This window comes from Micromonospora sp. ZG13 (assembly GCF_059359355.1).
Window position 1 is genome coordinate 452,814 of sequence record NZ_JCADBQ010000001.1, and the last position, 56,059, is coordinate 508,872.

Annotated in this window: 55 protein-coding genes, 4 tRNA genes and 1 pseudogene (1 of these 60 running past the window's edge); 20 read left to right on the top strand and 40 right to left on the bottom strand. The window is 73.7% G+C overall.

Annotation, left to right across the window (positions count from 1 at the left end; genetic code table 11):
* Positions 1-9: 9 nt before the first annotated feature.
* From rplK to AC5L34_RS02200, 11 genes are all read right to left on the bottom strand, one after another.
* Entirely contained in the window at positions 10-441 is a 432-nt protein-coding gene (rplK, locus tag AC5L34_RS02150; RefSeq protein WP_088998339.1) for a 50S ribosomal protein L11, read from the bottom strand.
* A gap of 184 nt (positions 442-625) precedes the next feature.
* The gene (nusG, locus tag AC5L34_RS02155) at positions 626-1,348 is read right to left on the bottom strand and encodes a transcription termination/antitermination protein NusG (protein WP_088998338.1); all 723 of its coding nucleotides are present in this window, start codon (positions 1,346-1,348) and stop codon (positions 626-628) included.
* Between the two features lie 38 nt (positions 1,349-1,386).
* Positions 1,387-1,779, bottom strand: a complete 393-nt coding sequence (gene secE, locus AC5L34_RS02160) for a preprotein translocase subunit SecE (RefSeq protein WP_441175499.1) — start codon at positions 1,777-1,779, stop codon at positions 1,387-1,389.
* A gap of 214 nt (positions 1,780-1,993) precedes the next feature.
* Positions 1,994-2,066 (bottom strand) — tRNA-Trp (locus AC5L34_RS02165).
* Between the two features lie 128 nt (positions 2,067-2,194).
* A complete protein-coding gene (locus AC5L34_RS02170) occupies positions 2,195-2,587 on the bottom strand; it encodes a MaoC family dehydratase (RefSeq protein WP_088998336.1) in 393 nt (130 codons plus the stop codon).
* A 1-nt stretch (position 2,588) separates the two neighbouring features.
* Entirely contained in the window at positions 2,589-3,035 is a 447-nt protein-coding gene (locus AC5L34_RS02175; RefSeq protein ID WP_101412807.1) for a MaoC family dehydratase N-terminal domain-containing protein, read from the bottom strand.
* Positions 3,036-3,162: 127 nt separating this feature from the next.
* Positions 3,163-3,330: a 50S ribosomal protein L33 gene (rpmG, locus tag AC5L34_RS02180; protein ID WP_013288652.1), complete on the bottom strand. Its 168-nt coding sequence runs from the start codon at positions 3,328-3,330 to the stop codon at positions 3,163-3,165.
* 132 nt (positions 3,331-3,462) lie between these two features.
* Positions 3,463-3,535: transfer RNA gene (locus tag AC5L34_RS02185), tRNA-Met, on the bottom strand.
* A gap of 25 nt (positions 3,536-3,560) precedes the next feature.
* A tRNA-Thr gene (locus AC5L34_RS02190) sits at positions 3,561-3,633 on the bottom strand.
* A 96-nt stretch (positions 3,634-3,729) separates the two neighbouring features.
* Complete coding sequence (locus AC5L34_RS02195) at positions 3,730-6,258, bottom strand: putative bifunctional diguanylate cyclase/phosphodiesterase (RefSeq protein ID WP_441175498.1); 2,529 nt, start codon at positions 6,256-6,258, stop codon at positions 3,730-3,732.
* Between the two features lie 51 nt (positions 6,259-6,309).
* A complete protein-coding gene (locus AC5L34_RS02200) occupies positions 6,310-6,435 on the bottom strand; it encodes a hypothetical protein (protein ID WP_357972642.1) in 126 nt (41 codons plus the stop codon).
* Between the two features lie 575 nt (positions 6,436-7,010).
* Here AC5L34_RS02200 and AC5L34_RS02205 point away from each other — a divergent pair.
* A complete protein-coding gene (locus AC5L34_RS02205; RefSeq protein WP_441176257.1) occupies positions 7,011-7,364 on the top strand; it encodes a hypothetical protein in 354 nt (117 codons plus the stop codon).
* Between the two features lie 239 nt (positions 7,365-7,603).
* Here the strand turns inward: AC5L34_RS02205 and AC5L34_RS02210 are convergent, their stop codons facing one another.
* The 5 genes from AC5L34_RS02210 to AC5L34_RS02230 form a co-directional block, all read right to left on the bottom strand.
* The gene (locus tag AC5L34_RS02210; RefSeq protein WP_494823682.1) at positions 7,604-8,314 is read right to left on the bottom strand and encodes a hypothetical protein; all 711 of its coding nucleotides are present in this window, start codon (positions 8,312-8,314) and stop codon (positions 7,604-7,606) included.
* Positions 8,311-8,568 (bottom strand): hypothetical protein, encoded by a 258-nt coding sequence (locus AC5L34_RS02215; RefSeq protein ID WP_494823683.1) that lies wholly within the window; start codon positions 8,566-8,568, stop codon positions 8,311-8,313. The genes AC5L34_RS02210 and AC5L34_RS02215 overlap by 4 nt, the downstream gene beginning before the upstream one ends.
* Positions 8,569-8,721: 153 nt before the next feature.
* The gene (locus AC5L34_RS02220) at positions 8,722-9,306 is read right to left on the bottom strand and encodes a hypothetical protein (protein WP_494823684.1); all 585 of its coding nucleotides are present in this window, start codon (positions 9,304-9,306) and stop codon (positions 8,722-8,724) included.
* Positions 9,307-9,595: 289 nt separating this feature from the next.
* Positions 9,596-12,298: an RHS repeat domain-containing protein gene (locus AC5L34_RS02225; protein WP_494823685.1), complete on the bottom strand. Its 2,703-nt coding sequence runs from the start codon at positions 12,296-12,298 to the stop codon at positions 9,596-9,598.
* 378 nt (positions 12,299-12,676) lie between these two features.
* Positions 12,677-12,760 (bottom strand) — tRNA-Tyr (locus AC5L34_RS02230).
* A gap of 148 nt (positions 12,761-12,908) precedes the next feature.
* On the opposite strand from AC5L34_RS02230, the gene AC5L34_RS02235 reads away from it, so the two are divergent.
* Positions 12,909-13,403: a YajQ family cyclic di-GMP-binding protein gene (locus AC5L34_RS02235; protein WP_089003198.1), complete on the top strand. Its 495-nt coding sequence runs from the start codon at positions 12,909-12,911 to the stop codon at positions 13,401-13,403.
* 238 nt (positions 13,404-13,641) lie between these two features.
* On the opposite strand, the gene AC5L34_RS02240 is transcribed toward AC5L34_RS02235, so the two are convergent.
* From AC5L34_RS02240 to AC5L34_RS02275, 8 genes are all read right to left on the bottom strand, one after another.
* Complete coding sequence (locus tag AC5L34_RS02240) at positions 13,642-14,901, bottom strand: MFS transporter (protein ID WP_494823686.1); 1,260 nt, start codon at positions 14,899-14,901, stop codon at positions 13,642-13,644.
* 142 nt (positions 14,902-15,043) lie between these two features.
* The gene (gene htpX, locus AC5L34_RS02245) at positions 15,044-15,919 is read right to left on the bottom strand and encodes a zinc metalloprotease HtpX (RefSeq protein WP_441176029.1); all 876 of its coding nucleotides are present in this window, start codon (positions 15,917-15,919) and stop codon (positions 15,044-15,046) included.
* A 169-nt stretch (positions 15,920-16,088) separates the two neighbouring features.
* Entirely contained in the window at positions 16,089-17,654 is a 1,566-nt protein-coding gene (locus tag AC5L34_RS02250; RefSeq protein ID WP_441176030.1) for an NADH-quinone oxidoreductase subunit N, read from the bottom strand.
* Between the two features lie 43 nt (positions 17,655-17,697).
* Positions 17,698-19,212 carry a complex I subunit 4 family protein gene (locus AC5L34_RS02255; protein WP_494823687.1) on the bottom strand — a complete coding sequence of 505 codons (1,515 nt, stop codon included), beginning with the start codon at positions 19,210-19,212 and terminating at the stop codon, positions 17,698-17,700.
* A 55-nt stretch (positions 19,213-19,267) separates the two neighbouring features.
* Positions 19,268-21,208, bottom strand: a complete 1,941-nt coding sequence (locus tag AC5L34_RS02260) for an NADH-quinone oxidoreductase subunit 5 family protein (protein ID WP_494823688.1) — start codon at positions 21,206-21,208, stop codon at positions 19,268-19,270.
* Positions 21,205-21,645, bottom strand: a complete 441-nt coding sequence (gene nuoK, locus AC5L34_RS02265; RefSeq protein ID WP_494823689.1) for an NADH-quinone oxidoreductase subunit NuoK — start codon at positions 21,643-21,645, stop codon at positions 21,205-21,207. Before nuoK ends, AC5L34_RS02260 begins: the two co-directional genes overlap by 4 nt.
* A complete protein-coding gene (locus tag AC5L34_RS02270; protein ID WP_441176034.1) occupies positions 21,642-22,223 on the bottom strand; it encodes an NADH-quinone oxidoreductase subunit J family protein in 582 nt (193 codons plus the stop codon). The genes nuoK and AC5L34_RS02270 overlap by 4 nt, the downstream gene beginning before the upstream one ends.
* Positions 22,220-22,846, bottom strand: a complete 627-nt coding sequence (locus AC5L34_RS02275; RefSeq protein ID WP_101412818.1) for a NuoI/complex I 23 kDa subunit family protein — start codon at positions 22,844-22,846, stop codon at positions 22,220-22,222. Before AC5L34_RS02275 ends, AC5L34_RS02270 begins: the two co-directional genes overlap by 4 nt.
* A gap of 93 nt (positions 22,847-22,939) precedes the next feature.
* On the opposite strand from AC5L34_RS02275, the gene AC5L34_RS02280 reads away from it, so the two are divergent.
* Positions 22,940-23,512 carry a Uma2 family endonuclease gene (locus tag AC5L34_RS02280; protein WP_494823690.1) on the top strand — a complete coding sequence of 191 codons (573 nt, stop codon included), beginning with the start codon at positions 22,940-22,942 and terminating at the stop codon, positions 23,510-23,512.
* Here AC5L34_RS02280 and AC5L34_RS02285 read toward each other — a convergent pair.
* Complete coding sequence (locus tag AC5L34_RS02285) at positions 23,493-23,927, bottom strand: ester cyclase (protein WP_357972676.1); 435 nt, start codon at positions 23,925-23,927, stop codon at positions 23,493-23,495. The genes AC5L34_RS02280 and AC5L34_RS02285 overlap by 20 nt on opposite strands.
* 135 nt (positions 23,928-24,062) lie before the next feature.
* Between AC5L34_RS02285 and AC5L34_RS02290 the strand changes: the two genes are divergently transcribed.
* The gene (locus tag AC5L34_RS02290; protein ID WP_441176036.1) at positions 24,063-25,154 is read left to right on the top strand and encodes a glutathione S-transferase family protein; all 1,092 of its coding nucleotides are present in this window, start codon (positions 24,063-24,065) and stop codon (positions 25,152-25,154) included.
* A 90-nt stretch (positions 25,155-25,244) separates the two neighbouring features.
* On the opposite strand, the gene AC5L34_RS02295 is transcribed toward AC5L34_RS02290, so the two are convergent.
* Both AC5L34_RS02295 and AC5L34_RS02300 read right to left on the bottom strand, forming a co-directional pair.
* Positions 25,245-26,207 (bottom strand): complex I subunit 1/NuoH family protein, encoded by a 963-nt coding sequence (locus AC5L34_RS02295; RefSeq protein ID WP_357883232.1) that lies wholly within the window; start codon positions 26,205-26,207, stop codon positions 25,245-25,247.
* Entirely contained in the window at positions 26,207-27,022 is an 816-nt protein-coding gene (locus AC5L34_RS02300; RefSeq protein ID WP_441176037.1) for an NADH-quinone oxidoreductase subunit C, read from the bottom strand. The genes AC5L34_RS02295 and AC5L34_RS02300 overlap by 1 nt, the downstream gene beginning before the upstream one ends.
* 182 nt (positions 27,023-27,204) lie before the next feature.
* Between AC5L34_RS02300 and AC5L34_RS02305 the strand changes: the two genes are divergently transcribed.
* Positions 27,205-28,251: a glucose 1-dehydrogenase gene (locus tag AC5L34_RS02305; RefSeq protein WP_441176038.1), complete on the top strand. Its 1,047-nt coding sequence runs from the start codon at positions 27,205-27,207 to the stop codon at positions 28,249-28,251.
* A 5-nt stretch (positions 28,252-28,256) separates the two neighbouring features.
* Here the strand turns inward: AC5L34_RS02305 and AC5L34_RS02310 are convergent, their stop codons facing one another.
* Together AC5L34_RS02310 and AC5L34_RS02315 are read right to left on the bottom strand one after the other, a co-directional pair.
* The gene (locus tag AC5L34_RS02310; RefSeq protein WP_363896811.1) at positions 28,257-29,573 is read right to left on the bottom strand and encodes a DUF2252 domain-containing protein; all 1,317 of its coding nucleotides are present in this window, start codon (positions 29,571-29,573) and stop codon (positions 28,257-28,259) included.
* Between the two features lie 59 nt (positions 29,574-29,632).
* Complete coding sequence (locus tag AC5L34_RS02315) at positions 29,633-30,214, bottom strand: NADH-quinone oxidoreductase subunit B (RefSeq protein ID WP_357714716.1); 582 nt, start codon at positions 30,212-30,214, stop codon at positions 29,633-29,635.
* A 189-nt stretch (positions 30,215-30,403) separates the two neighbouring features.
* On the opposite strand from AC5L34_RS02315, the gene AC5L34_RS02320 reads away from it, so the two are divergent.
* Together AC5L34_RS02320 and AC5L34_RS02325 are read left to right on the top strand one after the other, a co-directional pair.
* Positions 30,404-30,958 (top strand): SigE family RNA polymerase sigma factor, encoded by a 555-nt coding sequence (locus tag AC5L34_RS02320; protein ID WP_441176258.1) that lies wholly within the window; start codon positions 30,404-30,406, stop codon positions 30,956-30,958.
* Positions 30,951-32,147: a hypothetical protein gene (locus AC5L34_RS02325; RefSeq protein WP_494823691.1), complete on the top strand. Its 1,197-nt coding sequence runs from the start codon at positions 30,951-30,953 to the stop codon at positions 32,145-32,147. The genes AC5L34_RS02320 and AC5L34_RS02325 overlap by 8 nt, the downstream gene beginning before the upstream one ends.
* A gap of 40 nt (positions 32,148-32,187) precedes the next feature.
* On the opposite strand, the gene AC5L34_RS02330 is transcribed toward AC5L34_RS02325, so the two are convergent.
* The 3 genes and pseudogenes from AC5L34_RS02330 to AC5L34_RS02340 form a co-directional block, all read right to left on the bottom strand.
* A complete protein-coding gene (locus AC5L34_RS02330; protein ID WP_494823692.1) occupies positions 32,188-33,768 on the bottom strand; it encodes a pyridoxal phosphate-dependent decarboxylase family protein in 1,581 nt (526 codons plus the stop codon).
* A pseudogene (locus tag AC5L34_RS02335) lies at positions 33,765-35,191 on the bottom strand (MFS transporter). Before AC5L34_RS02335 ends, AC5L34_RS02330 begins: the two are co-directional and overlap by 4 nt.
* Positions 35,192-35,223: 32 nt before the next feature.
* Complete coding sequence (locus tag AC5L34_RS02340) at positions 35,224-35,535, bottom strand: MGMT family protein (RefSeq protein WP_101412829.1); 312 nt, start codon at positions 35,533-35,535, stop codon at positions 35,224-35,226.
* A gap of 61 nt (positions 35,536-35,596) precedes the next feature.
* Between AC5L34_RS02340 and proB the strand changes: the two genes are divergently transcribed.
* The 8 genes from proB (at position 35,597) to AC5L34_RS02380 (ending at position 41,121) form a co-directional block, all read left to right on the top strand.
* Complete coding sequence (proB, locus tag AC5L34_RS02345) at positions 35,597-36,706, top strand: glutamate 5-kinase (RefSeq protein ID WP_441176043.1); 1,110 nt, start codon at positions 35,597-35,599, stop codon at positions 36,704-36,706.
* 11 nt (positions 36,707-36,717) lie between these two features.
* Complete coding sequence (locus AC5L34_RS02350; protein WP_441176044.1) at positions 36,718-37,962, top strand: glutamate-5-semialdehyde dehydrogenase; 1,245 nt, start codon at positions 36,718-36,720, stop codon at positions 37,960-37,962.
* Between the two features lie 86 nt (positions 37,963-38,048).
* A complete protein-coding gene (locus tag AC5L34_RS02355) occupies positions 38,049-38,447 on the top strand; it encodes a YbaB/EbfC family nucleoid-associated protein (protein ID WP_441176045.1) in 399 nt (132 codons plus the stop codon).
* A 2-nt stretch (positions 38,448-38,449) separates the two neighbouring features.
* Entirely contained in the window at positions 38,450-38,776 is a 327-nt protein-coding gene (locus AC5L34_RS02360; RefSeq protein ID WP_101412833.1) for a WXG100 family type VII secretion target, read from the top strand.
* A gap of 27 nt (positions 38,777-38,803) precedes the next feature.
* A complete protein-coding gene (locus AC5L34_RS02365; RefSeq protein WP_441176046.1) occupies positions 38,804-39,298 on the top strand; it encodes a WXG100-like domain-containing protein in 495 nt (164 codons plus the stop codon).
* On the top strand, positions 39,291-39,908 hold the full coding sequence (locus AC5L34_RS02370; RefSeq protein ID WP_441176047.1) for a hypothetical protein: 618 nt from the start codon (positions 39,291-39,293) through the stop codon (positions 39,906-39,908). Before AC5L34_RS02365 ends, AC5L34_RS02370 begins: the two co-directional genes overlap by 8 nt.
* On the top strand, positions 39,905-40,525 hold the full coding sequence (locus tag AC5L34_RS02375) for a hypothetical protein (protein WP_441176048.1): 621 nt from the start codon (positions 39,905-39,907) through the stop codon (positions 40,523-40,525). Before AC5L34_RS02370 ends, AC5L34_RS02375 begins: the two co-directional genes overlap by 4 nt.
* A gap of 80 nt (positions 40,526-40,605) precedes the next feature.
* The gene (locus AC5L34_RS02380) at positions 40,606-41,121 is read left to right on the top strand and encodes an SUKH-4 family immunity protein (protein ID WP_441176049.1); all 516 of its coding nucleotides are present in this window, start codon (positions 40,606-40,608) and stop codon (positions 41,119-41,121) included.
* A gap of 85 nt (positions 41,122-41,206) precedes the next feature.
* On the opposite strand, the gene AC5L34_RS02385 is transcribed toward AC5L34_RS02380, so the two are convergent.
* The 6 genes from AC5L34_RS02385 to AC5L34_RS02410 form a co-directional block, all read right to left on the bottom strand.
* The gene (locus AC5L34_RS02385) at positions 41,207-42,091 is read right to left on the bottom strand and encodes a prenyltransferase/squalene oxidase repeat-containing protein (RefSeq protein ID WP_441176259.1); all 885 of its coding nucleotides are present in this window, start codon (positions 42,089-42,091) and stop codon (positions 41,207-41,209) included.
* Positions 42,092-42,125: 34 nt separating this feature from the next.
* Positions 42,126-43,307: an adenylyltransferase/sulfurtransferase MoeZ gene (gene moeZ, locus AC5L34_RS02390; protein WP_088998301.1), complete on the bottom strand. Its 1,182-nt coding sequence runs from the start codon at positions 43,305-43,307 to the stop codon at positions 42,126-42,128.
* A 110-nt stretch (positions 43,308-43,417) separates the two neighbouring features.
* Positions 43,418-44,143 (bottom strand): DUF3152 domain-containing protein, encoded by a 726-nt coding sequence (locus AC5L34_RS02395; protein ID WP_441176050.1) that lies wholly within the window; start codon positions 44,141-44,143, stop codon positions 43,418-43,420.
* Between the two features lie 268 nt (positions 44,144-44,411).
* The gene (locus AC5L34_RS02400; protein WP_441176051.1) at positions 44,412-45,359 is read right to left on the bottom strand and encodes a DUF3152 domain-containing protein; all 948 of its coding nucleotides are present in this window, start codon (positions 45,357-45,359) and stop codon (positions 44,412-44,414) included.
* A gap of 5 nt (positions 45,360-45,364) precedes the next feature.
* Complete coding sequence (locus AC5L34_RS02405) at positions 45,365-46,339, bottom strand: alpha/beta fold hydrolase (protein WP_441176052.1); 975 nt, start codon at positions 46,337-46,339, stop codon at positions 45,365-45,367.
* A 34-nt stretch (positions 46,340-46,373) separates the two neighbouring features.
* The gene (locus tag AC5L34_RS02410; protein ID WP_494823809.1) at positions 46,374-48,389 is read right to left on the bottom strand and encodes a hypothetical protein; all 2,016 of its coding nucleotides are present in this window, start codon (positions 48,387-48,389) and stop codon (positions 46,374-46,376) included.
* 1,234 nt (positions 48,390-49,623) lie between these two features.
* On the opposite strand from AC5L34_RS02410, the gene AC5L34_RS02415 reads away from it, so the two are divergent.
* Positions 49,624-50,262 carry a TetR/AcrR family transcriptional regulator gene (locus tag AC5L34_RS02415; protein WP_088998297.1) on the top strand — a complete coding sequence of 213 codons (639 nt, stop codon included), beginning with the start codon at positions 49,624-49,626 and terminating at the stop codon, positions 50,260-50,262.
* Between the two features lie 65 nt (positions 50,263-50,327).
* Complete coding sequence (locus tag AC5L34_RS02420; RefSeq protein ID WP_441176055.1) at positions 50,328-50,555, top strand: DUF3107 domain-containing protein; 228 nt, start codon at positions 50,328-50,330, stop codon at positions 50,553-50,555.
* A gap of 61 nt (positions 50,556-50,616) precedes the next feature.
* Here the strand turns inward: AC5L34_RS02420 and AC5L34_RS02425 are convergent, their stop codons facing one another.
* The gene (locus tag AC5L34_RS02425) at positions 50,617-51,270 is read right to left on the bottom strand and encodes a ferritin-like fold-containing protein (RefSeq protein ID WP_494823693.1); all 654 of its coding nucleotides are present in this window, start codon (positions 51,268-51,270) and stop codon (positions 50,617-50,619) included.
* Positions 51,271-51,584: 314 nt separating this feature from the next.
* On the opposite strand from AC5L34_RS02425, the gene AC5L34_RS02430 reads away from it, so the two are divergent.
* The 3 genes from AC5L34_RS02430 to AC5L34_RS02440 all read left to right on the top strand — a co-directional run bounded on the left by AC5L34_RS02430 (position 51,585) and on the right by AC5L34_RS02440 (position 55,346).
* Positions 51,585-53,234, top strand: coding sequence for a DEAD/DEAH box helicase (locus AC5L34_RS02430; protein WP_441176057.1), 1,650 nt, complete (start codon positions 51,585-51,587; stop codon positions 53,232-53,234).
* A gap of 291 nt (positions 53,235-53,525) precedes the next feature.
* Positions 53,526-54,743: a class I SAM-dependent methyltransferase gene (locus tag AC5L34_RS02435; protein ID WP_441176058.1), complete on the top strand. Its 1,218-nt coding sequence runs from the start codon at positions 53,526-53,528 to the stop codon at positions 54,741-54,743.
* A 186-nt stretch (positions 54,744-54,929) separates the two neighbouring features.
* A complete protein-coding gene (locus AC5L34_RS02440) occupies positions 54,930-55,346 on the top strand; it encodes a helix-turn-helix domain-containing protein (protein WP_101412845.1) in 417 nt (138 codons plus the stop codon).
* 123 nt (positions 55,347-55,469) lie between these two features.
* Here AC5L34_RS02440 and AC5L34_RS02445 read toward each other — a convergent pair whose 3' ends face one another.
* On the bottom strand, positions 55,470-56,059 hold the 3' portion of the coding sequence (locus AC5L34_RS02445) for a DUF8832 domain-containing protein (RefSeq protein ID WP_441176059.1). It continues 427 nt past the right edge of the window; the window shows 590 of its 1,017 coding nt (coding positions 428-1,017); the start codon falls outside the window, past its right edge; its stop codon occupies positions 55,470-55,472.

Below are 56,059 nucleotides of genomic sequence, written 5' to 3' on the forward strand. Positions count from 1 at the left end.
TTACCGAGGTCAGTCGGTGACGTTGAGGCCCATCGACCGGGCGGTGCCGGCGATGATCTTCTCAGCCTGGTCGATGTCGTTGGCGTTGAGGTCGGCCATCTTCTTCTCGGCGATCTCACGCAGCTGGGCGCGGCTGACCGAGCCGACCTTCTCCTTGTGCGGGACGCCCGAGCCCTTCTGCACACCGGCGGCCTTGATCAGCAGCCGGGCGGCGGGCGGGGTCTTCAGCACGAAGGTGAAGCTGCGGTCCTCGTAGACGCTGATCTCGGCGGGGACGATGTCGCCCCGCTGGGACTCGGTCTGCGCGTTGTAGGACTTGCAGAACTCCATGATGTTCACGCCGTGCTGGCCGAGCGCGGGGCCGACCGGCGGCGCCGGAGTGGCCTGGCCCGCCGGCAGCTGAAGCGTGAACGTCTTGACGAGCTTCTTCTTCGGAGGCATGTCTCTTCCTGGGGCTTGAAACTGGGAAAGGTGCCGGCCGCGGGCGCGCACGGTCAGCGCGATGCGACAGCGGCGACGTTCTAGAGTAGCGCAGCGTCCCGCCGTCGCCTGCGCCGAGGTCGGGCGGGAGGGCGGAACGGGTGCGCCGGCGGCGGGCCGCTGCCCACCGCCGGCGCTCCGGACGTCAGATCTTGGCGACCTGGTTGAAGTTCAGCTCCACCGGCGTCTCGCGGCCGAAGATCGACACCAGCACCTTGAGCTTCTGCTGGTCGGCGTTGATCTCACTGATCGTCGCCGGCAGCGAGGCGAAGGCGCCGTCGGTGACGGTGACCGAGTCGCCGACCTCGAAGTCGAGGACCTTGATCTCGGGCTTGGCCTTCTTCTGCTCGGTCTCGACCGCCGGCGCCAGCCACTTCAGCACCTCGTCGAGGGAGAGCGGGGCCGGCCGGTCGGCCCGGTCCGTGGCGCCCACGAAGCCGGTGACGCCCGGCGTGTTGCGAACGCAGGAGTAGGACTCGGCGGTCAGCTCCATCCGGACGAGGATGTAGCCCGGGAAGACCTTGGCCTGGATCTGCGACCGCTTCCCGTTCTTGACCTCCACCTCTTCCCGGGTCGGCACCTCGACCTGGTAGATGTAGTCCTCCATGTCGAGGCTCGTGATCCGGGTCTCGAGGTTGGTCTTGACCTTGTTCTCGTAGCCGGCGTACGAGTGCACCACGTACCAGTCGCCCGGCGCGTAGCGCAGCTTCTGCCGCAGCTCGGCGACCGGGTCGTAGTCCTCGTCCGGCGCGGGCTCGGTGGTGGGGAACTCCGGCTCGCTGGCGGCCTCGACCGACTCGTCACCAGCCGCCGTCGCCACCGTGGACTGCTCGTCCGTGGTCTCGGCGGTCTCGTCGTACTCAGGCACGCTCGCTCACTTCCGTCACTATCGGCTCAGTCGGCCGGTCAGCTGGGGTTGCCGAAGACCCACAGCACGCCCTTCGCGAAGGCGAAGTCAAGGCCGGCCACGATCGTCAGCATCACCGCGACGAAGGCGACCACCACGGCCGTGTAGGTCAGCAGCTCCTTGCGGGTCGGCCAGATGACCTTACGCAGTTCCGCCACGACCTCGCGGATGAATCGGGCGATGCGGCCGAACAGACCGACCCGGTCGGTTTCCGCCTTGGTCTTCGGCTTGCTGTCCGCCGAATCCGCCTTCGCCCGCGACCGCGTCACGGTGCCGCCGCGGGAAACCGGCTCCTCCGCGTCGGTGGCGTCGTCGTCGGCCACGTCGTCGACGACCTCGTCGTGCAGACGGTCGTCGCCGGCGTCCTCGCCGCGCCGCTTCTTGTCGGCCACTTCGCCCTCCGTCGCGGGATGTCGGGGTCGCACGCTGTCGGGCGTGCGCGGCGCTTGGTCACGCCGGCCGGACCAACCGTCCCGCGACGGGCCGCGGCCGGCGGATCAGCCGGGAGGGCCCGAATGCCTCGGAGCCACCCCGCCGATGCCACCACCACGGGCCGGACGCCGCCAAACGGCGGCGCGACCCACGGGAACGGTCAGGCCTGAGGCGCAGGGGTGACAGGACTTGAACCTGCAGCCTGCGGTTTTGGAGACCGCTGCTCTGCCAATTGAGCTACACCCCTGTGCGGCAATGCTCTCCCCACCCGGTCACGCACGACCGTGCAGGGGTTACTTGCCCCACGGCGGACCAGTGTACGGGTAGCGGCACGACTTTCCCAACCGGTCTGCCCCTCGCGCGTCGGGAGCCTGGTCAGCGGGCCGTCCGGACGGTCGCCCGCGCCTGCGACAGCACCTTCTCGCCACCGCACACGGCGGTCACGTCGAGCCTGGTCAGGCCGTCCTCGGTGACCTCCCGGACCTTTGCCGAGACCTCGATCTCGGTGCCCTCGTCGTCGTCGGGGACGACCACCGGCCGGGTGAAACGCACGTTGTAGTCGACGATCGCGTCGGGCGCCCCGGCCCACTCCGCCACCGCGCGGCCCACCAGCGCCATGGTGAACATGCCGTGGGCGATCACCCCCGGCAGACCCACCTTCGTCGCGGTCCGGTCGCTCCAGTGGATCGGGTTGAAGTCCCCGGAGGCGCCGGCGTAGCGGACCAGGTCCGCGCGCGTCACCCGGAACGTCCTGGTTGGCAGCTCCATCTCAGCCCTCCCCACGTACGACGAGCTTCGACCAGACCGTGACCACCGGCTCACCGGCCGCGGTGGCGACCTCGGTGCGGGTGGTCAGGAAGCCGTGCCCGCCACGGCTGCTGACGTCGTCGATGACGCTGACGCAGACCAGCTCGTCGCCCGCCACCACGGGACGGGTGTAGGCGAAGCGCTGGTCGCCGTGGACGACACGGCTGTAGTCGACGCCGAGATCCGGGTCGTCGATGATCTGCTGGTTGGCCGCCAGGGTCAACACGATGGGGAAGGTCGGCGGGGCGACCACGTCCGGGTGGCCCAGCGCACGGGCGGCCGCCGGGTCGTGGTGGGCCGGATCGGCGGCGCCGATCGCCGTGGCGAACTCGCGGATCTTTTCTCTGCCCACCTGGTAGGGGGCGGTCGGCGGATACGTCCGGCCGACGAAGGACGGGTCCAGGGACATGCCCGCGAACCTACACGCATACGCCGATCGCCGGTCCGTACGGTCGGCGGCGGCCAGAGCCGCGCCGTCCCTACGGACCGGCGATCGGGAAGTGCCTGAGGACCGGGCCGGCGGAGCCGGCCGTGGGTCAGCGGGTCTCGCGGTGGACCGTGTGCTTGCCGTCCCGCGGGCAGAACTTCTTCAGCTCGATGCGGTCGGGGTCGTTACGACGGTTCTTGCGCGTGATGTAGTTGCGCTCCTTGCACTCCACACACGCCAAAGTGATCTTCGGCCGGACATCGGTCGCCTTCGCCACGGCGGAGTGCCTTCCTCGCTACGGGTAACAACTACGGCGCATCAGCCTACGCGCTGACGGCGCGGACATGCAAAGTGGGCGCCTGTGGCGCCCATCCCACCGACCGCCGGGAGCTGGCCCGGTGGACGAGAGTAGCGGTGGCCGGACTTGAACCGGCGACACAGCGATTATGAGCCGCTTGCTCTGCCATCTGAGCTACACCGCCGTGGCGGGTCCAGCCGGACCCTCTGAGCCCCCTTACGGAATCGAACCGTAGACCTTCTCCTTACCATGGAGACGCTCTGCCGACTGAGCTAAGGGGGCCTGCGCGATCTCCCCGGGGGGTGACGCGCAGGGGATACATTACACGGCCGCGCGGCGGAGATGAAATCGGATCCCCTACCAGGGCGTTTCCGCAGATCAGGGCACGGCCCGCAGCCGGGGCAGCTCCCCCGGTGAGATCGTCTCCGGGTCCACCTGGGCGCCGAACCAGGCCTCCAGCCGCTCGTACGGCAGCGGGCGGCTGAACAGGAATCCCTGGCCGATCTCGCAGCCGATGTCCTGGAGCAGTTCCAGCGTCAGCTCGCTCTCCACGCCCTCGGCGACCACGGCCAGGCCGAACTGCTGGGATAGCGTGACCACCGCGTTGACGATCGCCAGGTCGCCCGGGTCCGTCGCCATGCCCTGCACGAACGAGCGGTCGACCTTCACCTCGTGCACCGGCAGCCGGCGCAGGTGGGCCAGGGACGAGTCGCCGGTGCCGAAGTCGTCCACCGACAGCCGTACGCCGAGGTCCCGCAGCCGCCGCAGGGTCGGGATGGGCCGGTCGGTGCCGTCCAGCACCCCGGCCTCCTTGATCTCCAGCGTGAGCAGCTGCGGCGGCACGCCGTACTCGTCGAGCAGCTCCTTGACGCGGGCCGGGAAGTGCTGGTCGGTGAGCGTACGGGCGGAGAGGTTGACCGCGACGGCGAGCGGCTGGCCGGCGTGCGTCCAGTCCCGGCTGCGCCGCAGCCCCTCCCGGAGCACGAGCTCGGTGAACCGGCCGAGCTGGCCGGTGTGCTCGGCCACCGCCACGAAGTCCTCCGGCGCGACCGTGCCGTGCGCCGGGTGCTCCCAGCGGGCGAGGCACTCCACGCCGACCAGCCGACGGTCGCGCAGCGTCACCTTGGGCTGGAAGTAGACCTCCAGCTCGCCGTCGTCCAGGGCCCGCCGCAGGTCGCCGGCGAGGCCGAGCCGCCGCAGCGACCGCGACTCCAGCGCCGGGCTGAACAGCTGCACGCTGCCCGGCACGGACTTGGCCGCCGTCGCCGCCAGGTCCACCCGTTGCAGGAGGGACGCCGCGTCGCTGCCGTGGTCGGGATGCACGGCGACACCGACGGCCGTGTCCACGTCGAGGGTGAGCGCGTCGAAGACCATCTCGTCGCGGATCTGCTCGCGCAGCTGCGCGGCCAACTCCACCGCCGCCTCCGCGCTCTCCAGCCGCAGCGTGACCAGGAACTCGTCCCCGCCGGCCCGTCCGACCAGGGCCGACGAGGGTACGCAGGCACGCAGCCGGTTGGCGACCTCCACCAGGACCTTGTCGCCGGCGGCGTGCCCGAGCGACTCGTTGACCTGGCGCAGCCGGTCGACGTCGAACAGCAGCAGGGCCACGACCTCGCCGGGTGCCCGGATCTTGACGGCCTCCTCCAGCGCGCCCGTGATCCGCCGCCGGTTGGGCAGCCGGGTGAGCGTGTCGTGGCTGGCGTCGTGCCGGAGCCGGTCGACCAGCCGCGAATTCTCCAGTGCCACCGCCGCGTGCGCCGCCACCGTCTCGAAGAGCGGCACGTCGGTGCGGACGAAGTAGTTGCTGTCCCCCAGCCGGTTGGCCACCTCCAGCGTCCCGATGACGGCCTGACCGGAGCGCAGGGGAAGGACGATGACGTCCTTGACCCGGTGCGCCGACAGCGGGGCGCGCAGGTCGCCGTCGGTCGTGAGCCCCCGGCCGACGGCCACGGTGCGGCCCGCGTCCCGGGCCCGCTCCCGCAGGACGACCGGGGTCTTGGCGAAGTCGAGCAGACCGGGGGCGTCGTTGCGGGCGGTCAGCAGCACCTCGGGGTGCCTGCCCTGAGCGGGTAGCCAGAGCGTCGCGTACTCCGCCTGCATCAGCGCGCGCACGCGGCCCAGGAGGGCGTCGGGCAGGGTGCCGTACTCGCCGCTCTCGCTGACCGCGCGGCTCAGCTCGTACATGTCGGTGAGGGTGCGGTGCTGCCGGAAGAACTGCGCGTACGCCCGGTAGACGAGGGCCAGCGCGACGAGGAGGGCCCCGAGCAGCAGCAGCGACCACCAGGTGGCCGCGATGAGGATGACGACGATCATGCCGCTGGCAATGTTGATCATCGCGGCCAGGAGCGCGGGCGGCGACTGCCGGAGCGTGCCCCGACCCGCCTGCCAGCCCTGCAACAGCGTGTGCACGCCGGCGACCGAGGCGAGGCTCAACAGGTTGACCATGCTGGCCGCGAGGGACAGCTTGAGCCAGGTTGCCGGGCCGACGCCCTCGACGGGCGGCAACGCCTCGAGCACGAGGACGGCCAGCGACGAACCCGCGGCCGCCCGGCCCACGTTGAACCAGAACTTCGTCGCGCCGAACCGGTGCCGCAGGTGGGTCGCCGCCGACGCGACCGTGTAGATCACGACGACCGTCAGCGGTTCGACGAGGTAGAACGCGAGGACCAGCGGGATCTCGGTCAGAGTCACGCCGAGGGACTGCCGCCGGACGGTGAAGTTCAGCACCGGAAGCCCGGCGGCCACCATGGCCACGAGGAGTGGCAGCGCGAGCGACCACCCGCCGAACGGCTGCGGTGCCACGAGGCCGACCGCCGTCGTGCAGACGATGGCGATCAGGGCCAACGGCCCGGTGATCAGCCACGCGTATTCAGTCGAGCGGGGGCCGGTGGGGCCACGACCCGCCATCCCGTGCCCCCTTACCGGCCCGCCGGTCTCACGTCATCGAGCGGTGGTTGCTCAGCGAGGTGCGGGCATGTTCCAGATGATGTCGGCGGTCTGGAAGTCACCAATCATCACGCCGCTCGCGAGGGCGGCGAGTGCGAAAAGCGAGCCAAGCAGCCGGCCCAGCCTTCGACCAGACATGTTTGCTCCTGTCGGGGGAAGTCTCACGGGGATGGTGGAGGTTCCACGATCGTGCCACAAGGCAGGTACCCAGAAAAGCGGTGCGCGTACCGCCGGACCGAGCGTCGACGACGTTGCGCCGTTCGGCCACCGGGCCGCCCCGACCGAGCCCTGATCACGGGGCTGAGCGGCCACCGTGCACTTCGCACATTGCGGATTGCGACCTTCCACGCAATTGGGGGAAGGCCCGGGAGTCCAGACGTACCCACCACCACCGTCGGCGACCCCCCGCCGAGGGAAACTTGACCGGACATCGACCACCATACTCGTTCTGCGCCAGCATGCCACAGCTTCTGCCGGCGGCCCGACAGACCTCGTGCGCGGACGGGACAGGCACCGGCCGCCCGGCCTGGCCGCGGGAGCCGGTGTGCACGGTGCTGTCGATCGCGTCGCGGGCATCGCCGCAGGCCGCCCCGGTGGCGCCGTCGTGAGCCCCCCCCCCCCCCCCCCCCCCCCCCCCCGCGAATGCGGTGGTGTTCCTCGGTGGCCCGCCGGTACTGTCCGGAGCCACCATGACAGCGAGCGGTGAGGTCGAGATGGGCAGCGGTGGCGGAACGACGGTGCTGTGGCGCCCGACCGGACCGGAAGAACTCGACCTCGTTCGCGAATCGGGATGGCGGAAGTGGCCACCGCGCCTGCCGGACCAGCCGATCTTCTATCCGGTCCTCAACGAGGACTACGCGATCATGATCGCCCGCGACTGGAACGTGCCCGCCTCCGGCGTGGGATACGTGACCCGCTTCCACGTCGAGACTGACTTCCTCAGCCGCTACCCCGTACGGCAGGCCGGTGGCGACACGATCCTGGAGCTATGGGTGCCAGCCGAGGAGCTCGACGAGTTCAACGCCCACCTCGTCGGCACGATCGAGGTTGTGCACGAGTTCCGGTAGCCGAGCGGCGGCGAGCGGTGCCATGGCCGGCGACCGACCCTACGGGACCCCGTAACCTGCCGGGATCGGCCGCATGTCTCCTGACCCCGAGCGCACTCCGGGCCGGCCGGCCAGGCCTTGGCCAACGACTACGACAGCTCCGCCGAGGCGTACGCGGCCGAGACCGAGTCCAACCTCATTCCCGCTGGCGGGGGCCGCTGGCACTGCTCGACGGGTAGAGGATCCGAGCCGATCGCGCGCTACAGCGTCATCCGGACCGACTCGACGAGACGCCAACTCGCGGCGCTCGCCGCCGTCGACACCGTGGCGCTCACCAGGAAGATCCGTAGTGAGACCGGCGGCCGGCGGAGCAAGAACGCAACTGCTGCGGCAAGGAGAAGTTGCACCGCCGCCGCTCCAAGCCTGGCCCAGACCAAGGAGCCCACAGGCCCGACCCAGATGAAGACGACGTGGAAGATGGCATAGATAGCCTCCCCGGTGAGCAGTCCGAACGCAATGCCCAGAGCAACACTGGCGTTGCGTACCGTGCCCGTCCTGACGACGTGCGCGAGCAGACCGAGCCCCAGTCCGCCGAACAACGCGCCGACCAACCAGAAGGCCGACGCACGCGTGACGGAACCGAGCCCCTCCGGTGGCAGCGCTGGCCCCGAATCGCTGAGCCACTGCCGGCTGAGCGAGCCAACGAGGCCGTAGTAGGTCAGGGTCGCCAGGACGAGTGTGCCGACCCCAACAACGAGAGCTGGCCTCAAGGCCAGGGCGTGGTAGCTCACGGCGAGGGCCACCACGCCCCAGGCGAACCCCGAACTGAAGGCTGGCACGAGGAACCTGCCCACAGCTTCCGGCACGAGGTCGGCAGCGAACGCCGCCATCCCCAGGGCGACTCCCGCAAGAAGCGAGGGAAGCACCTCACGCCTTGTCGATCGTCCGCGGAGGACCTTCAGCTCCCTCATCGGAAGAACTCCGGACAGTTGGGCTTCGCGTCGCTTCCTCCGACCTCCGGTGGCAGAGGCCAGACGTCCCGCGAGTCGTTGAACGCCGGTCCCGGCGGTGGCTCGACCGTCAGTGACCTCGCCCAGCTCGGTACAGCTACAGCCGCGCGTTTCACCGACCACCACAGCCAATTCGTCAGGTACCACAGAGCGAAGACCGCCGCCAGGCCCAACGCCATCAGCACCAGACATACGAACGCCAGCTTGAAGATCACTCAGGCATTCTTGCTCGGCGTGCGGATATCTCGAGACAACGCCGGCTCGCCGGCGGACCATGTCCCGATGCGTGGCGTGGATGTCCCCGCTCGCCTCCACAGCCGCACACCGGCCCGCAGATCGGCGACGCGACAAACCCCCAACGGATGGTGTCAGCCTTTGCTGGCGCTTGGCGTGGGAGTCGGTGCGGTGACCATGTCGCGCAGCGCATCCAGGAGAAGCTCATGCTCGTCAGCAGGGAGACCAAAACGGGCACGCGAAAGCTTCGTGGCATACGACGCGAGGGCGTCGAGATCGGCGAGTTGTTGCCGCACTTCCGCATCTATCGCGGCATCGGGATCAAAGTCGATGGCCTCATCACCCGTGTAGTCCTCGGACGCCAGCTCCACACGGTGATCGGCGGCGTCGATGGCCCGACCCGCGACATGTGCGGCGAAGACTGGCTCCGCATGGAGGAAACACTCCGCCGCGAAGAGAATCGCGGCAGCCGGGTCATCGTCGGCGTCAGCCGGACCGGTCTGTCCGTCGTTGTGGCAGTACTCGCTCATGTAGAACCCGCCGAGGGCAACGGCAATCGGCTTGAAGGCAGTCTGATCGCCGGCAGCAGCACGCCACACCAGGTCAAGCAAAGGTCGCAGGCTCTGCGTGAACGGCAGCCCTTGCGGGTCCAGCCGCATCAGCCGCTCTGCTGTGAGAGCGGCGAATGCCACCGCCGTACCAGCGTTGGCAGCCAGCACTCGCGACCGCACCTGCTCGCTCAGGGTCCGCCAATCCGTCACACCAACCTCCGAGCACCGACGCGGGTCAACACAGGACCGGAGCCTTCGGCCCCGGATGGCCCGGCGACTCAGCGACACGCCCAGCGCCTATGGATTGGGACGGACGCTGTCGCAGCCGTTCCCGCGACATCCGCCGCTTCAGCCGAGCACCACCGCTGGCGGCACCGGGTGAGGTACTTGCGCCAACGCCTGGACCTGTCGGCCTGCCCCGCTGCTTCGTTGAAGCAGCGGGGCCACGCAGGTCGGGTCAGTGGACCTCGAAGCTGCGGGTGTCGCTGTAGCTGGCCAGGTGGTCGAGGTCGGGCGGCATGTGAACCCGGTAGTGGTGGGTGCCCTTCGCGGAGGGCTGGATGGTGAACGAGTAGCCGCCGGTCCACGACAACGCCGTGCTGCTCACCGTGGACCAGCTTCCGTCCACGTAACGCTCCAGGCGCACCGTCCTGCCTGGGTGGGCCGGGGACACGCTGCCCGACAGGGTGACCGAGCCGCCGAGGGGCACGGACGTCTTCGACAGCGTGGCAGTGACGGTGGTCTTCACCCAGACCGTCGTGAGGCTGCTCTCCGAACCCAGGTGGGTCGTCGAGCCGCGGTACTGCCACTTGTAGTCCAACCCCCACGAGGGCTTGTGGCTGTAGCTCGCCTCGCCTGAGCTGTCAGTGGTCGACGTGGTGATCAACGTCCACTGGCTGGTGCCCTTACGCCTGCCGTAGAGCCGCATCGGAGCGTCCGCGATACCCGCACCGGTGTCCGCGCGGACTGCCGCGCCCGACACCGTCACCGCCGACCCGTGCGCCAGCGACGTGGCGCTGACCGCGATCGTGGTCGTGCTGCCGACCAGGGTCACACTCGGTGCGGCCGACAGCTTGCCGTTGCTGTCCTTGACCCACACCGCGAACGTGTACGTCGTACCCGGCGCCAACCCCGTCGCCGTGGCACTGTTGCCCGTGCCCTCGTACACCGCCGTGCCGGCGGTTGGTGACGACGGCGCCGTCGGGCCCGTGGCACTTCGCACGATCACCTGGTCCAGATCCGTGATCGACGGCAGCGTCCAGGACAGCGTGGCCGAGCCGACACCACCCGTCGCCTTGAGATTCGACACCGTCAGCGGGCCCTCGACGGTGAAGCTGTACGTGGTGACCATGGAGGCGGTGCGGTCGGCCGTGAAGCTGCGGACGCTCAGGACGTACCTGTCGGCGGCCGGCGGCGTCCAGGTCACCGTCGCGCTGCCATCGGCCTCGGCGGCAACGGTGCCGCTGCCCGCGGCAGACCCGTTGCTGACCCACCATTGGTACGAGGTCGAGCCGGGCATGCGCGGTGTGAAGCTGAAGGTGCCCGGGGCGAGGTGACCGCTGCCGGTCGCCGGGAAGTCGGTCGAGGCGACCCGGGGCCCGTCCGTCACGGTCCAGGTCACGCCGTCCGACTCCGTCTGCACGCCGGCGGCGTTGCGGGCGATGACGGTGACGGCCTTGTAGCCACTTCTGGTCGGGGTGAAGCTGAAGGTGGCGGTGCCGTCGGCGGCCGGCTTGACGACCTGGCTGCTGGCCTCGTCGTAGTGGAGCGTCGCCACGTAGTCGACCACGTCGGCCATCCCGCTGCGGGCCGTGAAGGTCGCCGGCGTGCCCAGGTCGGTGCCGCCGGTGCGGGTCACCGTCGGTGCCGCTCCGTCCACGGAGATCGGTTGCCAGCGCGGATGGGAGAGGGTGCCGTCGGCGCTCCGGCTCTGGATCCGCAGGCCGGCGACGCCGGTCTCGGTGGCCGTCCAGGTCACGTCGGCAGTGCCGTCCGGCCGGGCCGGAACGGTGATCTTCTCGATCGGCCGCTGCTCCAGGCTCGAGTATTCCGCCCAGTAGACGTACGCCTCGACGTTCGGCATCCGGGGCGCGAGGCGGAAGGCGAGCGACGACCCGATGACCACGTCGCCGCGCGTGTCCCCGGTGAGCGTCGGGCCGTTGTCGACGATGAACCGGTAGGCGCGGTCCGCGTGCGCCGTGCCGTCGTGCGCGACGCTGTGCACGTAGAGGGTCTGCCAGCCGCCGCGCGTCGGAGCGATCATGACCGTCGCCTTTCCGGTGGCGTCCGCCGGCACGGTTCCCGATGGTCCGCCCTCGTCGATCCGCCATGCGAACGACGCTGTGCCAACGAGCCTGGCGGCGGTGAACTCAAACGCGCCGGGCACGCCGACGTTGTAGTCGAGGTCCGGAGCCAAGTCCTGGTACGCGGCGGAGAAGACCGACGGTCGGGTCTCCTTGACGTAGAACTCGTAGTGGGCCGGCTTTGACCGGTTGCCAGCCCGGTCGATGGCGTAGACGATGAGCGAGTGGTGGCCGGCAGCTCGCGGGCTCCAGCGGACGGTCGCCGGACCGCCGAGCCCTTCGGCGTTCACCGTGCTCTCCACGGGGTCTTCCGCGAGCTCGGCCGAGCCGAACCGGTAAAGGTAGCTGACGGTGTCGGCGGAGACCGGGGCCAGCGCGAACACGCCGGGGACGCCGATCGCGCCGCTGGCGTCGTCCCAGCTGCCTGCGGGATATTCGGCAGAGGTGACGGTCGGTGCCGGGCCACCGCTGCGGTCGACGGTGAAATGGCACGTGTCGCTCCACGCCGACGCTGCCGCGCCATCGAGGACCCGCACCCGCCAGGCGTACGTGACGCCGTCGAGCTGCTTCGCCGCGTCTTCGAGCTGGACGTAGACCTCGCCCTGCTCGCCGACGGTGCGGAGCCACTGCTGCGGATGCTCCGGGTCGGCCACGTCCCACACCTGGAAGTCGGCCTCGAGATGGGGACCCGCACCCGTACGGTCGAAGGTGCCCCGCAGCACGACGGCCTGAGCGTCGTTGAGCCTGGCCGGGCTCAGGTACGGCCCCGGTGCGGCGGTGGCGCACGACTGGCCGGCGGTCTTGAGGTCAGTGGGTGCGCCCGCGGCCGCGGTGGCCGGGGCCGCGGTGAGCCCCACGATCGTTCCGCAGCCAAGTGTCGAGGCCATGATCAGCGCCATGGCACGCTGACGAGCGCGCGGAGCGTTACGCACGTGGTCTCCCAGATTGACGGGTAGCGTTTATCAGCCGCGAAGAGGATCGCATGCCGCCGCGACGGAGGACGCCCCGGAACCGTTGCATTGAACGTCAGGTCGCCGCGTCTGGCGGCGGCGTTGTCCAGTGTGGTGACCGGCAAGCGCCGCCAACACCAACAGGCGCAGCCCCAGAGGAGCGCTCAGAGGAAGATCGATCCGCCCATGACCAGTCGTCGACGGCTGGACGCAGCCGGACTCCGCCGGACGAACGACAACGGCCCCCGATCAGCATTCCTGCTGGTCAGGGGCCGTTGGTGCTCCTGGTGGCGGGTAGAGGATTCGAACCTCTGTAGCTTTCGCGACGGATTTACAGTCCGCTCCCATTGGCCGCTCGGGCAACCCGCCAGGGCACCCCACCGCGCCGTAACGCGGCAGCGGAAGCAAGGATAGCGGCTCCCCCCGGCACCGGCGCAACCGGGTACCGTCAGGGGGTCGTACCGCTGGTCAGCGGGGGACGAAGGACCACAGACCGCCGGACAGCAGGAGCATGAGCATGGCAGCGAACCCGTCGTTCGACATCGTGAGCAAGGTCGACCGCCAGGAGGTCGACAACGCTCTCCGCCAGGCGGAGAAGGAGCTCGCGACGCGGTTCGACTTCCGGGGCACCGGCGCCGAGATCTCCTGGTCGGGTGAGGAGGCCATCAGCCTCCAGGCGGAGACCGAGGAGCGGGTGCGGGCGGCGCTGGAGGTCTTCAAGGAGAAGGTGATCAAGCGGAACATCTCGCTGAAGTCGCTGGACGCCGGCGACCCCCGCTCGTCGGGCAAGATCTTCAAGATCGACTGCAAGGTGATCCAGGGCATCGACTCGGACAAGGCGAAGGCCATCAGCAAGAAGATCCGCGACGAGGGCCCGAAGGGCGTCCAGGCCCAGATCCAGGGCGACCAGCTGCGCGTCACCGGCAAGAAGAGGGACGACCTCCAGGCCGTCATCGCGCTGCTCAAGGGCGAGGACTTCGGCGTCGCCCTCCAGTTCACCAACTACCGCTGACACGCGTCCGGTCGGTCCTGCCTCGGCGGGACCGACCGGGCGGCGGCCGGCCGCTCCTGACAACCCGGGTCGAGAGGACCGCGCCGGTTCAGCGGGAGAAGACGAGCAGCAGCACGACCGTCAGGATCGCGCTGATCAACAGGGATCCGAGGCAGCCCACCCGGTTCGAGAAGAAGACGAACATGCCCGGGTGGTACCCCTCCAACGCGACGGAAATCCCGGGAGCCCGGCCGGAACGTCAGGCGGGCAGCAACTCCTCGCTGCGTACCGCCGTGGCCTCCGCGCGGGCGATGGGCCCGGCGGGCAGGGCCGCGACCCCGGCCCCGACGGCGACCGCCGCCCCGGCGAAGACGAACGCCCAGGGCACCCCGCCGCCGTGGTCGACGATCAGGCCGGCCACCGCGCCGCCGGCGGCGCTGGCACCCACCGACATGGTCACCACCCAGGTGTACGCCTCGTTCAGCATGCTGGTGGGCGCGACCCGGCCGACCAGGGTGTTCTCCAGGGTGAGCGCGGGCGCGATCGTGGCGCCCCCGATCACCAGGGCGGTGCCCAGCGCCACCGGGGTGGACATCACCGCGAAGACGGCAAAGCTGGCCGCCACCGCGCCGAGCAGCAGCGAGAACTGCCGGGTCATGTTCCGGGCGGGCTTGCGGACACCGAACCAGAAGCCACCCACGGCGCTGCCGACGCCCCAGACGGCCAGCAGCACCCCGGCGAGGCTGTCGGGGTCGTCGGACGTGTAGGCGGAGGCGAACGCTGGCACGGTCACGCCGGCCGCGCCGAAGGCGATGCCGAGGGTGGCCACGCAGAGCAGCAGCGCCGGGAAGCCGGACACCCGCAGCGGGCCGAGCCCCGTGGTGCGGTGCTCGCGCGGGTGCGGCTGCCAGCCGCGCATCACGCGGCCGAGGGCCACCGCCATCGTGCCCACCAGGGTCACCACGGCGGCGCCGATCAGGGCGGCCCCGGCGTCGGCGAACAGGATGAAGCCGGCGACCAGCAGCGGGCCGAGCACGAAGACGATCTCGAAGAGCGTGGTCTCGGCGGCGAGGGCGGTGTTACGCAGGTGCCACCGGCCGGACGCCGGCGAGGTCAGGTCGTTCCAGGCGCCGCGGATCGCGGCGGTCAGCGGCGGGTAGGTGGCCCCGGCGACGCCGGAGGCCACGAAGACCAGCGCCAGGCTGCCGGCGTCGGAGCGGGCGGACCAGAGCAGGCCGAGCAGGGCGAACGGGTGGGCGACGGCGGTGCCGACGAGCACCGGGGTGGGGCCGATCCGGTCGGCGATCCGGCCCGCCACGGGGCTGAGCGCGGCGCCGGAGAGGGCGTAGATGGCCCCGGCGACAGCGGCCAGTGAGTAGCGGCCGGTGACCTGCTCGACGACCAGCAGCAGCGCCAGCGGCGTCATGCCGATCCCGAGCCTGCCGAGGATGCCGGTGAGCAGCAGCATCGGCGCTCCGGGGATCCGCCAGACGCCCAGGTACTGGCGCAGTGCGGCCACGGTCGACCTCCAGGGGATGTAACGAGTGGGGAACCTTTCGACCCTAACGCCGCCGACGGCGCGAGAGGAACGGTTAACGCGCTCACACGCCTTTCCGCCCGTGTCCGGCGGACCGGACACGGGCGGAAAGGTGATCAGCGCCTCAGCGCTGGAACTGCACGGGGCCGCTGTTGGCGGCCATCCGCTCCAGCCGGGCGACCCGCTCCTCCATCTTGGGGTGGGTGGAGAAGAGCGCCGCTACGGCGCCGCCCTTGAACGGGTTGGCGATCATCAGGTGGGCGGTGCTGGTGAGCTGCCCCTGGGCCGGCAGCGGCCGGCGCTGGGCACCCATGTGGATCTTCCGCAGGGCGCTCGCCAGGGCCAGCGGGTCCCGGGTGAGCTGGGCGCCGGAGGCGTCCGCCTGGAACTCCCGGCTGCGGCTGATCGCCAACTGGATCACGGTGGCCGCGATCGGGCCGAGGATGATGGTGAGCAGCAGCACGGCCGGGTTCGGGGAGTCCTCGTCGTCGCCACCGCCCAGCGGGATGAACCAGGCGATGTTCGCCAGCATGGTGATGATGCCGGCCAGACCGGCCGCCACGCTGGAGATGAGGATGTCCCGGTTGTAGACGTGCGACAGCTCGTGCCCGATCACGCCGCGCAGCTCGCGGTAGTCGAGGATCTCCGTGATCCCCTGGGTGACGCAGACGGCCGCGTGCTGCGGGTTCCGTCCGGTGGCGAACGCGTTGGGTTGCGACGTCGGGCTCACGTACAGGCGGGGCATGGGCTGCCCGGCCTCGGTGGCCAGCTCGCGGACCATCCGGTACAGCTCAGGGAACTGTGCCTCGCTGACCGGTTGCGCCCGCATCGAGCGCAGCGCGAGCTTGTCGGAGTAGAAGTAGGTGACGCCGTTCATGAGCAGCGAGACGACGACGGCGATGACCAGGCCGCCACTGCCGCCGAACCAGTAGCCCACCGCCAGGATCAGCGACGTGAGCAGGCCGAGCAGCGCGGCGGTCTTCAGACGGTTGTGGTGCACGATCACTCCTTCGGTGCAGCACGGATCGCGCGGGATCCGCTGACCGGTCCAACAACCCGGTACCCGCCAACCATCCGTCTCATGGCTGAGAGTTGCCTGAGATGTCCGGAGTGCCCGCAGGGACTACCGCCCCGCAAGGCGGGTAGGCCGCCCCTACGGGACCGCCGCGTCAGCGGGCGGCGACGTCCAGCACGAGCTGCGGGGCGAGGCCCAGCACCAGCGCCGCCACCGTCGCCACGGCCAGCACCACGCCGACCGTCCGGGCCCGTACGGGCGCCCCCGCGGAGGCGTCAGCGCCTGCGGGGACGGCCCCGACCAGCCGGGCGTCCGCCCCCGCCGCGGCGACCGGGCCGTCGGCCGTGCGGGCCGGGGCATCCGCCCCGGAGGCCGGCGCGGCCCACAGGGTGGCGGTGAGGCGCAGGTAGTAGGCGAGGCCGATCACCGCGTTCACGGCCACCACCACGGCGAGCCAGCCCGCGCCCCCGTCCAGCAGCGAACGGACCACGGTCACCTTGGCGAAGAGGCCGGCCAGGCCCGGCGGCAGGCCGGCGAGCCCGACCAGCGCCAGTCCGAGCGCCGCCGCCCGCCACGGGTGCCGCCGGGCCGCCCCGCGCAGGTCGTCGAGGGTGCCGCCGTCCGCGCCCGCCGGGCGCAGCGCCACCACGGCCGCGAAGGCCGCCAGCTCCAGCACCACGAAGAAGACGGCGTACGCGACGGCGGCCGCGTACGCGGCGGTGCGGGCGTCGGCGGTGCGCCCGGCGGCCAGCGCCAGCGCGCCGAGCGGGGCGAGGATGTAGCCGGCCTGGGCGACCGAGGACCAGGCGAGCAGCCGGACCGTACGCCGCTGGCGCAGCGCCACCAGGTTGCCGACGGTCATCGTCAGCACCGCGAGCAGGGCGAGCACCGGGCCGGTCACGTCGGCCGGCAGCGCGTACTGCACGACGGCGAGCAGGGCCACCACGCCACCCAGCTTCGAGGCGGTGGACAGGTACGCCGCCACCGGCAGCGGCGCGCCGTCGTAGGTGGTCGGCGCCCAGGCGTGGAACGGCACCGCCGCCACCTTGAACGCCAGCCCCAGCACCACCAGCGCCACGGCGGCGGTGGTGAGCGGCAGGTCCAGCAGGTCGGGCCGGTCGGTGAGGATCGCGCCGATCCGGCCCAGGTGCAGCCCGCCGGTGGCCGCGTAGAGCAGCGCCGCCCCGAGCAGCGTCAGCGTGGTGGCGACCACGCTGACGACGAAGAAGGTGACGGCCGCCTCGGCGCTGGCCAGGCTGTCGCGGCGCAACCCGACGAGGACGTACAGCGGGAGGGTGAGCGTCTCCAGCGCCACGATCAGGGTGATCAGGTCGCCGGCCGCGCCGAGCACGACGCCGCCCGTCATCGAGCAGGCGAGCAGGAAGCAGTACTCCCCCGTCGGCGACTGCCCCGCCCGCAGCAACGGGCCGGACAGGGCCAGCACGCCGAGGGTGAGCAGCGCGACGACGACGGCGACCAGGGCGGCCCGGCCGCCGAAGACGTACGAGCAGTCGGCGCCGACGCAGAACGTCCGGCGCTCGCCCCCGGCGCCGACCAGGACCGTGCCCAGCGCCGTGGCCGCCGCACCGACGGCGGCCGTCGCCAGCGTGACCCGGCCCCGGGCCACCAGCAGGTCGGCCAGCAGCACCAGCACGGCCGTCCCGGCGGCCAGGTACGCCGGGAGCAGCGCCACGTTGTCGACGCTCTGCACCACGCTCACCGCGGCACCTCCCCGTCCCGTCCGTCCCGCCGGCCCGGATCCCTCACCGCAGCACCTCCACCAGGGCGTCGACGGGTGCCTCCGCGACGCCGAGCACCAGGGTCGGGGCCAGGCCGACCGCGAGGGCGAGCAGCACCAGCGGCACCCACGCGACCAGCTCCACGCCGGCCAGGCCGGGGGTCAGCCGCCCGACCGCCGGGCTGGGCCGCCCGTGCGTCACCCGGCGCAGCAGCCGCAGCAGGTACGCGGCGGTGAGCGCCCCGCCGACCGCCGCCAGCACGCCGAGGGTGGTCCAGAGCGCCCCGCCGACCTCGACGGCGGCGACCACGGCGAACGCCTCGCCCCAGAAGCCGGCCAGCCCGGGCAGGCCGAGCGAGGCGACGGCGGCGAAGCCGAGCAGCCCGGCCAGCCGTGGGGCGGTCTCCCGCAGCCCGGACAGTTCGTCCAGCGACCCGGTGTGCGTACGGTCCTTGACCGCCCCGGCGAGGAAGAAGAGCAGGCCTGTGATCACCCCGTGCGCGACGTTGCCGATCAGGGCCGCCTGGATGCCGGTGGCGGTGAGCGTGGCGACCCCGAGCAGCACGAAGCCCATGTGCCCGACGCTGGAGTACGCGATCAGCCGCTTCAGCTCCCGCTGCGCGAGGCAGACCAGCGACCCGACCAGGATCGCCGCCACGGCCAGCACGCCGAGCACCGGGGCGGCCCAGCGGGCGCCCTCCGGGGCCACCCCGACCGCGATCCGGATCAGTCCGTACGTGCCCATCTTGAGCAGCACCCCGGCGAGGACCACGCTGCCGACGGTGGGTGCCTGGGTGTGCGCGTCGGGCAGCCAGGAGTGCAGCGGCCACAGCGGGCTCTTCACCGCGAAGGCCAGCGCGAGCAGCGTGAACGCCGCGAGCTGGGTGCCCCGGGACAACCCCGTCCCGCCGGTGAGCGCCACGACGTCGGCCGTGCCGGCGGCGGACACCACCACGTAGACGCCGACCAGCAGGAGCACCGAGCCGAACAGCGTGTAGAGGGCGAACTTCGCCGCCGCCCGCCGCCGGTCCGCGCCACCCCAGCCGGCGATGATCGCGTACATCGGGAGCAGGACGACCTCGAAGAAGACGAAGAAGAGCACGAGGTCGAGGGCGAGGAAGGTGCCGAGGATGCCGACCTCGACGACCAGCAGCAGGGCCACCAGGGCCCGCCCGCTGCCGCCGTCGGGGACCTTCCACAACGTGTACGCGCAGCACAGCAGCGTGAGCAGCGCGGTCAGCACCACCAACGGCCAGGAGATGCCGTCCACGCCGAGGTGGAAGCGCAGGTCGAGGCCGGGCACCCAGGGCAGGTCGAGCCGGTGCCAGGGGCGCACGGCGGGGGTGCCGGCCGCGTAGGTGGCCCAGGAGCGGTCGCCGAGGAAGAGCAGCGCGGCGGCCACCAGGGTCAGCGCGGCGACGGCCGTGCCGAGGGCCCGGGCCGCCCGGTCCCGGGGCGTCGCCGCCACCGCGAGCGCGCCCAGCGCCGGCAGCGCCAGCACCGCCACCAGCAGGAACTCCCCGAAGCGGACGCCACTCACGGCGCCACCTCAGTTCGCGACTGCCGGGCTCGCAGACCTGGTCCTCTGCTCGCGTTCATGCGGATACTCCGATCAGGACGGCCGCGAGGCCGATCAGCAGCGCCCCGGCCAGCACGCCGACCGCCGCACGCGGCAGCGCCGCGCGGTGCAGCGCCGCCAGGCCGCCGCCGAGGCCGAGCGCGGCCCGGCCGCTGCCCTCGACCGCGCCGTCCACCACCACCTCGTCGGCCGTACGCGCCGCGCGCGCCAGCGCCTTCGTCGGGCGTACGACCAGGGCGCGCTGGACGTCGTCGAGCCGGAACGCGGCGGCGAAGACCGGCCGCAGCGGACCCAGCGCGGTCGCCGGGTCGGCGGCCGGGTCCCGCCGCCAGCGCAGCCAGGCGAGCCCCGCCCCGACGACCAGCAGCGCCAGCGGCAGCAGCAGCTCCGGGCCGACGTGGATCAGGACCTGCTCGCCGGCCGGCTCGCTGGCGGTGGGCGTGAGCAGCAGTCGACGCGCGAAGGCCCAGTCGAAGCCGGCGAGACCCAGCAGTGCGGCCGGTACGGCGAGCAGCAGCAGCGGCCAGCGCATCACGGCGGGCGGGTCGTGCGGGTGGGCCAGCGGCATCCGCGCCTCACCGAGGAAGGTGCGCAGCAGCAGGCGGGTGGCGTACCAGGCGGTGACCGCGACGCCGGCCAGCCCGGCCAGCCACACCAGCCAGCCGACCCAGGACGGGGCCGGGCCGGTGCCGTGCAGGGCGGCCTCCTGGGCGACGGTCAGCACGCCGTCCTTGCTCCAGAAGCCCGACAACGGCGGCACCCCGGCGAGCGCCCCGAGCCCGATCACCGTGCACCAGAAGGTGACCGGCATGCGGCGGCGTAGCCCGCCCATGCGGGACATCAGCGTGGTGCCGACTGCGTGGATGACCGCGCCGGCGGCGAGGAAGAGCAACGCCTTGAACGCGGCGTGGGTGAGCAGGTGGAACAGCGCGGCCGGGGTGGAGCCGACCGCCAGCGCGCCGGTCATGTAGCCGATCTGGGAGACCGTCGACCAGGCCAGTACGCGCTTGAGGTCGTCCTGGGCGGTGGCGGCTAACGCGCCGAGCAGCAGGGTGACCGAGGCCATCACGCCCAGCACCGCCAGCGCCACGGGGGTCGCCGCGAACAGCGGGTAGAGCCGGGTGACGGCGTACACGCCGGCGGCGACCATGGTGGCGGCGTGGATCAGCGCCGAGATCGGCGTCGGGCCGGCCATCGCGTCGGGCAGCCAGGTGTGCAGCGGGAACTGGGCGCTCTTGCCGGCCACCCCGGCGAGCAGCAGCAGGCAGGCGGCGGTCAGCGTGCCGGTGGCGTGGTCGTGGGCGAGCACGTCGGCGATCCGGAAACTGCCCGCCGAGACGCCGAGCAGCGCGATGCCGAGCAGGAAACCGACGTCGCCGACCCGGGTCACCAGGAACGCCTTCATCGCGGCGGCCGGGGCCTCCGGCAGCCGGCGGTCGTGGGCGATGAGCAGGTATGAGCAGATGCCCATCACCTCCCAGCCGACCAGCAGCAGGATCAGGTCGCCGGCGACCACCACCAGCAGCATGGCGGCGGTGAAGAGGCTGATCTGCGCCGCGTACGGCGGGTAGCGGTGGTCGGTGTCGACGTCGTCGTGCGGGCCCCGGCGCAGGTAGCCGATCGAGTAGACCTGCACGGCCAGCGCCACCGCGGTCACCGCGACGGCGACCAGCGCGGCGGCGGAGTCCAGCCGCACCCCGAGGCTGACCGTCAGCCCGCCCAGGTCCACCCAGGTCGTGGACGCCTCGGCGGGCCGGTCGAGGGTGACCAGCAGGGCGACGGCGAGCGCCAACGCACCGGTCGCCCCCGCCACGCCGAGCGCGATCGCCACCCGCCGCGCCCGGTCGCCGGCGGTCTGGTCGGCGGCGCGCGGCGCCGGCGGCAGCAGCAGGCCGAGCAGGCCCGCCACCAGCGGTACGGCCGGCAGCAGCGCGCCGAGCAGCGTGGTCGTGCTCACCGCTCCCCCTCCGGGCGGTCGGCGGACCCGGGCCGGGTGTCCGGCCCGCCGGTGCTCCCGAGCTCGCCCCCGGCGCCGGCCCCGGCGGTGGTTCCGGCGGTGGCCGGCTCGGCCGCACGTCCGAGCGGCGGGCGCTCAGCCAGCGGCACCTCGTCGACGGCGACGGTGGCCCGCAGCCGGTAGAGCTGGAGCACGATGGCCAGGCCGACCCCGATCTCGGCGGCGGCCAGCACGATCACGAAGAGCGCGAAGACCTGCCCGCCGTGCGGCAGTTGCGCGCGCACGGTGGTGTCGGCGGTGACCAGGATCAGGTTGACCGCGTTGAGCATCAGCTCGACGGCCATCAGCACCAGCACCGCATTGCGCCGGCGCAGCACGCCGTAGACGCCGAGGCCGAACAGCAGGGCGGCCGTGACGTACGGGATGACGGGCCTCACCGCGACCGCCCGCCGTCGTCGCCCGGACGTCCGCCGCCGACCGCCGTGCCGGAGCCCCCGGGGCCCGGCTCCCCGGCCTTCGGCCGGCCGATGTCGGGGCGGGAGATCACGATGGCGCCGACCAGGGCGGCCAGCAGCAGCACCGAGAGCACCTCGAAGGGCAGCACCCAGCTGCGGAAGATCTGGTCGCCCAGGCGTTCCGCGGTGCCCGCCTCGGGCAGCTCCACGGCCGTCCAGCGGTACGCGTCGACCAGCAGGGCGGCCAGCCCGAGCCCGGTGCCGCCGCCGACCAACGCCGCCGCCCAGCCGGGCCGGTCCAGGTCGTCGGAGGCCCCGATCGGGGCGCGGGTGAGCATCACCGCGAAGAGCAGCAGCACCACGACCGCACCCACGTAGATCAACACCTGCACCCACGCCACCAGCTCGGCGGTGAGCACCAGGTACATCCCGGCCAGCGCGCCGAGGCAGAGCACCAGGTAGAGGCCGGCCCGGACCAGGTGGCGGGTGGCCACCACCAGCACCCCCGAACCGACCGCCAGCGCGCCGAGGGCGAGCAGCAGCACGTCCGCACCCGTCATGCGCCGGCCTCGGGCTCGGGGCGTACGGCCGGGGCGGCGGGACGGGCGGCGGGCGCGGCCGGGACCGCGGCCTTGCGCGCGGCGGCGGTCTCCTCCTTCGCCGGCTCGCCGTTCGGGTCGTGCGCGGGCGGCGGCGGCACGGTGCCCATCCACTGCCCGAGGTGGTCCTTGTCGTGCAGCAGGTCCTTGATGTCGTACTCGGAGTACTCGAACTCCGGCGACCAGTAGAGGGCGTCGAAGGGGCAGACCTCCACGCAGATGCCGCAGTACATGCAGAGTGAGAAGTCGATGTCGAACTTGTCGAGCACGTTGCGTTGGCGGGGGCGGGCGGCGCCGGGCACCGCCACCTCCTCCTTGTGCGAGTCGATGTAGATGCACCAGTCCGGACACTCCCGGGCGCACAGCATGCAGACCGTGCAGTTCTCCTCCAGCAGCGCGATCACCCCGCGCGAGCGGGGCGGCAGCTCGGGGGCGACGTCCGGGTACTGCTGGGTGGTCGAGCGGCGCGTCATCGTCTTCAACGTGACCGCGAGCCCCTTCACCAGGCCCGCGCCCGGCAGGCCACGGTCTCCGCCGGCGCCGCCCGGCTCGCTGCGCTCGCTGCGGTCGGTCATGCCGACCATCCTGCCCTGTGGCCGCGGCGCGCGCGACCACCACCCGGGGTCTGCCGGCGGTACGGTGAGGCGGGGAGAACGACGCACCGGAAAGGCCTCGCCATGACCGCCGCGCTGCAGGGCGACCATCCGCCACCGGGCGGGTGGACGGTCGACGACCTCGACCGCCTGCCCGACGACGGCCGCCGCCACGAACTCCTGCACGGAAACCTCATCGTGTCGCCCTCCCTCACGCGACTCCACCAGTCGATCGCACTGATGCTCGGTGCGGCTCTCCAGGAGAGCTGCCCCGCCGACCTCGACGTCACGCAGGGCGTCGAGGTGCGGCTCTCCCGCACCCGGGCCTTCATCCCCGACGTGCTGGTCACGGAGCTGGACGCGGCCTCGCGCAACCCCTCGCACTACCAGCCCCACGAGGTCATGCTGGTGGTCGAGATCGTCTCCGAGGGGTCGCGGAGCATCGACCGGGTGCTCAAGCCCGCGCTCTACGCCGAGGCCGAGATCCCCTACTTCTGGCGGATCGAGACCGAGTCCGGGATCGTCGTGCACGCCCACAAGCTCGACCCGGCGAAGCGCGTCTACGTCGAGCAGGCCCGGATGACGGACGGCATCCTCGTCCCGGAGCCGTGGGAGATCGACATCCCGCTAAGCAGGATCACGCCCCGGTCCCGCTGATCCCGCCGGGCGCGGGCGGGAGCATCTCCACGCCCAACTGCTGGAGGAGCTGGAACAGCTCGTTGCAGCTCCACACGTCGACGATCCGGCCCGCGTCGTCGAAGCGCAGGAAGCTCGCCCCCGAATAGCTGACCACCTGCCCGGTCGGCGGCACCGGCCCGAACGGCCCGGCCTGGGTGCCCGCGGCCCGCCAGTGCACCGCCACCCGGTCCCCGGCAGCCACCACGTCCACGAGCTTGTAGCGCAGGTCCGGGAAGGCGGCGCGGCGTTCCCGGTGCCACGCCAACGTCGCCTCCGGGCCGGCCCCGCCCAGCCCCGGGCACTCCGGCGACACCAGCTCGTACGCGGACTCCTCCCGCGCGCCGTTCCACACGTCGGCGATGAAGCGTCGGGCCGCCGCCTCCACATCGATCATCGCGGCAGCCTAACCGCCGGCCGCGGCCCGCCACCGTCGGACGGCGCGACGGCCCAGGTCGGCACTCGGCGCGCCCGAGGTCGGCGCAGCCGCCATGATGGGACGAGCGACGGGCGACGGCGGAGGGGTGGGGGCATGGGCGGCACGACCGAGGGCGGCACGACGGCTGACGCGGGGGGCACCGCCACCAGCGGCGACGAGGTGCTGATGCGGACCGGCGGCAGGTACGTCGAGCCGGGCGGCGAGTTCACCCGCGACCAGCGCTACATCGCCACCCGGATCACCGCCGACGCCCGCGACGGCTGGCCGGTGGAGCCCGGCCGGTACCGGCTGGCGGTCAGCCGCGCCTGCCCCTGGGCGAACCGGCTGATCATCGTACGGCGGCTGCTCGGGCTGGAGGACGCGATCTCGATGGCGGTGGCCGGCCCCACCCACGACAAGCGGAGCTGGACGTTCGACCTCGACCCGGGCGGGCGCGACCCGGTGCTCGGCATCGAGCGGCTGGCCGAGGCGTACTTCGCCCGCTTTCCCGGCTACGAACGGGGCATCACCGTGCCGGCGATCGTGGACGTGCCGACCGGGCAGGTGGTCACCAACGACTTCGGGCAGATGAGCCTCGACCTGTCCACCCAGTGGACGGCGTACCACCGCGAGGGGGCGCCCGACCTCTACCCGGAGCGGCTGCGCGACGAGATCGACGAGGTGAGCGCCGTGCTGTTCCGGGACGTCAACAACGGCGTCTACCGGAGCGGCTTCGCCGGCGACCAGGCCGCGTACGAGAAGGCGTACCACCGGCTGTTCGACCGGCTGGACTGGCTGGGCGAGCGGCTGGCCGGGCAGCGCTACCTGGTCGGGGACACCATCACCGAGGCGGACATCCGGCTGTTCACCACCCTGGTCCGCTTCGACCCGGTCTACCACGGCCACTTCAAGTGCAACCGGAGCAAGCTGACCGAGATGCCGGTGCTCTGGGCGTACGCCCGGGACCTGTTCCAGACGCCGGGCTTCGGCGACACGATCGACTTCGACCACATCAAGCGGCACTACTACGAGGTGCACCGCGACATCAACCCGACCGGGGTGGTGCCGCTCGGCCCGGACCTGGCGAACTGGCTCACCCCGCACGGCCGGGAGGCCCTCGGTGGCCGCCCCTTCGGCGACGGCACCCCGCCCCCGCCTCCCCCGCCCGCCGAGCGCGTCGACCCCGCCCACACCCCGCTGCCCTGACGGGCGGCACGCACCTCCGGCTGCCGCCACGGCCCGTACGCGGTGCCGTGGCGGCCCGGGTGGCACCTGCGGTCGCGGCGGCGGCCCGTCCTACAGCGCGACGCGGACGGCGGCCGTGAGGACGAGCTGCCCCAGGGAGACGGGGACCAGGACGAGCCAGCAGAGGCGCTGGAGCTGGTCCTCGCGCAACCGGGGGTAGGACACCCGGAGCCAGATGATCAGGAACGAGACGGCGAAGACCTTCAGCAGGGTCCACAGCCAGCCGAGCTGCGCGTCGGCGAACGGGCCCTGCCAGCCGCCGAGGAAGAGCACGGTGGTGAGCGCGGCGATCACCACGATGCCGACGTACTCGGCGAGCAGGAAGAACGCGAACCGCAGGCCCGTGTACTCCGTCATGTAGCCGAAGACCAGCTCCGAGTCGGCGACCGGCATGTCGAACGGCGGGCGGCGGATCTCCGCGAGCCCGGCGAGGAAGAAGACGACCATGGCGGGGGCCTGCCAGAGCAGCCACCACGGCTGCCACGCCTCGACGATGCCGGAGAGGCTGAGCGTGCCGGCCGCCATCGCCACCGAGGCGGCGGCCAGCACCAGCGGCAGCTCGTAGCCGAGCAGCTGCGCCGCCCCGCGCAGGCCGCCGAGGAGGCTGTACTTGTTGGCCGACGCCCACGCCGACATCAGCACCGCCACGACGCCCACGCCCACGACGGCCAACACGAAGAACAGGCCGATGTCCAGCGGCTGCCCGACCAGGTCGTCCGGGCCGAGCGGGATCACCAGCAGGACCAGCAGGTAGGGCACGAGCGCGACCGCCGGGGCGAGCCGGAACACCGCCCGGTCCGCCTCGCGGGGCGTGACGTCCTCCTTCTGCACGAACTTCACGCCGTCGGCGACCAGCTGGGCCCAGCCGTGGAAGCCGCCCGCGTACATCGGGCCGAGCCGGCCCTGCATGTGCGCCATCACCTTGTGCTCGGCCTGCCCGACCAGCAGCGGCAGGGTGAGGAAGGCGACCAGCACGCCCCCCACGCGGATGACCAGCTCCAGCCACAGTGGCATCAGGGCGTACCTCCGTCGTCGCCGGACCGCTCCGACGCGGCCGGCCCCTCCGGTGACGGCCGGGCCGCCGGACCTGCGGCGGCCGGGCCGGGCGGCGCCGGGCCGTCGGTGGTGGGGGCGGGCCGGGCGGTACGGGGTGGACGGGCCCCCGGGGCCGGCCGGGCGGGCCGCTCCCGGGCCGGGCGGGCCGGGGTGCCGCCGCGCGGCCCCTCCCCGACCCCGCCCGCGCCAGCCGGCGTCGGCGTCGTACCCCACTCCCCCGGCGCGGGCACGCCCGGCGGGCGGATCGGCCGGCGCCCGCCGCCGGCCTCGGACTCGCCCGGTTCCTTGGCGCCCGGCCACGGCTTCGCCACCCGGGAGGCGAGCACGAACTCCTTGCGCAGCGGGTGCCCCTCGAACTCGGGCGGCAGCAGCAGCGGCGCCAGCCCGCCGTGGCCGGGGAAGTCGATGCCGAACATCTCGTGCGTCTCCCGCTCGTGCCACGCGGCACCCGGGTAGACGCCGACCACCGAGGCGACGGCCGGGGACTCCCGGGGCACCCGGGTACGCAGCAGGAGGCCGTGCCGGCGGGTGGTGGACCAGAGGTGCGCCACCACGTCGAAGCCTTCGGCGAGCTCGTCGACCGCAGAGAGCCAGTCGAAGTAGTCGCAGGCCAGCTCGGCGTCGTCGCGGGCCGCGCGGAGAGCGTCCGGCCAGTTCACCGGCGGTACGTCGACGGTGGCGCGGGCGTGCGCCTGGCCACCGGAGACCGAGGGGGTCACCTCGACGGGCGCGAGCAGCGCGACCATCCGCTGGCCGACCTCTTCCGGAGTCATGCCGCTGATCCTAGGTCCTCCCCCGCACCCCCCACCCAACCGAACGCCCCACCCACCTTCCTTCCCCCGCGCCTCGCTCCGCGCCCCGGGCGGGGCGGGGAGGCGCGGGGCGCGGGGTGAACCCGGGGTGGTCTTGTGGGGCTTTGGCGGCGGGGGGACGGGCGAGGGGGAAGGATGGGGGCGTGCGCGCTGTGACTGTCAACCCGGGGGTCGCCGACTCACTGCGGCTGGTCGAGGACCATCCGGAACCGCTGCCCGAGGAGGGCGCGATCCTGGTCGAGGCGCTGGCGGTGGGGATCTGCGGCACCGACCACGAGATCATCGCCGGCGAGTACGGCGAGGCACCGCCCGGCGCGGACCGGCTGGTGCTGGGGCACGAGTCGCTGGGCCGGGTGCTGGAGGACCCGTCGGGCACCCTGCAACCCGGCGACCTGGTGGCGGGCGTCGTCCGGCACCCCGACCCGGTCCCCTGCCCGAACTGCGCGGTCGACGAGTGGGACATGTGCCGCAACGGCCAGTTCACCGAGCACGGCATCAAGGCCCTGCCCGGTTTCGCCCGGGACCGTTGGCGGCTGCAACCCCGCTTCGCCGTGGGGCTGGACCCGTCCCTCGCCCCGGTCGGCATGCTGCTGGAGCCGACCAGCGTGGTGGCGAAGGCGTGGGAGCACATCGAGCGCATCGGTGCCCGCGCCGAGTGGCAGCCGCGCACCGTACTGGTCACCGGGGCCGGGCCGATCGGCCTACTGGCCGCGCTGCTGGCCACGCAGCGCGGCCTCGCCGTACACGTACTGGACCGCAACACCACCGGGCCGAAGCCGGGTCTGGTACGCGCGCTCGGGGCGACCTACCACACCGAGTCCGTCTGCGAGTTGGACTTCGAGCCGGACGTGGTGCTGGAGTGCACTGGGGCGCCGGTCGTCGTCCTCGACGTGATGTACAAGATCGCGCCGACCGGCATCGTCTGCCTGACCGGCGTCTCCAGCGGTGGTCGGACCATCGACCTCGACGCCGGGGCGCTCAATCGCTCCCTGGTGCTGGAGAACAACGTGGTCTTCGGCTCGGTGAACGCCAACCGCCGGCACTGGGACCTCGCCGCCGCCGCGCTGGCCCGTGCCGACCCGTCCTGGCTCGACGCGCTGATCACCCGCCGGGTGCCCGTGGAGGCGTACGCCGAGGCGTACACCCCCGAGCCGGACGACATCAAGGTGGTGCTGGAGTTCGGCTCCTGACCCGCTCAGAGACCGGGCAGCCGGCCATTGCGGAACAGGTCGACGAAGAGCTGGTGGTCCTGCCGGGCGCGGACGCCGTACGCGTGGGCGAAGTCGACCAGATGCGCCACGAAGCCCGCCTCGTCGGCGTCCACGGCCGCCACGATCGCCTCCTCGGTGGAGTAGTCGACCAGGTCGTGACTGGACTCGTCGTCGGCCACCGAGTGCATCCGGGCGACCGCCCGGCCCAGGTCGGCCAGCACCCCGGCCAGTTCCTCCGGCTCGTTCACGTCGGCCCAGTCGAGGTCGGCCGCGTACGGGGAGACCTCGGCGACGAGCTGGCCGGCCCCGTCCAGCTCGGTGAAGCCCAGCCACGGGTCGGCGTGCGCCTGGAGTGCGCGCTGCGACTCGGCGGTGCGGTGCCCCTGGTGCTGGAAGTAGCCCGCGATCGACTCGTCGGCGATGTGCCGGGCCACCGCCGGCACCTGGGCCTGCTTCATGTAGATGACGACGTCGTTCTCCAGCGCCTGGGTGTGCCCCTCCAGCAGCAGGTTGTACGACGGCAGCCCGGCCGAGCCGATGCCCACGCCCTTGCGCAGCACCACGTCCTTGATGTGCGTGGCGACCGGACGGGACTGGGCGGAGGAGGTGGGCAGGGTGCCGAGGTAGTCCTCGAACGCGGCGCAGACCCGCTCCCGGGTCTCGGCGTCGATCTCGAAGACGCCGTCGCCCAGCGAGAACCGGCGCTCGTAGTTGTCGATGGTGGTCTGCGTGGCGAGCAGGTCGACCCGGGTGTTGAGCCGCGCCTGCTGGAGCACCCGGCGCAGCACTCCGTCGGCGTTGTCCAGGGTGATCGAGCCGATCGCGTCGTCGCCACCGGCGGCGATGGCCCGCAGCTCGGTCAGGTACGACTGCGCGAAGCCGGTGACCAGGTCGCTGATCGCCCGGTCGGAGAGCGCCTTGGCGTAGCCGAGCAGCGCCACGCTGGCCGCGAGCCGCTTGAGGTCCCAGCTGAACGGCCCCACGTACGCCTCGTCGAAGTCGTTGACGTTGAACACGAGCTGCCCGGAGGCATTCATGTACGTGCCGAAGTTCTCCGCGTGCAGGTCGCCGTGGATCCACACCCGGCTGGTGCGGTCGTCGAGGAACCGGTCGTCGGCGAAGTCGCCGACCTGGTCGGCGTAGAAGAGCGAGGCGCTGCCCCGGTAGAAGGCGAACGGCGACGCGGCCATCTTGCGGAACTTGCGCCGGAAGGCGGCCGGGTCGAGAGCCATCGACGCGCCGAACTCCTCGGTGAGTACGTCGACGATGTGGGCGGAACGCTGGTCGGCGGAGTGGTTCATGGTGCGCAGGCTAGCCCCCGCCGGCCAACCCGGGCCCTCGTCCGACCGGACGGTACGGCTCAGGAGGCGGGCGGGCGCACCGGCGGGGCGGTCAGCGACTCCGCAGAGCGCGGTGGCACGCCGCCGTCGGACGGCGCGGCGTCGACCGGCGCGGCGAGCGCGTCGGGCCGGGGCACGCCGCCGATGCCGGACTGCTCGGCGGCGATCTTCTCCTGCAGACGCAGGATGCCGTGCAGCAGCGCCTCGGGCCGGGGCGGGCAGCCGGGCACGTAGACGTCGACCGGGATGAGCTGGTCGACGCCCTTGGTCACCGAGTACGAGTCCCAGTAGGGGCCGCCGCAGTTGGAGCACGCGCCGAACGAGATGACGTACTTCGGCTCGGGCATCTGGTCGTAGAGCCGCTTGATCGCCGGGGCCATCTTGTCGGTGACCGTCCCGGAGACGACCATGAGGTCGGCCTGCCGGGGCCCGTGCGCGAACGGGATCACGCCCAGCCGCATGAAGTCGTGCCGGCCCATGCTGGTGGCGATGAACTCGATCGCGCAGCAGGCCAGGCCGAAGTTGAAGACCCAGAGCGAGTAGCGGCGGCCCCAGTTCAGCACGAACCGGATCGGCTCACCGAGCACTCCCGGCACCTGCACGACCGCCCCCTTCCCGAGCACCGCCCCAAGTCAACCACAGCCCGTGGCGGCACCGGTCGACCCGTCGACCGCCGACCGTCGCCGTCGGATCCACGACCGCGCCGGCCGCAACCGGCCGGAGCCCGGTGGAGTGTTACCGCCGCCAGACAGCCACGGTGGCTCGAACGGGGAGGGACAGTGACAGTGACGATGGGAGCCCGCGCCAACGAACCACCCCCGACGGTCGACGCGCGGGCCGCCGAGGGCGGTGCGCCGATCACCTTCGACGACTTCTACCACGCGCACTTCCGGGGCGTCACCGCGCAGCTCTGCGCGTACACCGGCGACCTGGGCCAGGCCCAGGACCTGGCCCAGGAGGCGTTCTGCCGGGCGCTCGCCCGGTGGGACCGGCTGTCCCGCTACGACGACCCGGTGGCCTGGATCCGGCGGGTGGCCTGGAACCTCGCGCGCAGCCGGTGGCGCCGGCTGCGTACCGCCCGCGGCCACCTGCTGCGACAGCGGCGGGTGGAGACGCAGGTCGCGGGACCGACGCCGGACCGGGTGGACATCGAGAGGGCACTCGCGGCGCTGCCGGCGAACCACCGGCGGGCCGTCGTCCTGCACTACCTGGCCGACATGTCCGTCGCCCAGATCGCGGCGCAGGAGGGGGTCGCGGAGGGCACGGTCAAGTCGTGGCTGCACCGGGGCCGCGCCGCCCTGGCCACCCTGCTCGACGAGAACCCGGAGGGAGTCGGTCATGCCTGAGCAGGACCCGCTGCGGGCGCGCTTCGCCGCGTACCGCGGAGATCTGACGGACCGGATCGACGGTCCGGGTCCGGACGCGGCCCGGCGCACGCTGCGGCGTCGCCGCCGCGCCACCGTCGCGACCGGGGCCCTCGCCGTCGCGCTGGTGGTGGCCCCGATCGCCGCCGGCGCGGCGATGCGGGACGCCCCGCCCCCGGGACCGCCCGCGTCCACGCCGACGGCCGGGCCGACCTCGTCACCGTCGCCCGAGCCCTCGCCCGACGCGTCGCGGCCGCCGTCGTCGCCAACTGCGCCGACCGCGCCGGACGGCCGGATCACCGGCCGGCAGCTGCGCGCCGCCGCGCTCGACCTGCCGGCGTGGGCCGGCCGGAGCTGCGCCGACACCACGCGGGTCACCCTGCTTCCCGCCGCCACGACGGAGGTGGACCGGCCGTACCTGATCAGCGTCACGCACGGCGACGTCGACGCCGACGGGGCCACCGAGACGCTGGCCCTGCTCGGCTGCCGCATCGGCGAGGCGTCGGCGAAGCAGGTGGTCGCCTTCGACCGGGACGCCGCCGGGCTAATCGTCGCGCTCGGGCGGGTGACCCGGACGCACGAGGAGGGTGACGGCGGCTTCGATGACGTCCGCGCCGTCGCCGTGGCCGGCGGGAAGGTCCGCGTCCAGGTCGCCGACATCCAGCCCTGTTGCAGCATCCCGGCGTACTGGGCGCGACAGCAGTGGCGGACGTACGGCTGGGACGGCGAGCGGTTCACCCAGACCGCCGGGCCGACCACCTGGGGCCGGGACTCCCGCCTCACCGACCTGGCGATCTCCGCCGGGCCACTCGTCCTCGATCCGGCGGACCAGCTCGGCCGGCGGCGGGGCACGGTCACGTTGACCGTGACCAACCGGGGGTCCGTCGACGCGGACCGAGTCGCCTTCCACGAGCTGGAGCGCGTCGGCACGCCCGACGGCGGCGACTGGGACCGGTGCGAGCCGGCCCGGGAAAGGTCGGACTGGCCGCCGTGCCTGACCGACGGGGTGCCGGCCGGGGAGCGCCGGAGCTGGACCTTCCGTTTCCGCGTAGAGCCGGAGGGCCCGGGGGCGGACGTGTCGGCCCGGGTGGTCCACCACAGCGCCGACCACCGCTACTGGCCGGACCTGGCACCCGGGGACAACCAGGTCGACGTCCGCGTGGACGGGTGATCCGGCGGCGTCCACCCGACGGGGTGGACGCCGCCGCCGCTCACCAGGCGGGGCGTTGCAGCAGGCCGACGAACTCCACCAGCAGCCGTTCCCGTAGCGCCGGCGGCGCGGCGTCGAGCAGGGTGTTCACCACCGCCATCCGTCCGAGCGTCGGCCCTGCGGGCCCGGTGCCGTTCCCGGGGTCGGCGGGGTCGGCGGCCTCTTCGGAACCGGCGGGGCCCGGGGCCTGTCCGGCACCGGCGGTGTCGGCGGGTGCGGGGCCGGTCAGGCCCAGCCCGGCGGCCAGGCCGGCCACCAGGTCGGGGGTGAGCGCGTCGGGGGTCAGCGTGGTCGCGAGGGCCAGCAGCTCGGCGGGGAGCGCCACCGGCCCGGCGGCCCGGGTGGCGGCCACGGCGGCGGCGAGGTCCGGGCCGAACTCGGCCACCCGCGGCGCCACCGCGGCGGTCACCGTCAGGTGCACGCTCGGCGGCAGATCGGCGTACGACAGCTGGGGCTGGGTGTGCCAGCCGCGGGCGGCCAGCTCGTCGACCAGCACGAAGAGGTCGAGCCCCGCGTCGGTGGCGGTGAAGCAGACCACGGTCGACTCCGGCTCGGCCATCAGCCGCAGCCCGTCGGTCGCGCGCACGGCGTCGGCCAGGCCGGCGACGGCGTCCCGGGTGGCCGCCGCGAGCCGCAGGTACCCGTCGTCGCCGAGGTGCCGCAGGGTGGCGTACGCGGCGGCGATCGGGCCGCCGGAGCGGGTGGAGGCGATGACCGGGTTGACCATCGTGTAGCCGGGCCAGTCGGCGTACGCGAAGTACTGCGGGGCGCGCAGCGCCGCATCGCGGTGCAGCAGCACCGACACGCCCTTCGGGGCGTACGCGTACTTGTGCAGGTCCACGGAGATCGAGGTGACCCCCGCGACGGCGAAGTCGAACGGCGGCACGTCCACCCCGAGCCGGCGCAGGTACGGCAGGGTCCAGCCGCCGAAGCAGGCGTCCACGTGGCAGCGCACCCCGGCCGTGGCGGCGGCCTCGGCGATCCCGGCGACGGGGTCGACGACGCCGTGCGCGTACGAGGGGGCGGAGCAGGCCACCAGCACCGTGTCGGGGCCGATGGCGGCGGCCACGTCGGCGGCGGCCGGCCGCAGCGTCGACGCCGACACGGGCACCATGTCCACGGCGACCCGCAGGTAGTGCGCCGCCTTGGCGAACGCGGCGTGGGCGCTGGCCGGCACCACGATCCGGGGCGCGGCGATCTCCGGGTGGGCGTCCCGGGCCGCCTTGACGGCCAGGATCAACGACTCCGTGCCGCCGCTGGTGACGCTGCCGACGACGTCCGGCGCGGCGCTGCCGGGGCCGCCGCCGAGCAGCCGCGCGGCCGCGCCGACCAGCGCGTTCTCCATCGCCAGCAGCGACGGGAAGGCGGTCGGGTCCAGCCCGTTGACGTGGGCGCTGCCGGCGTACGCGGCGGCGGCCAGCTCGTCCAGGCCGGGCACCGCCGGGTCGTAGACGTACGCGAACAGCCGCCCCCCGTGCGTGGGCCGGTCGGCGGCCCGCAGCGCCCGTAGCTCCGCCAGCACCCGCTCGGCGGGCAGGCCGTTCCCGGGCAGCGCCCGCCGGTCAGCTTCGTCGTCGATCATGGAGTTGCGGTGCCCTTTCCGTGGTGGTCAGCGGCTTTCGTCCCCACCACGACTGCGCCGGCAGTGGGGGTGGGGTGGGGGTGACGGGTGGGGTCAGGTTGTAGGGGCGGAGGAAGAGGACCGCCAGGCCCACCAGGAGGGCGGGGAGGACCGTGAAACCGATCAGGATGCCCAGTCGGGCGGTGTCGGACTGGGCGGCCGCCGTGCCGGTGTCGGAGGACACGTAGCCGGTGAGCTGGAGCACCAGGCCGAAGATGCCCGGCCCGAGGGCCAGCCCGAAGGTCTCGCCGGCCGTCCAGACCCCCGTGAAGACGCCCGCCTGCCGCCGGCCGGTACGTGCCGTGTCGTACGCGATGCAGTCCGGGAGCATGGCGAGGGCGAACACCTGCTGCCCGGCGTAGCCGACGCCGATCAGCGCCACCAGCGGGTAGACCGCGAGGGCGGGCAGCACCGGGGCGGCGACCAGGGCCAGCGCGCCCGCCGCGAAGATCAGCGACGCCGCGACCAGGGCGGCGAGCTTGCCGACCCGCGCACCGACCCGGGTCCAGAGCGGCATCACCAGCAGCGCCGGCGCGACGAAGCAGGCGAACAGGAAGGTCGGCCCGCCCTCGGGGTCGCGCAGGATCTGCTCGGCGAAGTAGTTGACCCCGGCGAGGACGGTGGCGACCCCGGCGGACTGCACCACGAAGCAGACCAGCAGCGCCCGGAACGGCCGGTTGCCGGCGACGACGGCGAGCTGGGCGCGCAGCGTCGGCTCGCTCTCCGCCACCGTGCCGCCGGGAGCGGACCGGGTGCCGAGGAACGCGCCGACCGCGCCGAGCACGATCAGCCCGGCGACGAAGAGGCCCATCCAGCGGTGCCCGGGCAGGCCACCGCCGCCGGCGTCGCGCACCAGCGGGGCCACCGCGCCGGAGACCAGGATGGCCAGCGCCAGCACCGCGATCCGCCAGCTCATCAGCCGGGTACGTTCGGCGTAGTCGTCGGTCAGCTCCGCCGGCATCGCCACGTACGGGACCTGGAAGAAGGCGAACGCGGTGGCCGTGGCGAGGAAGGCGACCGCCACGTACGCCCCGGCGGCCGGCCCGGCGTCGAAGGGCGCGGCGAAGATGGCGGCGAAGAGCAGGCCGAGGGCGAGCCCGGCGACCAGCAGGTACGGCCGACGGGCGCCCCAGCGCGACCGGGTGCGGTCGGAGATCCGGCCGGCGACCGGGTTGACCAGCACGTCCCACGCCTTCGGCAGGAGCACCAGCAGGGCGGCCGCGCCCGCCGCGACGCCGAGGGTGTCGGTCAGGTACGGCAGCAGGAGCAGGCCGGGCACGGTGCCGAAGGCGCCGGTGGCCAGCGATCCGAGCGCGTAACCGGCGTGTACCCGGCGCGGCAGCGCGCCAACGACCGGACCAGCTCCACCCGACGGCGCGTCCATGGCGCCGAATGTTACTCACGTTATGGCGCGGGTCACATCCCCTCCTCGGGGGACCAGCTCGCCGTCATGTCCACCCCGGTGCCGCGCAGCGGCGTGCCCTCAGCGCGCAGCCGCTCCCGCGCCTCCCGCTCGTGCCCGGGTGGCAGGCGGCCGGCCGAGTTCACGACCCGGTGCCAGGGCACTCCCCCGCCGTGCCGGGCCATGATCGAGCCGACCAGCCGCGCCGACGCCCGCCCCGAGCGTTCCGCCAGCGCGTCGGCGACCGCCCCGTACGACATCACCCGGCCGGGCGGGATCCGCTCGACGAGCTCCAGCACCGCCTCGACGTACTCGTCAGGTCTCACGACCGGCCACGATATGAGAAGGCGCCGGAGTACGCCGGGACCGACCACGCAGAATGGGCGGGTGCGCGACATGGTCACGGCGGCCCGGCGGGTCGTCGTCAAGATCGGATCCTCCTCGTTGACCACCGCCGGGGGCGGGCTGGACGACGGGCGGGTCGACGCGCTCGTCGGCACCCTGGGCGCGCTCGCCGCCGAGGGCCGGGAGGTCGTGCTGGTCAGCTCCGGCGCGATCGCGGCCGGCCTCGCGCCGCTGGGGCTGTCCCGGCGCCCGCGCGACCTGGCCACCCAGCAGGCCGCCGCCAGCGTCGGGCAGGGCCTGCTGATCGGCCGGTACGCGACCGCCTTCGCCCGGCACGGGCTGACCGTCGGGCAGGTCCTGCTGACCGTCGACGACGTGACCCGGCGGGCGCACTACCGCAACGCGTACCGCACCCTGCGCAAGCTGCTCGACCTGCGGGCGGTGCCGATCGTCAACGAGAACGACACGGTCGCCACCGAGGAGATCCGGTTCGGCGACAACGACCGGCTGGCGGCCCTCGTCGCCGCCCTGGTCCACGCCGACCTGCTGGTGCTCCTCTCCGACGTGGACGCCCTCTGGACCGGCGATCCCGCCCGCCCGGGCTCCAGCCGGATCAGCGAGGTGCACGACGAGCGGGACCTGACCGGGGTCACCATCGGCGGCGCCGGCCGGGCCGGCGTGGGCACCGGTGGCATGGTGACGAAGGTGGAGGCGGCCCGGATCGCCACCGGGTTCGGCATCCCGGTGGTACTGACCGCCGCGCCGCTGGCCGCCCCGGCGCTGGCCGGCGAGCCCGTCGGCACCCTGTTCCATCCCAGCCGCCGGCGCCCGACCGCCCGGCTCTTCTGGCTCGCCCACGCCACCTCGCCCCGGGGCCGGCTGCACCTCGACCCGGGCGCGGTCGCGGCGGTGGTGGGCCGGCGCAAGTCGCTGCTGCCCGCCGGCATCACGGCCGTGGACGGGGCGTTCACCGCCGGCGACCCGGTCGACCTGGTGGACGCCGGGGGCGCGCCGGTCGCCCGGGGACTGGTCAACTACGACGCGGTCGAGCTGCCGGGGCTGCTCGGCCGCTCCACCACGGAACTCGCCGCGGCGCTCGGCCCGGCGTACGAACGGGAGGTCGTCCACCGCGACGACCTCGTACTGCTGTGAGGAGTGCGGCGATGAGCGTGAGCGAGCAGGCCCGGCGGGCGCGTACGGCGGCGGAGGCGCTGGCCGTCGCCACGCGTACGGCGAAGGACGCCGCGCTGGTGGCGATGGCCGACGCGCTGGTGGCGCGTACGCCGGAGATCCTGGCCGCGAACTCGGCGGACCTGGCGGCCGGGCGCGAGGCCGGGCTGAGCGCGGCCGTGCTGGACCGGCTCGCCCTCGACGCGGGGCGGGTGGCGGGCATCGCCGACGCGCTGCGGCAGATGGCGGCGCTGCCGGACCCGGTGGGCGAGGTGGTCCGGGGCTCGACCCTGCCCAACGGGCTGGAGCTGCGCCAGATCCGGGTGCCGTTCGGCGTGGTGGGCATCATCTACGAGGCCCGCCCGAACGTGACCGTCGACGCCGCCGGCATCTGCCTGAAGTCGGGCAACGCGGCGCTGCTGCGCGGCTCGTCGTCGGCGGCCAGCTCCAACGCCGCCCTGGTCGCCGTGCTGCGCGACGCGGTGGGCGACGCCGGCCTGCCTGCGGACGCCGTGCAGCTGCTCGACGCCAGCAGCCGCGACTCGGTCATGGAGCTGATGCGCGCCCGGGGCCTGGTCGACGTGCTGATCCCGCGCGGCGGCGCGTCCCTGATCCGCACGGTGGTCGAGGAGTCCACCGTGCCGGTCATCGAGACCGGCGTGGGCAACTGCCACGTCTACGTGGACGCCGCCGCCGACCTGGCCAAGGCCGTCGCGATCGCGCTCAACGCGAAGACCCAGCGGCTGTCCACCTGCAACACCGCCGAGTCGCTGCTCGTGCACGCGGCGGTCGCCGACGCCTTCCTGCCGCCGATGCTGGCCGCCTTCGCCGAGGCCGGCGTCACCGTGCACGGCGACGAGCGGGTCGCCGCCCACTCGGCCGCCGTGCGGCCGGCCACCGACTCCGACTTCGCCACCGAGTACCTCTCGGCCGACATCGCGGTCGCCGTCGTCGACTCGCTCGACGCGGCGGTCGCGCACATCCGGCGGTACGGCACCGGGCACACCGAGGCGATCGTCACCGACTCGACCACCGCCGCCCGGGAGTTCGTGGCCCGGGTGGACGCGGCGGCCGTGATGGTCAACGCCTCGACCCGGTTCACCGACGGGGGCGAGTTCGGCTTCGGCGCCGAGATCGGCATCTCCACCCAGAAGCTGCACGCGCGCGGGCCGATGGGCCTGCCCGAGCTGACCTCCACCAAGTACGTGGTGACCGGGGACGGCCACCTGCGCGGCTGACCGCCGCCGGCTCCGGGGTCCCCGCCCGGGTGCGGGCGACCGCTAGTCTGGGTCGGGTTCGGCACGGCTTGTCTTGGGGAGGCGGCATGCTGGGCGAGAGTGCCCTGGAACAGCAACTGGCGCAGGCGCGGGCCGCGCTGCGCGAGGTGGGTGGCGCCGCCGCGCCCCGGGAGCGCACGGAGTCGATGGCCGAGGCCGCCGAGGGCCGCATCCGCGTCACGCTCGGCACCGACGGCCGGGTCAGCGCCGTCGACATCGACCCCCGGGTGCTCCGGGAGGGCTCGGAATACCTCGCGGCCGGGCTGCGCCAGGCGGTCAACGCGGCGCTCGACGGCCAGGACGACGGGGGCACGACGACCGAACCGATGCCCGACCTCGCCGCGATGACCGCCACCATCGAACGCCTCCAGGACCAGGGCCTGCGGCAGATGCGGGAGATCAGCCAGGCCGTCAGCGAGACAATGCGGAAACTGCACGGGAGCTGAGCGTGGAGAGCCTCGACGTCGACCTCGACGCGCTGGGTCGCGGCGCGAACGAGCTGGAGCAGGCCAAGGAGTCCGTCCGCCAGGTCTTCGAGGGCTTCCAGGCGGCGGTCGGCGGCTACGCCGCGGCCTTCGGCGGCGACGACATCGGCTCGCTGCTGGGGGTCGCCCACCAGGCGTGCGTGGACGCGCTGGCCGAGTGCCTGGGCACGAACATCACCGAGCTGGAGAGCTACGTCGACGGGCTGCGCGGGATGGCCGACGGCTACCGCGCCGCCGAGGAGAACGCGGCCGCGTCGTTCCGCTCGATCCTCGGCTCACTGGGCGCCTGAGCCGCCCGACCTAGGAAAGGAGTCGCGGTGGGTCTGACGCTCCCGGGCGAGCTCGCCTCCCTGCTCTCGATGCTCGGCTACGAGTGGCCCCAGTCGGACGAGACGGCGATCTTCCAGCTCGCCGGGGAGTGGACCGGCATGGCCGGCCAGATCTCCGGCTCGGTGGCGCAGCTGGAGTCGGCGGCGCGCACGGTGCTCGACAACAACCGGGGCGAGAGCTTCACCGCCTTCGCCGGCGAGTGGAACGACGGCGAGTCGGCCGCCCGCAACATCGCCGACGTCGCCCGCCCGGCCACCGTCATCGGCGTCGGGCTGATGGTCGCGGCGGGCGTGGTGCTGGCCCTGAAGATCCAGGTGATCATCCAGTTGGCCCTGCTGGCGATCCAGATCGCGCAGGCCATCGTGACGGCGGCGGTCACCTTCGGGGCGTCCCTGCTCCAGATCCCGATCTTCAAGATGATCACCGGGATGATCATCGACCAGCTCATCGGCATGGCCGTGGAGACGGTGCTCAATGGCTAGGAAGCGGACCAACCCGCCCCGGCAGACGCAGGCCAAGGGCGCCCGCGTCGTCTCGGCCTACCTGGAGAACGCCGACGTCTTCCGCACCGCCAAGTCGGCCGGCACGAAGCCGAAGGGCCCGGCGGTGCTGGTGCTGAAGAACCGGCCGGACTTCGACAGGCGGGACTTCGACCGCAAGGCCCGCGACCTGCAACGGCTCGGCCAGGACGGGGCCCTGAAGAAGGCCCCGTCGGACCGCGACAGCAACAAGGTCTACGACCCCTCCACGGGCAAGCGCCGCACCCGCACCAACGTCTACCGGGACCGGATGATCCGCAGCCTGACCAAGGACGGCCGCCTTACCCAGGACATGGGCACCCCGGAGACCAACAAGTACCTGGCCAACAAGAACGTGGTGGAGCGCCTCTACGCGGGCAAGGGGCCGATCACCGCCCGGGGCCAGGGCTACGACCCCGACCACATCCAGGAGCTACAACTGGACGGAACGGACACGTACGATAACCTCAGGCCGATGGACGCCTGGACGAATCGTCAGCTCGGCAGCGACATCTCCGTCGCGCTGCGGGACGTTCCCGAGGGCACCCCGGTCATCGTGAAGGTGATCCAGTGACCAGCCCGCAGGACCCGGCACGCCTGGAGCGCATCCGGGAGAAACTCGCGCTGCTGCGGCGCCTGGAGGCCGAGCGCGGCTTCGGTGTGGTGATCGGTGAGCCGACCCCGCTGGAGCCGATCCCCGACCTGCCCGGCGTGGCCGAGGTCTACGGCCTCTTCGGCCGGCTGGCCGGCGACAACTTCCGGTTCGCCCCGCCCGAGGAGATCCTCAGCCCGGCCGCCTGGGCGGCCCGCACGGTGGACGAGGACGACCCGATGGGCAGCCCGCTCGCGGTCGGCCACGAGGTGCACAGCATCCCGGAACGGCTGCGCGGCGAGATCGAGGCGGGGGCGCCCATCTACCTCGACCCCGAGGATCTCGACGTCTACTGGATGGAGCCGGACGACTACGTCTTCCAGTACGAGCACCCCGACGAGGACGTGGAGTTCACCGTCGTCGCGCCCGACGTGGCCACGTTCTTCGACGAGCACGTGCTCGGCCCCGCCTACCCGGAGCTGGTCGCCGTCGTCCTCGGGCCGGGCGTCCGGGACCAGCGGCTCCGCAAGGGCCGGCACGCCGGCGAGTACGCCGACAACTGGCGTCGCCTGCTGATCGCCGCCGACCTGGCGTCCTGACGCCACCCCGCACCCGGCGCACCCACGCCGCCTCCCGGCGCCCGACACGCCGTCCACACCCGAGACGCGAAGGACCAACGATGGCCGCTGACCCCCGGTTCCGCTCACTGTGGAACGAGGACGAGCTCATCCCGTACCCGCGCGAGGCGTGGCTGGAGGGGGGATTCGACCCCGACATGCTGCCCGCCGGCGACGAGATCCCGCTCGACGTGGCGGTCGTCTACACCGCCTTCCTCGAAGGCGACATCGAGCTGTTCGACACGATCCAGCTCAGCACCGAGGACGGCTCGCTGGACGTCCGGCTGATCGTGGTGGGCGCGGTCGCCGACAACCCCGACCTGCTCTACGTGCTCGACCCGAAGACCGGCGAGATCCTCCAGTTCGACCTGGAACAGCAGGACGTCCAGGCCGTCAACAGCAACTTCCGCACCTTCGTGGAGTTCCTCTACCAGTTCGCGCTCTTCGTGGAGGCCGACGAGGGCAAGCCGGGCCGGACCGAGCGGGCGGAGACGCTGCGCACCGTCCTGGAGAGCATCGACCGCGCCGCGTTCGCCCCGGACGCCTGGTGGCCGCTGGTGATCAGCCAGCTCAAGTAGGTCGGACGGGGGGGCGCCCGGGCGTCCGTGGCGGCGGCCCGGCAGACGACGCGCCCCGGCCCGGCGGCGGGCAGGTCAGTCGCGGTCAGCGGCAGGCGCGGATGGCGCTCAGCGTGGCGTGCACGTCGAACTGGCGCCCGTCGTCGCTCTCCCAGCCGCCGTCGCTGCGCTGGGTCTCGGCCAGCCGCCGCCGTGCCCGTGCCAGCAGCCACTCGTCGGAGACGATGCCGACGCGGCGCAGCGTCGCGGCCAGCCAGGCCACGTCGCCCGGGGACAGCTCCGGGATCCGCTCGGCGAGGATCACCTGGATCCGCGCCGCCTCGTGGAACATCTCCTGCCGGTGCAGGACGGCCGCGCTGAGCCAGCCGGCGGGCAGGAAGGACGGCCAACTGCCGTCCGGGCGCAGCCGGGCGACGAGCGACTGCGCGGCGGCGTGCACGACGCCCGCGTACGCGCCGCCGACGCGGTGGTCGAGCGGCCCGGCGGCCCGCGCGTCCAGGCCGGCGACGGTCAGCCAGAACCCGGCGTTCGCGGTCAGGTGGAACGCCGCCTCGGGGTCGCCCGGCCGGGCCCACTCGGGGGCGACCCCGGCCAGCGCCGGGTCCTCCTCCCAGCCGCCGTCGGGCAGCTGCCGCGCGGCCAGCCAGTCCAGCGCCCGGCGGGCGGCCGGACGGCCCAGCGCGCCCAGATCGTCCAACTCGGACAGGCGGAAGCAGGTGGCGTCCACGGAGGAGACCTCTCCGCCCAGCGTCGCCGGCCAGCCGCCGTCGGGCGCCTGACCGACCTCCGCGTCGTCGAGCAGCTCGGCGGGGGGCGGCGCGCCGGTGCGCAGCCGGGACAGCCGGGCGCGGTCCACCGCGTCCCCGTGCGCCACGACGAACCCCACCGCCGCATCAATGTCGACCACGGCGGCAACGCTACCTGCGTAAACGTGATCGCGCCTCGGCGAATCGGCCGAGGTCGCGGGGATCGGGACGGCCCGCCGCGACCTCGGCCGGCGCCGGTCAGTACGCCGGCAGCGACGGGTCGATCTGCTTGATCCAGGAGAGCACGCCGCCCTGCACGTGCACGGCGTCGCGGAAGCCGGCCGACTTGAGCGCGGCGAGCGCCTCCGCCGAGCGGACGCCGGACTTGCAGTGCAGCACGATCTGCCGGTCCTGCGGCAGCTTGGCCAGCGCCTCGCCCGAGATGATCTCGCCCTTGGGGATCAGGGTCGCGCCGGGGATCCGGACGATCTCGTACTCGGCCGGCTCGCGCACGTCGACGAGGAAGATGTCCTTGCCGGCGTCCTGCCACTCCTTGAGCTCCAGCGCGGTGATGGTCGCGTCGACCACCGCCTCCTGGGCCTCCACCGACACCGCGCCGCAGAAGTCCTCGTAGTCCTCCAGCAGGTCGGTGACGGTGGGGTTCTCGCCGCAGAGCACGCAGTCCGGGTCCTTGCGGACCTTGATCTTGCGGTAGCTCATCTCCAGGGCGTCGTAGACCATCAGCCGGCCGACCAACGGCTCCCCGATGCCGGCGAGCAGCTTGATCGCCTCGTTGACCTGGATGGAGCCGATCGACGCGCAGAGCACGCCGAGCACGCCGCCCTCGGCGCAGGAGGGAACCATGCCGGGCGGCGGGGGCTCCGGGTAGAGGCAGCGGTAGCAGGGGCCGTGCTCGGCCCAGAACACCGACGCCTGGCCGTCGAAGCGGTAGATCGACCCCCAGACGTACGGCTTGCCGAGCAGCACCGCCGCGTCGTTGACCATGTAACGGGTGGCGAAGTTGTCGGTGCCGTCGACGATCAGGTCGTAGCGGGAGAAGATGTCCCGCACGTTCTCCCGGTCCAGCGCCGTGTTGTGGATCTCCACGTGCACCAGCGGGTTGATCTCGCGGATCGAGGCGGCGGCCGACTCGGCCTTGGAGCGCCCGACGTCGGAGACGCCGTGGATGATCTGGCGCTGGAGGTTGGACTCGTCCACGGTGTCGAAGTCGATGATGCCGAGCGTGCCGACCCCGGCGGCGGCGAGGTACATCAGCGCCGGCGAGCCGAGACCGCCGGCGCCGACACAGAGCACCCGGGCGTTCTTCAGCCGCTTCTGCCCCTCCACCCCGACGTCCGGGATGATCAGGTGGCGCGAGTAGCGGCGGATCTCGTCAACGGTCAGCTCGGCGGCGGGCTCGACGAGCGGGGGCAACGACACGGTGGACTCCCCGGGATCGGCTGAAGGCGAACCGGGCCATTGTCGCTCGCACCAGGCTCGATCGGCCATGAGGAGCGACACGTCGCCCGAACTGCGGGAAGGGGAATAACTCAGGTGCCGGGAACGACCTCGCCGTCGTAGCGGGAGCCGTCCACGTACGGCCAGGCGTTGGCGGCGCAGCCGTCCAGGCCGTACGTCTGCTGCTGCATCACCGGCGCGGGCTCGCCGGGCCCCGGGCACGCCTGGTGCACCTCGCCCAGCTCGTGGCCCACCTCGTGGTTGACCACGTAGGCGCGGTAGATCGCCAGCGGCGCCCCGTAGTCGGGAACCGCCTCCAGCCAGCGCGCCAGGTTGATGATCACCTGGCCGGGGAGCCGGCACGAGGTGTAGCCCTCGGTGCTCAGCCCGCCCTCGGCGCACATCCGCTCGGAGGTCTCCGGGGTGGCGAGGTAGACGGTGAAGTCGGCGTCGTCGGCCTCCGCCACCCGCCGCAGCCGCAGCTCCTCCGAGGCGATCCAGCTCCGGGGGTCGCCCAGCACCTCGTCGACGGCCACGGCGAAGGAGTCGACGTCCTGACCGGTGCCCTGCTCCACGGCCACCCGGTAGTGCAGGAGCGGCCCGTCGGTGCCCCGCACCGGGGACTCGCCGGGCGCCGTGACGAAGTCGCCCGTACCCGCGCGGGGGTAGGCGGAGGGCCGGGGCCGCTCGTCCGTCCCCGCCGCGTACGACGTGCGACGCCCGTCGCCGGTGGCCGGCACGCTCGCGCGGTCGCCGGCCCGGGCCAGCGTCACGGTGGCCGTCGCCGCGAGCAGCAGGAGTACGCCGAGCCCCACCACGCGCCGCCCGTGGGGCGGAGCCGGCGCCCGGGACGGGGTCGGGCGGCGGGCCGGGCCAGGCGGGTCGCAAGGGGACGACGACGTCATGAGCCGAGCGTTGCACACCAATCGGGCATTCCGTCGCGTAAAACGCGAATCCCGCTCAACCCCCGACTGGGCGCACGTGCGGTCCTCTCCAGCCCGCTGACGCTGCCCGCCGGAGAGCGGGTGCGGGCGACGGTCGGCCTGTCCGTGCTCGTTCCTCGCGCCGTGCCCGACGGGGCCTGCGTCAGAGTTGGGGCCCCGCGTACCGGCGCCCGTCCCGGTACGGCCAGGGGTTGGCCACGCAGCCGTTGAGGAAGAGCGTCTGCTGCATCATGACCGGCGCCACCCGCCCCCTGCCGGGGCAGCGCTCGTGCCGGTGCCCCAACTGGTGCCCCACCTCGTGGTTCACCACGTACGTCCGGTAGACCGACAGCGGCACCTTCGCGCTCACGAAGTGCGGCACCGAGAGCCGCCAGCGCTCCAGGTTGATGATCACCTTGCCGGGTGCCCGGCAGGACGTGTAGGGCCGCCCGCCCACCCGGATGTCGACCCCTCCGGCCGCACACATCCGACCCGCCGTCCTCGCCGTGGCGAGGTAGACCGTGAAGTCGTGTCGGGCGGCGGCACCCACCTGCTGCAACCGCAGCTCGCCGTCGACCCAGCTCCCCGGCCCGGCGAGCGCCCGCTCGACGGCGGCGGCGAACTGGCCCGCGTCCTCGTCGGCGCCCGACTCCACGGCGACCCGGTAGCGGCGCAGCGTGCCCGCGTCGCCCAGCACCGGGCCCGTCCGGTCGTCGTAGCCGAAGCTGCCCCGGCCCGCCGACGGCACCGGCCCGGGCAGCCGGAGCACGGCCGGCGGGGGCGCGGCGGCCGAGGGCGACGCGGCGGGCGACGACGGCAGCGGCGAGGCCGCCGCCGGCGCGAGCACCGGCGCGGGGGCCAACTCCTCGGGCGTGAGCGCCTCCGCCCCGACGTCGGCACGCCGGTCGGCGATCACCGCCACCGCCGCGCCGACCGCGAGCACCAGCGCGACCAGCTCCACGAGCCGTCGCCGGCGCGCCGGCCGACGGTGCCGCGCGCGGGTCAGGTCCACGCCGGCGTCGCGCGGGGGTGCGCCGGCCGGGGCACGACGGCGGCCGTCGGCGGAAGCCGGGGCACGGCGGGTCGGGGTGGGGCGACGGGCAGGGGGCATCCCGGTCAGCCTGCCATGTCGGACCGCTCGGCGGTGTCCCCCGTTTCGGTGAGCAGGCCCAGCACGGCCCGGGCCACCAGGCGCGGCACCTCCAGCTGGGCCACGTGACCGACACCGTCGAGCATCAGCAGCCGGCTGTCCGGGACGACCCGCGCCGTCTGCGGCGCCACCCGCACGTCCACCAGCCGGTCGGCCCGGCCCCCGACGACCAGGGTGGGCGCCGCGACCGTCGCGGCGAGCCGCCACAGCGACCCGGACCCCGGCAGGTACGACCGCAGGAAGCTGGAGACCAGCCCACGGAACGTCCGCACGTACGCGGCGGCGTAGTGCGGGACCTCGTGGCGCACCCGGATCTCCTCCAGCGCCTCCTCCCGGCGCTGGTCGCAGATCCGGCTGAGGTCGGCGACGCACGACTCCATCACCTGCTGGGCCATCACCTCGGGCGCGATCTGGGCCAGCCGCCAGGCGGCCAGGCGCTCGCCCCGGGGGATCGCCAGCAGCGGCAGCATCCGGCCCTGCAACGAGCGCCGGAAGTCCAGGAACGGCAGGGCCGGCGAGATCAGCGTCAGGCTCCGGACCAGGTCCGGCCGCACCCCCGCCACCTGCACCGAGATCGCCCCGCCCAGCGAGTTGCCGAAGAGGTGCACCGGCCCGCGACCCGAGTGCTCGATCCAGCGGATCACCCGGTCGGCGAAGGCCGGGACGGTGTACCGGCGGCCCGGCTCGCTGCGGCCGAACCCGGGCAGGTCGATGGCCTGCCCGTCGAGGCGGTCGGCGAGCAGGTACGCCAGATCGGTCCAGTTCTGCGACGATCCGCCGAGCCCGTGCACGTAGAGCGCGGGCTCCGCACCGGGCGCGGTGGCCGGGGTGTCCCGCACGTACGTCACCGTGCCGTCGAGGCGTACCTCCCGCCCCGGCCAGGGCGGTGGCACGGAATGCCCGGGGAGCAGGTGGTCCGGCCGGAGGGTGGCGCGCTTCATGACTCCAGTCTGCCCGAGGTGCTGCCCGGGGCGCTCAGGCCAGCAGCGCCTCGATCCGGCGGTTGACCGCGGCCAGGGTGGCCCGGACGACCGCCTGCCGGGGATCCCCGGCGACCAGCGCGGAGCCGACCAGCTGCTCCACCCAGCCGTCGCAGACCAGCAGCACCACGACCGTCGCCACGTCGCAGTTGCCGAAGGGCACCACGGCGGCGTGCTCGACGAAGCAGCGGCCCCGGTCGGGGCCGGCGTCGGGGGCGCGCTCGCCGCCGCGCAGCAGCTCGTCGACCGCCGCCGCAGCGGCCACCGCGCACAGCCGCAGCACGTAGCCGTCGACGGCCGGCCCGGTCGAGTAGCCGGCGGCGTTCTCCCCGCCCGCGAGCAGGCGTACCTCCACCGTGGCGTCGAGCCCGAAGGTGCTCACCTGGACGTGGTCGATCACCACCCGGGGACCCACCACGCCGCCGGTGTCCAGCGGCCGCGACGGCGCGGTCTCCGTCGTCGTCACCTGCCCACCGGAGTACGACGTGCCGACGGTCGCCGGAACACCGGACGCCGCCCCGGCCGGGGCGGCCGAGACCGAGCCCGGCTCCTCCACGGTGGCCCGGCCCCGGTGCGGGGCCGCGGGCTGCCGGCGTCGACGCGGGCCCTCGGTTTCGGGGCGCGGTTCGGTGCGGGTCGGCGGGGCCTCCGGCGGGCTGCCGGCCACCCTGCCGCCGGGCACCCGGGGCTCGGCGGAGGACGGCTCGCCGGTGCGCGTCGCCGGGCCCGCTGACCTGGGGTCGGCGCCACGCGGCTCGGCCGAGCGGCGGCGTACCGGCGGGGCGGGCGCGGCCGGCATGCCGGGCAGGTTCTGCGGCGCGGCGGCCAGCCCCATCCGGTCCTGGAGCAGTCGGGCGACCTGCCGGCTCACCTCGGCCGGGTCGGCCCCGTCGGCGAGGTCGAGCCGCAGGCTGTGCGCGCCGGCCGGGGTGCGGCGCAGCGCCGCGTCGCGGACGCCGGCCACGCCGCGGACGGCGTCGAGGATGGCGTTGACGTCGAAGCCCTCCGGGCGCTCCCGCAGCGGGGCGGGCTCGTCGTCGCGGCGCAGATGGGTGGCGATGCGGGCGAGTTCGGGGGTTTCGGCGGGTGGCTCCACAGCTGGCGGCTCCGGCACGACGGGCACGTCCGGCTCAGCGGGGACGCGCTGCGGCAACACCGCCGACGCCGGCTCCGGCGCCTGGTCGGCGGCGGCCGGCGGGGCCGGCTCGGAGGCGGATCGACGGGCCGCGTAGGAGGGTGCGCCCGTCGGGGCGGGCGCGGACGGGTCGCGGTCACGCCGCCCGAACCCGCCGGTGGCGGCCTCGGCGCCGGGGGCCTGGGGGCCGACCGGAGCAGCGGCGGGCGGCTCGACGCTCTCCGGCCGGAGCCGGAACGGCCGGGTCACCCGCTCCGGGGCGTCCTCCGCGCGGGGCGCCGCCTCCGGGGCGTACGCGAGCGGGGGCGCGCCCGCCGGCGCGGGGACGGAACCGCCGGCGGCCCAGGCCGGCCGCTCGGTCGGAACCGCCGGCTCGGCGTCGGGCCCGGCCGGCCGCTCGTACGACGGTCGGGGCACCGACGCGGTCGGGGCGGCTTCGTAGGGGCGGCCGGGCTCGCGGGGCGGCTCGTACGGCCGGGCGGGCTCGGCGCGCAGCGGCTCGTACGGCCGGTGCGGCTCGCCGGCCCAGGCCGGGGGCTGTTCCTCGCGGGAGCGGCGCCCCGCCGGCTCGGGCTCCTCACGGGACCGCCGGCCGACGGACTCGGGCTCCTCCCGGGAACGGCGGCCGACGGGCGCGGCCTCCTCGCGGGAGCGCCGCCCTGTCGACTCGGGCTCCTCCCGGGACCAGGGCGGCGCCCACGCGGCGCCCCAGCTCGGGCGGTTCCAGTTCGGGCCGGTCCAGTCCGGCTCGGTCGTCGGCGGCCACTCGGCGGCCGACTGCCGCGGGGCGCCCGTCTCCGGGTCGGACGACGCTGCCCGGTCGGCGTGCTCGGCAGCGGCGGCCGGATCAGCGGCCGGCGACTGGCTCGGCTCCACGCCGACGCCACGGCCGGCGCGATCGTGCCCGGCGGCGCGCGACGCGCGCTCCTGCCCGGCCCCACCCGCCGCGCGGTCCTGGTCGTACGCGTCCGGCGCCCGGTCCTGGCCGGGGGCGCCTGGCGCCCGCTCGGCGCGGCGGCCGCCCTGGCCCGGCCCGCCGGGGGCGCGGTCCTGGCCGGGTTCCCCGGACGCGCCGTCCGAGCCGGCGGTGACCGGGTAGGGGCCCTGGTCCTCGCGGAAGGCGCGGTCCGCGCCCAGCGCGCGGTCGACGCCGGCGACCCGGTCGCCCCCGTGGTCGGCTGCGGCGGGTGCGGCGTCGACCCGCTCGCTGGACGAAGGCTCGGCTGGCGGCGGGAAGGGGCGCGGGTCGTGGGCCGGCGGCTCCGGCGGAAAGCGGTCGCTCCAACCGCGCGCCGGGCCAGCGGCAGACGGGGGCCCCTCGGCGGCGCGGTCGGCCATCGGCGCGTGGAAGCCGGGCGGCACCTCGAAGCCGCTGGCGGCGGTGCCGACGGGCGGGACCTGGACGGCCGGGGGCGCCGACGTCGGCAGCCCGGGCTCGGACCAGCGGGTCTGGCGGCCGGTCGACGGGTCGTCGGAGGAGCGCCGGACCGGGCCGGGCTCGGGGTCGGTGAACCCGTGCTGCGGTCCCGGCGGCTGCTCGGCCGCCGGCGCCGGGCGCTGCGCGGGCACCACCAGCCGGTCGTTGCCCGGATCGCGGCGCTGCTCGCCGTGGATGCCGGGCGGGGCGCTCACCGGGGCCTGGCGGTCGACCGGCGCGTCGTCGGCGGCGTGGTCGACGCCGTTGGCGCGGCGGCCGTTGACCCGGGCCGGCGGCTCGGTCGGCAGGCCGGGCAGCGGTGGCGGCAGGTCGCCGTGGCGCGGCGACGAGGCGGCCCAGCCGGGGCTCTGCTCGGGCGGACCCCACGGCGAAGCCGGCTCGCGGGTGCCGGAGATCTCCCCGCCCCGGGTCCAACCGGCCGCCGGGGGCGCCCATCCGCTGCCGGAACGGGCCAGGTCGTCCTGCGGACCCGTGCCGTCGCCGTGCTCTCCCGGGGTGGCGGCACCGGGTTGCCCTGTTTCACTCACCGCGCGCTCCTTGGTCGCCCCCGCTGAGGCTACCGTGTGGTGACAGTGGCGATAAGTTACGGCGGCGGGCCAATTCCGCGACGGGTCCCGGGCCCCGACCGGTTCGGGTGAAATGCCGGCTCGTACGAAGAACTCGGAGGTTCCCATGACCGCTGTGGGGAACGGTGCCCAGACCGCCGGCCGGCCCACCCGCCTGCCCCGTTCCGCGCGCCGCAAGCAGTTGCTCGCCGCAGCCCAGGAGGTGTTCGTCGCCCAGGGCTACCACGCGGCCGCGATGGACGACATCGCCGAGCGGGCGGGGGTCTCCAAGCCGGTGCTCTACCAGCACTTCCCCGGCAAGATGGAGCTCTACCTCGCCCTGCTGGACACGCACTGCGACGCGATCCTCGCGAAGGTGGACGACGCGATGCGCGGCACCAACGACAACAAGGAGCGCGTCGGCGCGTCGGTGCGCGCGTACTTCGACTTCGTCGACCACGAGAGCGAGGCGTTCCGTCTCGTCTTCGAGTCGGACCTGCGCAACGACCCGGCGGTGCGCCAGCGCGTCGAGCGGGTGGAGCAGGGCTGCATCGCGGCGATCACCGACACCATCATCTCCGACACGGGGATCAGCCGGGCGCACGCCGAGCTGCTCGCCTCCGGCCTGGTCGGCGCGGCCGAGACCGCCGCGCAGTTCTGGCTGGCCCGGGGCCGGCAACTACCCAAGGCCGAGGCGGAGGCACTGGTCGCGGCGCTCTCCTGGCGGGGCATCGCCAGCTTCCCGCTGCAAGGTGAGTCAGCCTGAACATCCGGCCCCGAGATCGGATAGCCTTCCCATCGGCGGCTCTTTCGCCCGAATGAGGAGGCACAGTGGAGGTCAAGATCGGCGTGCAGTACGCGCCCCGTGAGCTGGTCCTGGAGAGCGCGCAGTCGCCGGCCGAGATCGAGCAGATCGTGACCGACGCCTTCGGTAGGGACGAGGGCACCCTCTCCCTGACCGACGAGAAGGGCCGGCGGGTCATCGTGCCGGTCAACAAGGTCGCCTACGTCGAGATCGCCGAGGCGTCGCCGCGCGCGGTCGGGTTCACCGTCCGCTGAGTGGTCCGGTCGGCCGCGACGGGTGGCCGGACGATCGCCCGTCGCGGACCGCCGGTCGCGCTCAGTTGTTCAGCCCGGCGGCGGCCATCCGCGTGGTGTGTGCCGCGGTCAGCCGCCGGAACAGTTCCGGCACGTCCACCCGCCCGCCGCGCGTGACGAGCGCGGCGAACGCCCCGCCCTCGGCGGCGGCCACCCGACCGGCCTGCGACAGCGCCTCGCCGAGCAGTCGCCGCGCCCACATCGAGAGCCGGCCGGCCACCCTGGGGTCCGCCTCGACGGCCGCCCGGATCTCGACGACGGCGAAGTCGGCGTACGACGAGTCGTGCAGCACGTCGAGGACGAGCTGACGGTCCGGCTCGGCCAGCGTCGCGGCGACCTCCCGGAGGAAGTCGTCGGTGATGGCGTCGCCCACGTACGCCTTCGTCACCGCCTCGGCCCAGTCCCGCGGCTCGGTCGAGTCGTGGTACGCCTGGAGCGGCGCCACGTAGGGCGCCATGGCGTCGTCGGGCAGTACGCCGAGCGCGGCGATCCGGTCGGCCAGCCGCCGGTAGTTGCCGATCTCGGCGGCGGCCATCTCGCCCAGCGCCGCCCGCCGGCGCAGGTCCGGGGCGAGCCGGGCGTCGACGGCCATCCGTTCGAAGGCGAGCAGCTCACCGAGGGCCACCAGGCCGAGCAGATCGACGACGGCACGGTCGGGCAGATCGGTCTCGGACACGAGCGCAGGCTACCGCCCGCCGACAACCCGGCCAGGAGTGACGCAAGTCACACCCATGGCCCCCGGCGTGGCGCGTGCGTACGGAATCAGGACGGCTCCGGGCCGGTTCAGGTAGCATGGAGCAGTTGCCGCGGGTGCCGACCTGGCCAGCCTGATCCGAGCGATCAGCCGGTTCGGTCGAGTGTGAGGCCCGCGGCGCGCGTGCGGCCCGGTCCGGCAAGGCAGTCTGCCGCCGACCGTGTGGCCCGCGCCACACCGAACGCGCCCTGAGGACATGACGGGGCGCACCCACGAGAGGGCACCCCCAAATCCACATGAGCGAGCTGACTCAAGACCTCATGGACGGCCAGGAACTGGCCGCCACCGCTCCGGTACGCCCGGAGGCACCCACCTTCGCCGAGCTGGGCGCGCGTCAGGAGACCGTCGACGCGCTGGCCGCGGCCGGCATCACCCGCGCCTTCGCCATCCAGGAGTACGCGATCCCGATCGCGATGCGCGGCATCGACATGATCGGCCAGGCGCCCACCGGCACCGGCAAGACCCTCGGCTTCGGCGTACCGCTGCTGGAGCGGGTCTTCGCGCCGGGCGAGGGCAGCGACGGCGTGCCGCAGGCGCTGGTCGTCGTACCCACCCGTGAGCTGGGCATCCAGGTGGCCAAGGACCTCGCCGCCGCGGGCCGGACCCGGGGCGTCCGGGTGCTGCCGATCTACGGTGGCGTGGCGTACGAGCCGCAGATCGACGCGCTGCGCAAGGGCGTCGAGATCCTGGTCGGCACCCCCGGCCGCCTGATGGACCTGCAGAAGCAGAAGCACCTGCGGCTGGACCGGGTCCGCGCGCTGGTGCTGGACGAGGCCGACCGGATGCTCGACCTGGGCTTCCTCGACGACGTCGAGAAGATCCTGGCGATGCTGCCGGAGGACCGGCAGACCATGCTCTTCTCGGCCACGATGCCGGACCCGATCGTCACCCTGTCCCGGCGCTTCCTGCGCCAGCCGATGACGATCCACGCCGGGCACACCGCCGAGACCGGCCCGTCGCCGCAGACCGAGCAGCTGGCCTACCGCACCCACTCGATGAACAAGATCGAGATCGTGGCCCGGATCCTCCAGGCCGAGGGGCGCGGGCTGACCATGATCTTCACCCGCACCAAGCGGGCCGCCGACCGGGTCGCCGAAGACCTCGACTTCCGGGGCTTCGCGGTCGCCGCCGTGCACGGTGACCTCGGGCAGGGCGCGCGGGAGCGGGCACTGCGGGCGTTCCGGGCCGGCAAGATCGACACCCTGGTCGCCACCGACGTGGCCGCGCGCGGCATCGACGTCAGCGGCGTCACCCACGTCATCAACTACGACTGCCCCGAGGACCAGGACACCTACACCCACCGGATCGGTCGTACCGGCCGGGCCGGGGCGACGGGCGTCGCGGTGACCTTCGTCGACTGGGACGACATGCCCCGCTGGCGGATCATCGACAAGACGCTGGGCCTGGACATGCCGGAGCCCCAGGAGACGTACCACACGTCCCCGCACCTCTACACCGAGCTGCACATCCCCACCGACGTCAGCGGCACCCTGCCGACCGCCGAGCGCACCCGCGCCGGGCTGTCGGCCGAGGTCGAGGAGGACCTCGGCGGCGGACGGTCCCGCCGGGGCGAGGGCGGCCGGGGCGCCCGACGCGGCGAGGGTCGCGGTCGCGGTGACCGCCGTCCGGGCCGCGCCGGTGGTGCGACCGACGCACCGGTGACCGACGCGCCCGCCGACGCCGCCGAGGAGGGCCCGCGCATCCCGCGTCGCCGTCGTCGTCGCCGTGCCGGCGAGACCGTCGCGGGCGAGCCGACCACGGTGATCGCCGCCGAGGCGGGCGAGGCCCCGGCCGCCGCCGAGGGCGAGGCCGCGAAGCCCCGCCGCCGCCGGCGCCGTCGTGGTGGCTCCGCCGCCGGTACGCCGGCCGAGGCGACCGCCGACTGACCGACGAACGTCACCCGAGATCCCCCGGACCGGTGTCCGGGGGATCTCCTCGTCCGGGCGGACACCTGCCCCGGCGGACACTGACCCCGGGCGGGCACCGGCCCTGGGCTGACGCTGACCCCGACGGGCACCGGCCCTGGGCGGACGCTGACCCCGGCCAAAGACACTCACCCCGGGCGGACACGCTGGCCCCGTGGGGCACCGGCCCCGGGCGGCTGCCCCACGGGGAAGAGCCCCCGGCGGACACCCCGTGTGCCGGGGAGGCCGCCGGTCGACGAGGAAGATGGAGCAATGCCCGAACCGCTGGACGCCGCCCTGACCGAGGTCCGGGCACTGCTGCTCGACCCGGCACTCACCCGCGCGGTCGCCGCCGGCCGACGCCGTGGTCACCGCCCCTCGATGGTCCGCGCCGAACTGCGGCCGGTCGCGCTCAAGGCCGGCGCCCGGTTGCAGATCTCCACCTCCGACGGCTCCCGCCCGTACACCCGCAACGTGGCCCCGGGCCCGGAGGCGGACGCGGCGGTGGACGCGCTGCTCGCCGAGCCGTTCGGCAACTGGCACGTGGAGACGGCCGACGCCACGCTCCAGTTGCGGGTCACCAAGTCCGGCGAGGCGCAGGTGCACCGGGCCGCCGCGAGCCGGCCGGCCGCCGAGCCGGGTGGGCACGACCGGGCGAAGGAGTACCTGCTCGATCCCGGCGACCCGATCTTCGCCGAGATCGGTGGCTCGGCGGCGAAGCGCCGCCAGGTCGACGCGTTCCTGCGGGCGCTGGCGGCGACCCTGCCGGACGACCTGACCGGGCCGCTGCGGGTGGTCGACCTGGGCTGCGGCAACGCCTACCTGACCTTCGCCGCGTACCGGTGGCTCGCGCAGCGCGGGCTCGACGTCGAGCTGGTCGGCGTGGACGTCCGGGAGGACCAGCGGCGACGCAACACCGAGCTGGCCGAGCGGCTGGGCTGGGCGGACCGGGTCAGCTTCGTGGCCGGCACGATCGCCGACGCCGTCGTGGAGCCGGCCCCCGACCTGGTGCTGGCCCTGCACGCCTGCGACACCGCCACCGACGAGGCGCTGGCCCGGGCGGTGCGCTGGAGGGCCCGCTGGGTGCTCGCCGCGCCCTGCTGCCACCACGACGTCGCGGCCCAGCTGCGTACGCGGCCGACCCCGGCGCCGTACGAGCTGCTGACCCGGCAGGGCATCCTCCGCGAGCGCTTCGCGGACGTCCTCACCGACGCGCTGCGGGCCGGGCTGCTCCGGCTGCACGGCTACCGGGCCGAGGTGGTGGAGTTCGTCGACTCCCGGCACACCCCGCGCAACCTGCTCATCCGCGCGCGACGCACGGGCACCGCGCCCACCGTCGCCCAGCGGGCGGAGTACCGGGAACTCATCGACCAGTGGGCGGTGACCCCACGGCTGGCGGCGCTGCTGCCACCGCTGCCCGCGCCGGACGCCGCCCCCGACGCCCCGGTGCCCGACGCCCCGGTGCCCGACGACGTCGCGGCCGCCCGCTGACGGGACGTCGCCCGTGCCGCCCGCCCGCCTGAGCGGCGGCCGTGGGGTGTGATCCGCGCCATTCCGGAGGGCGGAACATCCCGTACACGAGACGGTCTGGTCGGTCAGTCAATCGTTTCCTTACCTTTCCGTACTACCCTCAAGGGCGCACCGCCGGGTGCCGGCCGGGAGGGAAGACCCGCAGGGATGGGTTCCGTAGAGGTTTCGCCGCAGATGGCCTTCGCACGTTTCGTGCGGCGCGCCATCGACGACGCCCGCGAGGAACGCGGCTGGACCGTCACCGACCTGGCGTCCCACACGGGCGTCGGTCGGTCGACCGTGTTCCGTTGGCTCGCCGGGGACTGGCAGGACTACCCCGAGCTGGCGAAGGTGCGCGGCTTCTGCGCAGCGCTGGACCTGCCGGTCGCGGCGGCGTTCCGCGCGCTCGGTCTGCCCGACGCCGGTGCCGCACCCCGCCGCCGCGTCGACGACGGCCCGGTCGAGGCCGACGTCCGGGTGATCCTGCAACGGCTGGCCGACCCCACCGTGCCGGCCGAGGAGAAGCACCACATCCGCGACCTGCTGCGCTACCTGGCCCGCCGCCCCATCCGCCGCGCCGGCTGAGCACCCCACCCGCCACCCGGTGCGCGCCGGTGATCAGGACGCGTGGACGCTGTCGGGCGCTCTTGAGGTCCACGGTGTCCTGATCACCGTTGGAGGACGCAGCTTCGGGCGGCAGTCGCGAGGTCAGGCCACGATGAGCGTGAACTCGGCGGTCCGCACCACGCCGGCGACCTGGAAGTCCAGGTAGAGCCGGTAGCGGCCCGGGTCGGGCGCGGTCACCCAGAACGTCACCGCCCCGTCGACCGGCTGCGGTTCGGGGTGGACGTGCAGGTAGCCGAGATCCCCCTCGCGCAGGGCGACCAGGTGCCCGTACGCGCCGAGGTAGCGCTCCAGCGCCGGGCGCCCGCCCGCCGAGTCGACGCGGAACGTCAGCGGCACGGTCACGCCGGCCTGCGGTGTGCCCTGGTAGCTGACGGTGAACCCGTCGACGGTGGCCGAGGACGCCGCCGCCGGCAGCGGCCTCGGCTGGTAGCCGCCCGGCGCGGTCAGGTCGACCCCGAGGGTCACGGCGGTCTGCCGGCCGTCGTCGGCGAGCGCGGTGAAGTCGGCGTACGCCCGCCAGACCCCGGCCTGCGGCAGGGTCAGCGGCACCGACCAGGTGCCGTCGGCCGCCATCGTCGGATGCAGGTGCTGGTAGCCGGTCAGGTCGCGCCGCACCACGATCAGGTGCATCGGCTTGTCGTGCACGACCGCGAACCGGGTCACCGGCCGAC

Bases quoted from the DNA above. Each gene is read 5' to 3' on its own strand.
- rplK (WP_088998339.1), bottom strand. From the start codon at position 441: ATGCCTCCGAAGAAGAAGCTCGTCAAGACGTTCACGCTTCAGCTGCCG.
- AC5L34_RS02170 (WP_088998336.1), bottom strand. From the start codon at position 2,587: ATGGAGCTGCCAACCAGGACGTTCCGGGTGACGCGCGCGGACCTGGTC.
- AC5L34_RS02175 (WP_101412807.1), bottom strand. From the start codon at position 3,035: ATGTCCCTGGACCCGTCCTTCGTCGGCCGGACGTATCCGCCGACCGCC.
- AC5L34_RS02195 (WP_441175498.1), bottom strand. From the start codon at position 6,258: ATGGCGGGTCGTGGCCCCACCGGCCCCCGCTCGACTGAATACGCGTGG.
- AC5L34_RS02200 (WP_357972642.1), bottom strand. From the start codon at position 6,435: ATGTCTGGTCGAAGGCTGGGCCGGCTGCTTGGCTCGCTTTTCGCACTC.
- AC5L34_RS02205 (WP_441176257.1), top strand. From the start codon at position 7,011: ATGGGCAGCGGTGGCGGAACGACGGTGCTGTGGCGCCCGACCGGACCG.
- AC5L34_RS02210 (WP_494823682.1), bottom strand. From the start codon at position 8,314: ATGAGGGAGCTGAAGGTCCTCCGCGGACGATCGACAAGGCGTGAGGTG.
- AC5L34_RS02235 (WP_089003198.1), top strand. From the start codon at position 12,909: ATGGCAGCGAACCCGTCGTTCGACATCGTGAGCAAGGTCGACCGCCAG.
- AC5L34_RS02270 (WP_441176034.1), bottom strand. From the start codon at position 22,223: ATGACGGGTGCGGACGTGCTGCTGCTCGCCCTCGGCGCGCTGGCGGTC.
- AC5L34_RS02275 (WP_101412818.1), bottom strand. From the start codon at position 22,846: ATGGTCGGCATGACCGACCGCAGCGAGCGCAGCGAGCCGGGCGGCGCC.
- AC5L34_RS02280 (WP_494823690.1), top strand. From the start codon at position 22,940: ATGACCGCCGCGCTGCAGGGCGACCATCCGCCACCGGGCGGGTGGACG.
- AC5L34_RS02285 (WP_357972676.1), bottom strand. From the start codon at position 23,927: ATGATCGATGTGGAGGCGGCGGCCCGACGCTTCATCGCCGACGTGTGG.
- AC5L34_RS02290 (WP_441176036.1), top strand. From the start codon at position 24,063: ATGGGCGGCACGACCGAGGGCGGCACGACGGCTGACGCGGGGGGCACC.
- AC5L34_RS02295 (WP_357883232.1), bottom strand. From the start codon at position 26,207: ATGCCACTGTGGCTGGAGCTGGTCATCCGCGTGGGGGGCGTGCTGGTC.
- AC5L34_RS02300 (WP_441176037.1), bottom strand. From the start codon at position 27,022: ATGACTCCGGAAGAGGTCGGCCAGCGGATGGTCGCGCTGCTCGCGCCC.
- AC5L34_RS02310 (WP_363896811.1), bottom strand. From the start codon at position 29,573: ATGAACCACTCCGCCGACCAGCGTTCCGCCCACATCGTCGACGTACTC.
- AC5L34_RS02320 (WP_441176258.1), top strand. From the start codon at position 30,404: ATGGGAGCCCGCGCCAACGAACCACCCCCGACGGTCGACGCGCGGGCC.
- AC5L34_RS02325 (WP_494823691.1), top strand. From the start codon at position 30,951: ATGCCTGAGCAGGACCCGCTGCGGGCGCGCTTCGCCGCGTACCGCGGA.
- AC5L34_RS02330 (WP_494823692.1), bottom strand. From the start codon at position 33,768: ATGATCGACGACGAAGCTGACCGGCGGGCGCTGCCCGGGAACGGCCTG.
- AC5L34_RS02350 (WP_441176044.1), top strand. From the start codon at position 36,718: ATGAGCGTGAGCGAGCAGGCCCGGCGGGCGCGTACGGCGGCGGAGGCG.
- AC5L34_RS02355 (WP_441176045.1), top strand. From the start codon at position 38,049: ATGCTGGGCGAGAGTGCCCTGGAACAGCAACTGGCGCAGGCGCGGGCC.
- AC5L34_RS02370 (WP_441176047.1), top strand. From the start codon at position 39,291: ATGGCTAGGAAGCGGACCAACCCGCCCCGGCAGACGCAGGCCAAGGGC.
- AC5L34_RS02380 (WP_441176049.1), top strand. From the start codon at position 40,606: ATGGCCGCTGACCCCCGGTTCCGCTCACTGTGGAACGAGGACGAGCTC.
- AC5L34_RS02400 (WP_441176051.1), bottom strand. From the start codon at position 45,359: ATGCCCCCTGCCCGTCGCCCCACCCCGACCCGCCGTGCCCCGGCTTCC.
- AC5L34_RS02405 (WP_441176052.1), bottom strand. From the start codon at position 46,339: ATGAAGCGCGCCACCCTCCGGCCGGACCACCTGCTCCCCGGGCATTCC.
- AC5L34_RS02415 (WP_088998297.1), top strand. From the start codon at position 49,624: ATGACCGCTGTGGGGAACGGTGCCCAGACCGCCGGCCGGCCCACCCGC.
- AC5L34_RS02430 (WP_441176057.1), top strand. From the start codon at position 51,585: ATGAGCGAGCTGACTCAAGACCTCATGGACGGCCAGGAACTGGCCGCC.
- AC5L34_RS02435 (WP_441176058.1), top strand. From the start codon at position 53,526: ATGCCCGAACCGCTGGACGCCGCCCTGACCGAGGTCCGGGCACTGCTG.
- AC5L34_RS02440 (WP_101412845.1), top strand. From the start codon at position 54,930: ATGGGTTCCGTAGAGGTTTCGCCGCAGATGGCCTTCGCACGTTTCGTG.